Genomic DNA, 56030 nt, shown 5'->3' with positions numbered 1-56030 from the left:
CTGACGCCATGGCCGCTGGTGGTCGGCATCATGGCGCCGATCGCCGGCCGGCTGTCGGACCGCTATCCCGCCGGCATGCTCGGCGGCATCGGCCTGTTGATGCTCGGCATCGGCATGGCGCTGCTGGCGATGTTGCCGCCGGAACCGAGCATCGCCAATATCGTCTGGCGGATGGTGATCTGTGGCGCCGGCTTCGGCTTCTTTCAGGCGCCGAACATGAAGGCGCTGATGGGAAGTGCACCGCCCGGACGCTCGGGAAGCGCCAGTGGAATCGTCGCCACCGCGCGCCTGACCGGGCAGACCACCGGCGCGGCATTGGCCGCGTTCTGCTTCGGCATGATCGGCCACGCGGGCGCAGCAACCTGGGCGCTGGCGCTCGGTGCCGGCTTCGCGGCCGTCGGCTGCGTGTTGAGTTTCATGCGACTGGCTGTCCGCCCGTCTTGACCGTCCGAAAAGAATCTTCAGGACTGCGATGGTATTTCGCAACGGCGTATTAAGGGGTGTGCTATAGTGCAGTGCAGAGATAATTTTGCACTGCAAGTATCAATTCGACTTCCGGTCCTTCGGTTCCGCACGGTTCCATGGCGATGGAACAAGGCTTGCATAGCTGCAATAATCGCTGACGCGAGGTTGGTTCGTGAAGGTCCTGTTCGTCACATCAGAGATTGACGATTTTGTTCGGGTGGGAGGCCTTGCTGCGGTCTCCGCCGCCCTGCCCCGGGCATTGCGGATCTGGAGCGACGTGCGGGTGATGCTGCCCGGATACCGCGACGTCGTGGCGCAGTTCCAGACGATCGAGGTGGTCGGCGAGGCGCCGGTGCTGGCGGAAATGCCGGCGTGTCAGCTGGGCCTTGCCGCTACCAAGGATGGCATGCCCATCTACATCCTGCTTTGCCCGCAGCTCTACGACCGCCCTGGCAACCCCTATGGCGACGCCGGCGGCCGTGATTGGCCGGACAATGACGTCCGCTTCGGACGCTTTGCTTCCGCCGCGGCACTTCTGGCCGCCGGCAAGCTTGACCCGAACTGGTCGGCCGACCTGGTGCACGCCAATGACTGGCAGTCCGCGATGGTGCCGGCCTATCTGGCCTGGAACCAGATCAAGATTCCGACCATCCTGACCATCCACAACCTCGCCTATCAGGGCCTGTTCCCCAAGGAGACGCTGCGCCGGATCGGCGCGCCTTCGGATTCTTTTCATATCGACGGGCTGGAATTCTATGACAAGCTGTCCTTCCTCAAGGGCGGGCTGATCTATTCGACGCACCTGACAACAGTCAGCGAGACCTATGCGCAGGAGATCACCACGCCAGAACTCGGCTGCGGTCTCGAGGGCCTGCTGCGGCAGCGTTCCAGCAAGGCGCAGCTCACCGGCATCCTCAACGGTATCGACGAGAGCTGGGACCCGCGCGTCTGTTCGGAACTGATGCGCCCGTTCGGCGCCGGCGACTGGGAAGCGAAACGCGCCAATGCCGACGGCGTTCGCCAGCAATTCGGGCTCGCGCTATCACGCGGGCCCATTTTCGGTCTGGTCGCCCGCCTGGTGCACCAGAAGGGCGTCGATCTCGTGCTGTCGGCGGCCGACGCCATCGTCTCGGCCGGCGGGCAGATCGTCGTCACCGGCACCGGCGAGCCGGAGATCGAGCAGGCGTTGATGGACGCCCACCGCCGCCGCCCCGATTCGATCGGCGTGGCGATCGGCTTCAACGACCGCGAGGCCCGCCGCATCTTCGCTGGCTCCGACTTCACGCTGATGCCGTCGCGGTTCGAGCCCTGCGGCCTGAGCCAGATGTATGCGCAGCGGTTCGGCTCGCTGCCGATCGGCCACCAGACCGGTGGCCTCGCCGAAACCATCGTCGATGGCGAGACCGGCTTCCTGTTCAGCAAGCCATCGACTGAGTCCTTCCTGGGCGGCATTCTTCGGGCCTTTGCGACCTTCGGATCGAAAGACCGGCTGAACTCGATGCGCCGCAGCGCGATGTCGAAATCGTTCAGCTGGAACATCTCCGCCGCCAGCTACAGCGCGCTGTACCGCAAGACGGTGATCGCGGGGGTCTAGTTATCTCCACTCTTGCGGTTCCATCGTCCCTTCTCCCCTGTGGGAGAAGGTGGCACGGACAAAGTCCGTGACGGATGAGGGGGTGCCGCGAAACACGCCCCCTCACCCGTCCGCGCTTCGCGCGGCCACCCTCTCCCACCTCGCGCAGCTGCGCTGCGCGGGGGGAGAGGGAAGGAAGAGCGCCAACATAGCCATGGCTATTGCCGGGGAAAGGGCGCACCGTCGCGGTCACCCCAAAGGAAATCGCATGCAGAACCTGTTGTCGCGTCACGTTAAGGCCGAAGAGTCGGCCCGTCTCGGTTGCGAGTCCGGCTGGTATTCGACCAAGGTCAGCGGCACCTTCGTCAGCGGGCCGCATGCCACCGAGCAGGATTGCCTGAGCGAAATCGCCAGGCTCAATCCGCCCGCGAAGCGAAAGTAGGTCCAAGATGGCACTGACCGACGCCGGCTTCACCGATTACGATATCGACCGTTCGGTCGTGCTGTTCACGATGATGGACGACACCACCAGCGTGCCGTGCGCGATCAGCACGGACGCGATGGACCAGATCGAGGGCGTCAAGCGAACATCGGCCAGCCAGCGCGAACAGCAATTTTTGCGACTGCGCGACAAGATCGGCGAACGCGCGTCACAGAAGTTCATTGCCGTCGAACTCGAAGGCAAGCCGCCCGGCATCATCCTTCGGGCGATCGATTTTCGCGGTTAAGCTTCAGCTGCCGATCCGACGGGCCAGCGCGCGAAAGCGTTCGAGCTGGTCCGTCTTCAGCGCGCGGTACTCGTCACGGCCGACAAAGGCCGACGGCTTGCCCATGAACGGCCGCTCCACAAAGGCCACGCCACCGCAGCGGGCGTGACGCAAATGGCCGTGCAGCCCCTTGGGGTTCGTCAGGTTGAAGTAGCCATGGCCGATCTGGCCTTCCGACACAGGCGCGGTGATCTCGAAAATCCCGTCCTCGGTATGAACGATCAAGGTCACTTCGCCCCATCCGGCGATGTCCTGCATCGCCGTCACGAAAGCGTCGGCGCCGCCGGTGATCGTGACCATCTCCGCCGGCAACGCCTCCAGCACCGCGCGCGGCGTGACGGCGCACTCGCGCGCGACGTCCTCGATCACCGCGCCCGGATTGCTGCGCAAATAGCTGGCGAGATCGTCGCCCATGGTGGCGGTCATGATCAGGCCGCGGCGCTGGTCTTGCGCTCGGACTGGATGATCTCGAAACCCTCGAATTTGGGATGGCCGAGATAGAGGCTGGCGCCGGGCGACGAATTGTCGGCGCGGGCATGCGCCTTGCGGAATTGCTCGGAGGTGGTCCAGCCCTCGAAATCGGCCTTGCTGGCCCAGGTCGTGTGCGACGAGTACAGCGTGTGGTCTTCGGCGACCGGGCCTTTCAGCAGATGAAATTCGATGAAACCCGGAACCTCGCTGAGATAGGATTCACGCGTGGCCCAGATCGTCTCGAACGCCTGTTCGGAGCCGGTTTTGACCTGGAAGCGATTCATCGCAATGAACATGGACACTCTCCTTTTTACATGGTGGATCATAACCGAAATTGCGCCGGGGCATCAGCGCGATTTCGCGGGGGCTACATGAGAGACCGGCGATCACGCGCCACCAAAATGCACTTTCATGCCGCCCTTGAAGACGATGCCGGGACCGGCAGCGCGTCGTTCTGGGTGGTGCCGTCCACCGAGTTACCGGGAATGGCGTAGGGACGATAATATCGGTTGAGCAGATTATCGACCGAGAAGTTCAGCGTGACGTCCCGGGTCGGCTGGTAGGCGACGTAGAGGTTGACGAGATCGTAGGCCGTCGATAGCGAATAGCCGACCGGGATGTCGGTATTGGCGGCCACGGCAGCCCACTGCGCCGAGATCGTCAGCCTGCGGTCGAGCAACCTGACGCCGCCCGTCGTCGTGATCTTGCGCGGCTGCACGGTAACGAGACCGACGCCGGTATTGGCGTTCTTGCCGCTCTGCACGGTGGCATCGACGCCGGCAAACCACAGCCCGGCGTCGTAGGACGTCTCGGCCTCGAAACCTTCGATCTTCGCCGATGCGATGTTCTGATACTGGTAGTTGCGGCTATAGGATCCGAACGCCGTCCTCTCCGGGGTCGAGGCGACCAGGTCGATGTAGTCGTCGATATCGTTGCGGAAGAAGTTGAACTTGGCGCGGAAGCTGTCGCCCGAGGCGAAGATGTCGTTGTACTTCAGATTGACACCGATCTCCTTGGTCTTGCCGACCTCCGCCCGCAGATTCGGATTTGGCAGGAAGCAGAACAGCCCGGAGGTACCATTAGCGCAGTTGAAGAAATTCGGTCCGCCGCCGGTGGCGTGGGCGCCGGCGATCAGGGTTTCGGTGATCGAGGGCGCGCGGTAGCCCTCGGCATAGCTCACATAGGGCGTGAAACCCGCCACCGGCGTGACGCCGACGGTGATCTTAGGCGACAGCCGATCGCCGCTCGACGAGGTATTGCCGCCGGTCAAGCCGCTCGAATTCAGCTCGTAATGATCGTAGCGCAGCGCGCTGATGATTTCGAGCCAGCTCGAATAGTTGTTCTTGAGCTGGACGAAGCCGCCCGACACGGTGCGCTCGCCTGATGGCGTAGTGATGTTGGAATTGCCGCGCGAATCGGTGTTGGTGACCTTGTCATTGAACGCGTCGAGACCGTAGGTAACCGCGTTTTGCCGGTTACCAAGCTCGAAGCGCGAGGTGTTGTTGACGTCGACTACGATTGTGTCGAGCAGATAGCCGCGCTGGTCGCCGACACAGCCGGAGATGTTGTTGCCGGCATTGCCGGCGCCGCACAGCGCGGCACCGGACGTCGAATAGTGATAGGTCTTGGTCTGGTCGTTGTCGGTACGGTTGCCATACTCATGCCGGGCGAGATGGTCCCGATCGTCGGGCCCAACGGCGCCGGCAAATGAACGTTGCTGCGGACGCTGTCCGCCGACCTGCAGCCGTCGCGCGGGACAATAAAGCTCGATGGTCGCGCGATCACCGGCTACACGCCATCGCACCTAGCGCTGCGGCGCGCGATGCTGTCCCAGCATGTCAGCGTCAGCTTCCCGTTCACGGTGGAGGAAGTCGTCAGGATGGGCCGCGGCAACCAGTCGAAGGCCGGGGCGCAGGCGCTGGTCGATGCGGCGATCGACGAAGTCGACCTGCATGACTTCCGCTCCCGCGAACTGCCGACCTTGTCCGGCGGCGAACAGCAGCGCGCGCATCTGGCGCGGGTGCTGGTGCAACTTGCGTGCGGCGAGGCCGCGCACGGTCCCGGCGTGCTGCTGCTCGACGAGCCGACGTCGAGCCTGGATCTCCAGCACCAGATCGCGCTGGTGGAGATAGCGCGGCGTCGCGCCCGACAAGGCACGGCCGTCATCGCCGTGCTGCATGACCTCAACCTCGCGGTTCGCTTCGCCGACCGCATCGTCGTGCTCAATCACGGTCGCGTGCACATGGAAGGAACGCCGCTGGCAACCATCACCGGCGGCATGTTGCGCGACGTGTTCGGGATCGATGTCATCGTACAACGTACGCTCGACGGTGACCCGTTCGTGCTGCCGCAATTGATGCGGCAGCATGTGCATCACGACTGACGTCAGCGAGCAAGCCGCCTGGCGCGAAGCAGGAGGCGCACAGCACCGGCATTGGCCGCGCCTCCCGCCTTGCAATGCCACGCCGCAGCGTCGATAATTCGGGGCTGCAACGACGCAAAGGTCCGCATGACGTTCGATCTGCTTATTCGCAACGCCAACCTGCCGGATGGCCGCCGCGGCCACGACATCGCCATTTCGGACGGCCGGATCCAGGCCGTGCAACCGCAGCTTGAGGGCGACGCCGGGCGCGTGATCGACGCCGCCGGGCAGCTGGTGTCACCGCCCTTCATCGACATCCACTTCCATATGGACGCGACGTTGTCGCTCGGCCTGCCGCGGCTCAACATATCCGGCACGTTGCTGGAAGGCATCGCGCTGTGGAGCGAACTGAAGCCGCTATTGACCTATGAGGCGCTCGTCGAGCGCGCGCTGAGATATTGCGACCTCGCGGTGGCGCAGGGCGTGCTTGCGGTGCGCAGCCATGTGGACATCTGCGATGACCGGCTGCTCGCCGTCGAGGCCTTGCTCGATGTCAAGAAGCAGGTCGCCCCTTATCTCCATCTCGAACTGGTGGCGTTTCCGCAGGACGGATATTTCCGCTCGCCGACGGCGGCCGACAATCTCGCCCGTGCGCTCGACAAGGGCGTCAGCATCGTCGGCGGCATCCCGCATTTCGAGCGCACTATGGCGGACGGCGCGGCGTCGGTGAAGGCGCTGTGCGAAATCGCGGCCGCGCGCGGCCTGCGCGTCGATATGCATTGCGACGAGAGCGACGATCCGCTGTCACGGCACATCGAGACGCTGGCCTTTGAGACGCAGCGGCTCGGCCTGCACGGCCGCGTCGCCGGCTCGCACCTCACCTCGATGCATTCGATGGACAATTACTATGTCTCCAAGCTGCTGCCATTGATGGCCGAAGCCGGCGTCGCGGCAATCGCCAACCCGCTGATCAACATCGTTCTGCAGGGTCGCCACGACAGCTACCCGAAGCGCCGCGGCATGACGCGGGTGCCGGAGATGCGGCCGCACGGCATCAACGTGGCGTTCGGGCAGGATTGCTGCATGGACCCGTGGTATTCGATGGGCTCCGTCGACATGCTGGAAGTGGCCCATATGGGGCTGCACGTCGCCCAGATGACCAGTCGGGAAGCCATGCGCTATTGCTTCGACGCGGTCACGACCAATCCCGCTGCCATCATGGGCCTCGAAGGCTACGGAATCGACGTCGGCTGCCACGGCGATCTGGTGCTGCTGCAGGCCCGCGATCCGATCGAGGCGATCCGGCTGAAGGCAACGCGGCTCGCCGTGATCCGCCGTGGCCGCGTCATCGCCGAGACGCCGCCGCGGGTGGCGAAGCTCTCGCTCGACGGCCGGCCGGGCGCCGTTGATCCGGCCACCTACGCGCCGCCGGAATAATTTGGCGCGACGCGCAGCAGCGAATAGAACATCGCATGACCTCTCCCCGCACCACCCGCCAAATTGCCATCATCGGCGGCGGAGCCGCCGGCACGCTGGCCGCCATCATTCTCTCAAAGCTTCCGGGCATCGGCCGCCTCACGCTGCTTGACCGCGACGGCCGGTTCGGTCGCGGCCTGGCCTATTCCGCGTCGGAAAAATGGCATCGCATCAATGTCCCCGCCTTCAAGATGGGCGGCGTCGATGCCGAGGACTCCGAAGCCTTCGTCGACTGGCTGGCGGCGCGGGGCGACGTCACCGGGCCGGACTATTCCCAGTCCTTCGTGCCGCGCTGGACCTATGGCGATTTTCTGTGTGACCGGCTGGCCGAGGTGGACGGTACCGGCCGGCTCGACAAGCGAACCGATACGGCAACGGCCATCGCGCGCGAAGGCGCAGGCTACCGGATCGCGCTGGCTTCGGGCGATGCCATCGATGCCGATCTGGTACTGGTCTGCATCGGCAACCAGCCGCCGTCGCCGTTTCCCGGCATCGCCCCGTCGCCGCGTTCGATCGACAATGTCTGGGCCAAGGGCGCGCTCGATGCGATTGCGCCGGATCATCGCGTGCTGGTGATCGGCACCGGCGCCACCGCCGTCGACGTCGTCATCGATCTCGTTCATCGCGGCGTCACGCAGGAGATCACGATGGTGTCGCGCCGCGGCCTGCTGCCGCGCGTCGATGTGGTGACCGTCGCCGATCCCGATCCGGTCGAGCACTGGCCGGTCCGCACCGTGCGGGGGCTGCTGCGTTCGCTGCGTGAGGATATTCGGCGCAAGCAGGCGGCCGGCCTGCCGTGGCAGACCTCGGTCGATACGTTCCGGCTGCAGACCGCGGCGTTCTGGAAGGAGTTTTCGACGGCCGAGCGCGCGCGCTTCTCGCGGCATCTGCGGGCCTACTGGCTGTCGCATCGCCACCGGCTGGCTCCGGATGTCGCGGCCCTGCTGGACCAATGGCAACGCGACGGCCGACTGCGCGTGTTTGCCGGCAACATCGTCGTAGCTAGCGCCACGGCCGATGGCCACCACGTCACGCTGCGCCGTCGCGGCGCCGGCAATGAGCATCTGGCTACCGACTGGATCCTGAACTGCAGCGGACCGGAAGAGCGTTACGACCGCATCCGCGATCCGCTGATCGGCGCCCTGTTGACGTCCGGCCAGGCTCGCCGCGGCGCGCTGGGCCTGGGCCTCGATGTCGATCCAGACTGCCGGCTGCGCGACATCGCGGGCATCGCGCAGCCGGGGCTTTACGCGGTGGGCCCCGCGACGCGCGGAGCGTTCTGGGAGGTAACCGCCGCCAGCAATATCCGGACACAATTGCTCGGGATCGCCGATCATTTGCGACAATCTAATTTAAATAGCTATTAACTGCAGTCGATGGCCCGTTTCGCGTTTCTCGTTTGCCGGCAACCCGATCTTATTTTATAACACCCAAAAGCTGTATTCTTGGGCCGCCATAATGCGGCTGAATGGGGATGTCGGTGCTGGATCATACTACAGCTCTGCAGGCCGCAGCGCATGCCGCGAAAAGCGCTCCTCCGGCGGAAGGCAGCTCCCGGAAAGTGCTGCGCGCGCTGCTGGCATTCTCGGTGGATACGCCGCGGCATACGGCTGAAAGCCTGGCGGCCAGCATCGGCCTGCCGCTGTCCTCGACCTATCGCTACCTCAACATTCTCAAGGAAGCGGCGTTGATCGACGAGGACGGGCGCGGCTGCTTCGTGCTGGCGCCGCGCGTGCTCGGGCTGGCACACGCCGCCCGCGCCAGCACCGGGCTGGTCTCGATCGCGCGGCCGCGGCTGCGCTCGCTGTCGCAGGAAACCGGCGAGACCGTGATGCTGGTGCGCCGCTCCGGCGACCGTGCCGTCTGTGTCGAACGCTTCGATGCCACGTCGCGCTTCCGGATGACCTTCGAGGTCGGCGTGGCACTGCCGCTGCATCGCGGCGCGGCGCCCAAGATGCTGCTGGCGCATCTGCCGGCGGCGCAGATCGAGGCGACGCTGAACGACGCCGTGGCACACGATGCGGCCTTTGCGCCGCATCGCATGGCGCTACGCGACGAACTTGTCGCGATCCGCCAGCAGGGCTGGGCGGAGTCCTGCGCTGAAATCACCCCACATGTCGTGTCCGGCGCGGCGGGGATTATCGACGACGGAAGCGTCGTCGCCGCGGTCTCCTTCGTGGCGCCGATCGTTCGGACCCCGAAGGAAGCACAGACCCGGCTGATGCAGCACTTGCTGCAGGCAGCGGCAGATATCACCAGGGCTTGCAACGCCGGCGCGCGATGATTTGGTTTCCCGATCGAGAAATGTGGAGCCGATAGGCCGACGCGTTAAAATTCCTGCCGCCGCTGCGACCGCGACGCGTATCTCACCTCAGCCATCGAGCACCTTCGCAGCTCGGGCGCGTCCGCGCCCTGGAACTTTCTGCGCCCGCTTCGCGTTTTGGATTCCTAATGGGAGCTATGCGATGACCATTCTCAAATGGGCCGTGATCTTCTTTGTCGTGTCGATCGTGGCAGGCATTCTCGGCTTCACCGGCGTGTCCGCGGCCTCGGCCGACGTCGCGCGGGTGCTGTTCTATATCTTCGCCGCCATCCTCGTCGTGCTGCTGCTATTGGGCATCACGATATTCCGAGCGTGACGACAATCGTAGTCCGGATGAAGCATAGCGCAATCCGGGACCGACCGTCAGATCACAAATGCTTTCCCGGATTTCGTCGGCGCGCCGCAAGCGGCGCATCGACTTCATCCGGGCTACAGGTTCAGTGAATTCCAACGCCGACCAGGCGATCGACCAGCGTGCGGTCGGCCGTCAGCTCCTGCGGCTTGCCGGTCCAGCTGGTGCGGCCGCGCTCCATCACCATCACGCGGTCGGCAAAATCCAGCGCGCGTTCGATCTGCTGCTCGACCAGAATGATGGTGACTTCCTTGCTGGCGGCGAGTTGGCCGAGCAGCGCCATCAGCTCGTCACAGATCACCGGCGCCAGACCTTCCAGCGGTTCGTCGAGCAGCAGCAATTGTGGCTTGCCGAGCAGCGTGCGCGCCATCGACAGCATCTGCTGCTCGCCGCCGGATAGCTGCATGCCGTAATTGCCACGGCGATCGCGCAGCCGCGGAAACATCGCATAGGCCTCCTCCAGCGCCGCCGGCGGCCGCCCCTTGAGGCCGGTGCGCAGATTTTCTTCCACCGTCAGCGACGGAAAGATATCGCGGGTCTGCGGCACATAGCCGATCCCCAGGCCGACGCGGGCCGAGGTGCGCAGCGCTGCCGCATCCACGCCGCCGATGCTTATGCCGCCGCCATGACGCGTCGTCAGGCCCATCAGGGTGGCGAGCAGCGTGGTCTTGCCCATGCCATTGCGGCCGAGCACGGCGAGCCGGTCACCTGCGGCCACGGAAAACGAGACGTCCTCGATGATCCGAGTCAGGCCGTAACCGGCGCAAAGGTTGTCGATTTCAAGCGTTGCGGCGGGCATCGGCATAGCTCCCGAGATAGGCGCGGCGCACTTCGTGATCCGCGGTCACGTCCTTGGGCGATCCCTCGAAGATCAACCGTCCGGCCGCCAGCACCAAAACGCGGGTGGCAAATTTGAACACCAGATCCATGTCGTGCTCGATCATCAGCACCGCGATATCTGACGGCAGCGCATTAATCGCCTCGAGAATCTTCGGCGCTTCGTCGTGTGGCACGCCGGCGGCAGGCTCGTCGAGCAGCAGCACCTTGGGCCGCAGCGCGAGGCCGATCGCCAGCTCGATCAGCCGCTGCTGGCCGTAAGCCAGTTCGATGACCTTTCGATAAGCGAGGCGGTCGAGGCCGAGCTTCGCCAATATCTCGCACCACTCGGCACGCACTTCCGGCAGTTCGGTCGATGACGAGAAGAAGCGCTTCGAGATGCGCCTGCGCTGCATGATCGCGAGCGCGACGTTGTCGGCAACCGTGAGGTTCTGGAACAGCCGCGTGGTCTGGAACGTGCGGACCAGCCCGCGCTGCACGCGCTCCGGGATGCTGCAGCCGGTGATGTCGTCGTCGCCCATGAAGAAGTGCCCGGCGCTTGGCGCGAGATCGCCGGTGATCAGATTAACCAGCGTGGTCTTGCCGGCGCCGTTCGGGCCGATCAATGCGACGCGGTCGCCGGCATTGAGCTGGAACGAGACGTCGCGCGTCACCTGCAGCCCGCCGAAGGCGAGCGAGACGTTGCGTGCTTCAAGCAAACCGCTCATGACGCCCTGCCCTTTCCGCCGATGCGCGCAAACAGCGTCAGCACCGGCTCGATCAGCCCCTTCGGCGCGAACACCACGATCCCGATCAGCAGCAATCCGACTAGCGTCATCCAGTGGAACGGATTGGCGGCCGCGACGATGTGCTCGAAGATCATGAAGATGATGGCCCCGCCAAGCGCACCCCACAGATGGCCGGCGCCACCGAGCACGAGCATCACCAGCACCTCGGCGGAGCGTTCGAACGAGACGCTGTCGAGCCCGACCACGCCGGTGCTCATCGCGGTCAGCGCACCGCCGACGCCGGCGACCGCACCCGATACGCCGAACATGATGACAAGGCGCGGATAGACCGCGACGCCGATCATCCTGGCGCGCAAATCATCGTCCTTGATGGCGCGGCACATCAGCCCGAAGGGCGATCGCACCAAGCGCGACAGCGCGACGAACACGATGATGAGGACCGTCAGCGAGAACAGATAGGCCGTGCGGCTGTACATGTCGAAATTGTAGAGGCCGAGAACCTTGCCAGGCGAGATGCCCGACAGGCCGTCGCTGCCGCCGGTCAGACCCTGCAGCTTGTTGGCAAGCGCGGCGACCAATTGGCCGACGGCGATCGACAGCACAAGCTGCGGCAGGCCGCGAAACCGCGCGATCAGCGCGCCGGAGATCAGGCCCATGACCGTACCTGCAAACACGCCGACCAGCAGCAGCGCCAAGGGATCGGTGACGCCGCGGACGCAGGCGATGCCGACGGCATAGGCCGCGACGCCGAACTGCGCGGCATGGCCGAGGGTGGCGATGCCGCAATAGCCGGTCACCAGATCCAGCGACAGCACGAGGAAGGCGATGCCGATCAGCCGCGTCAGGAAAGCGAGATCCTCGGGGAACAGGAAATAGCCGACCGCGCCGAGCACGACGATGGCCATCGTGCTGGCGGCGTCTTGCAAAAACGGGGCGTGTCGCCGGGCCGGCACATGGTGGAGCGCGAACTCGCTCATGCGTGCGACCTCCCGTACAAACCGTGAGGGAATACGAAGACGATGAAGATCACCGTGAGGTAGAAGAAGAACTCACCGAACTCCGGCGCGAGATATTTGCCCGTGGTGTCCGCCAGACCCAGCAACAATGAGGCCGACAGTGCACCGACGATCGAGCCGGCGCCGCCGACCGAGACCACGACGAGGAACGTGACCATGTAGCGCAGCGCGTAGAACGGCTCGATTGGCAGGATTTCGGCGCCGACCACACCGCCGAAGGCGCCAAGGCCAATCGCCAGCGCGAACGTGACGGCATAGATGATCTCGGTGCGAATCCCCAGCGAATCCGCCATGCCCGAGTGATCCACCGAGGCGCGCAACTTGATGCCGAACTCGGTCTTCTCGATCAGCCACCACAGAGACAGCGCGGTGACGACGCCACAGGCGACCACGAACAGTCGATGCGTCGGGATCGAGCGGAAGCCGATGTCGAGCGGGCCACTGAGCAGCGGTGGCAGCGGGATCGACTTCAGCGTCGGGCCGAAGATGAAATTGACCACGCCGATGATGACGAAAGTGATGCCGATGGTCATCAGCACCTGGATCAGGGGATCGGATTTCCGGTAGATCCGGCGGTACAGCAGCATTTCGAACGGGATCGAGACAAGGATGGTACCGACCACCGCCAGCAGGATCGCGACGCTGTAATGCACGTCGAGGTCGCGGATGGCATAGGAGGCAAGATAGCCGCCGATCATCGCGAAGGCGCCGTGCGCGAGGTTAACCACGCGCATCAGGCCCATCATGATCGACAGGCCGATCGAGATGATGAACAACACCATGCCATAGGCCAGCGCGTCGGTGAGAATGCTGAGAGCGAGGCGCATGTTTCCCCTATGCCGCAGACGCAGCGCAATGCCGGCCCGACTGGGACAGCGTGTCGTGAACGACGTCGCCGCGCAGCATGGTCAGCAGCACTCTGGTATCACGCAATGACGATACTTCCGGCGCGAAGATGTCGCGGTCGATGGCGATCAGATCTGCGGCCATGCCAGGCTCCAGCGTGCCGCGCCAGGCCTCCTGCTTCATCGCGAAGGCGCCGCCGACGGTATAGCTGTGGATCGCCTCGCGGACCGAGATCGCCTCGCCCGACCCGATCGGCGCGCCGGAATCGGCCGCGCGATGCACTGCGTCGGCGATGCCGTCCCATGGCGACCACGATCCGGTCGGCGCGTCGGAGGTCGCGACATAGGTGACACCGGCGTCGATGACGGAGCGAGCAGGATAACAGCCGTCGGCGCGCGGGCCAAAAGCGCCGGCGATCGAGCGTCGCATCCGGGTGAGGAAGCTCGGCTGCGTCACCACCAGCGCGCCAAGCTCTTTCATCCGCGCGAGGCCGCCGGCGGGCGGCACGAAATAATGTTCGATGCGGTGCCGGGCCTGATCGCGCGGCTGCGCGGTCTCTGCCTGTTCATAGGCTTCGATCACGGCATCGATCGCACGGTCGCCGCAGCAATGCACCGCGACCTGCCAGCCGGCGGCGTGAGCATCGATGATGACGGATTGCAATTCGGCCTCGTCGCGCATGAAAAAGCCGCGCGACGGCGTGTCGGCATAGTCCTCGCTGACCGCCGCAGTCCACGCGCCGACGATGCCGTCGGCAAAATATTTCAACGTCATCGACTGCCAGTCGGGATCCTGGATCGGCCTGAGGCCGCGCTGCGCGGCCTCCTCGGGATCGAGCTGGTTCATGAAGCCGAGCCGCATTGGCAGCGGCGCGCTGCTGCGCAGCTCGTTCCAGATCGCAAATTCACCGTCGAAGCCGACGGTGAACCCGACCGCCGCCTCCACCGCCGCGACGAGCCCGAGCTTCGCGCTATCGTCGATCGTCGCGCGCAGCATGGCGATCAGTTCGGCGCGGTCCATCGGCGGCGCGGCGCGGAAAATCAATTCGGCGGCGCTCTCGGTGGCGCTGCCATCGAGACGGCCATGGCCATCGCGGCCAAAGCCACCGCCTTCGGGATCGGCGACGCTGTCGTCGATGTCGAAGAGTTTCAAGGCCGCGCTGTTGACGACGGCGACGTGGCCGCAGAAGCGGCGGATCATCACCGGATGATGCGGGATCGCAGCGTCGATCTCGGCCCGCGTCGGCAGGCGATGTTCGGTAAGACCGTTCTCGTCGAGACCGGCGCCATAGACCCATTGGCCGGTCGGGATTTTCTGCGCGCGGGCAACAAGCAATTTCAACACGGCATCGATGCAGCCCGCATCGCGCGGCGTCACCGGCACCTGCAGCCGCGCATGCGCGATGGCGAACAGATGAATATGCGCGTCGGTCAACCCCGGCAGCACGGTCGCGCCATCGAGCTCGATGGTCCGTTCGGCGGCCGGCGCATCGGCGCGCGCGCCGCTCCACAGCACACGACCGTCAAGCACGACAAGGCTGTCGGCTGGCGTCTCATCCCACGCCGAGCGATAGATGCGGCCGTTGGTGAGCAGGATGGAGGAAGCGACGGCGGACATGGATGAATGAAGCCTGAGATTAGCGGAGAGATAAGTCTGTCATTCCGGGGCGCGAGCGCCCCTGCGCGAGCGAGCCCGGAATCCCGTCATGTTCATCGTCTCACATCGAGGTTCCGGGTTCAGTCGCAGCTGACGCTGCTCCTGCCCCGGAACGACAGTGAGAGGTTTACTTCTTGCTCAGCGCCCAATCCGGCTGGTCGGCGAACATCGTGTCGCTTTCCTTGTTGATCAGCTTGCCGTTCTCTTTCACCACGGTGCGCAAATAGACGTTCTGGCGGATGTGGCGGGTGTCAGGATCGATCGATACCGGACCGCGCGGGCTGACCCACTTCATGCCCTTGACGGCAGCGATCGCCTTGTCCGGGTCGCGCTTGCCGTCGGTGGCCTTGATCATCTCGTAGATCACGCGCGCGCCGTCATAGGCGGCGACGCCGGTCATCGCGACGTCCTCGACCTTACCGCCGTTCTTCACGATCGAGGCCAGGAACTGCTTGTTCTCCGGGCTCTCGTGCGACACCGCGTAGTGATAGGTCGAGAGCACGCCAAGCGCGCTGTCGCCGATGCTCGGCAGATCGATCTCGGTGACGATGTCGCCGGTCGACATCAGCTTGACGCCGTCGGCCCTGAGGCCGTTGTCGATATAGGCTTTGAAGAAGCCGAAGGTCGGCGGGCCGGACGGCAGGAAGCAGAAGATGGTGTCAGCGCCGGCCGCCTTGATCCGCTGCATGATCGGGCTGAAGTCGGTGGTGTTCATCGGGATGCGGATCGCCTCGACCACGGCGCCGCCATCGGTCTCGAAAGTCTTCTTGAACGCCGCTTCGGCATCGATGCCCGGGCCGTAGTCACTGACCGCGATCGCCGCCTTGCGCGAGCCGTTCTTGTAGGCGACGTTGGCCGCCGGCACGGTGTTCTGCCACATCGTGAACGAGGTGCGGACGATGTAGGGGCTCTTCTCGACTATCGAGGAGGTAGCGGCGTTCAGCACCACCAGCGGCGTCTTGGATTCTTCCAGCAGCGGCGCCACCGCCATCGCGTTCGGCGTGAAATAGATGCCGGCGAGATACTGCACCTTGTCCTTGACGATCAGCTCCTGCGCCAGCGCCTTGGACTTGGCGGGGTTCGGACCTTCCTCGTCGCGGTAGATGAACTCGACGGTGTGATTGCCGACCTTGTTGCCGTGCTCGGCGACATAGGCGTCGATGCCCATCTTGTAATTGGCGCCGAACAGCGCGTAGGGGCCGGACATCGTGCCGATCACGCCGACCTTTATGACGTCGGCGGATGCAGTTCCGGTCATCAGCGCCAGAATGGCGAGCGACAGGATCGATTTCGTGGGGCGATGCATGTTGGACGTCCTCGTTGCGAAAGAGAAAACTTTGTCAGCAAGCTGTGTTCGGGAAAAACCTATTCAATAAACCTGCCGCGGATCAGAACATCTCGAAATATTCGCGCTGCTCCCAGTCCGACACTTCGGACTGAAAGCGCTCGATCTCGGCGAGTTTGATGTGGGTGTAGTAGTCGACCATGGTCGAGCCCATGGATTCCCGGAAGAACGGATCGTCCTTCAGCGCGAACACCGCCTCGCGCAGCGATTTCGGCAGAAGCGGCGCATCGCTCTCATAGGGCGAATCGGCCGAGGGGCCTGGATCGAGAACACGATCGACACCGTCGAGGCCGGCGAGAATTTGCGACGACATATAGAGATAGGGATTGGCGGCGGGTTCGCCGACGCGGTTTTCCAGCCGCGTCGCGGAATCATGGGGACCGCCGAGTACGCGAATCATCGCGCCACGGTTGTCGCGGCCCCAGATCGCACGGTCCGGCGCCAGCGAGTAGGAGCGATAGCGCTTGTAGCCGTTGATGGTAGGCGTAGTGAACACGGTCGCCGCGCGCGCATGCGCCAGCAATCCTGCGAGATAGCCGCGGCCGAACGACGACAATTGTTCACCGGCGTCGGTAGACATGAACGCGTTGCGGCCGCCGTCGCGCGACACCAGCGACTGGTGCAGATGCCAGCCCGACGACACGACGTTGGGAATTTTCGGGCGGCACATGAAGGTGGCGTGGTAGCCGCGGCGATGGCAGATCTGCTTCACCGCGGAGCGAAACAAAACCATGCTGTCGGCCGGCGTCAGACCCACGGTCGGAGCGAAGGTGAATTCGCACTGGCTCGGACCATATTCGACTTCCACCGAGCGCAGCGGCAGGCCGAGCGCCATCACGTCGCGGCGGATGAATTCGAGCACCGGCTCCATCTGGTCGTAGCGCTGCTCGGTAAGGTACTGGTAGCCGTGCGACAAGAGGCTGACTTCCGGCGATCGGCCCGGCTGACCGGCATCCTCTGGCGCCATCCTTGTTTCTTCGTTCTTGAAGATGTGGCACTCGACTTCGAGCCCGGCGACAAAGTCGTAGCCGCGCTTGTTGAGGTCCGCGAGCACGCCCTTATAGAGGTTGCGGGTGGCAAACGGCACCGGGCGGCCATCGGCGAAATGCACGTCGCACAACAGCCAGCCGGTGGCCTCGACCCAGGGCAACACGCGGAAGGTGAGCGGATCGGGGATCATAAGCGCGTCGGCCGCGCCCTGCATTTCCGGAATGCCGAAGCCGCCGCCGGCGGTGAACACCGGGAAGACCGATTTGTGCGAGGTGTCCTTGGCGAACATCGTGGTGGTGATGTTGCAGCCGTTCTCCAGCACCCGCAGCGCCTCGCTGGCAATCAGCGTCTTGCCGCGCAAAATGCCATGCTGGTCGGGAAACGACAGCCGGATCACTTCCAACTTCTGCTCCTCGACGATGCGCCGAAGCCGCACGGCGGCGTCCTTCTGTTCTGCGGACCACAGGCCGTGGCGTTCGACGAAACTCATGCGAGCAACTTTCAGTGCAGTTCACGAACGAGATGGCTCCCCTCCCCCTTGCGGGGAGGGTCGGCCGAGCGAGTGATGATGCGATAGCATCATCAGGAGCGGAGACCGGGGTGGGGGGTGCCACGGGCGACAGAGCTTGTGGCTCCCCCCTCCCCGACCCTCCCCCGCAAGGGGGGGGGAGGGAGCAGAGCCGCTTGCCGCCGCGCTTACTCCGCCGCCGACAGATGCGTCACGGTAGCGGGGGTCTCGTTCGGCACGGGGGCCGCCCATGGCGCGCCGCGGCGGCGGGCGACGTCGACTTCCATCCAGTAGGTTTCCCAGCCCTTGGTTGGGCCGATGCCGTCCATCGTGCCGGGGCCCTGGATGCTGCGGGCGTGGGCCTCGTCGAGGAACATCATCGGCTTCTGGCCGCCGGCGACCTTCTCGATCTCGGCCCTCAGCAGCTTGCGGTAGGCGATAATCGCCTTGTCACTCGATCCGAGATGTTCGCGGGTGCGGTCCTGGATCTTGCCCATCGATTCCACCGCCCACTGGTCGTGGACGTTGATGTCGGCGCCCATGCCGGTATAGGTCTCGTGCGCCTGCTCGTGCGGATCGAAGCCGTAGTCATTGCTGCGGTTCTTCCGCGACGTGTAGTTCGGAAGTTCGTAAAGTTCCAGGCGCTGCTCGCGCATCTTCACCTTGTCGACCGGCTTGGTGTAGCTGGTAAAGATCGCGTACCAGTAGCAGCTTTCGTCATCGACCGGGACGTGCCACTGCGTGATGGTCATTTCCGTGCTCATCGGAATCGCAAAGCCGTGCGGGAAGATCTGGTTGGTGACGCGGACATGGGTGCGTTCGTCATCGAGCTGGCGCAACGCGATCAGGCGCAGGCCAAACTCAGTCGACTCCACATTGATGATCGGCCGGTCATACTCGCGAAGAATCTTGGTCATCGGCAGTTCGGTGCCGGCCGAGGCGCCGCGGAACTGCTTGCCATAAGCGGCCGTAACGTCTTCATCCTCGAAAAAACGATGCAGGAACGACGCGTGCGCGGGATCGATGCCGACTTCCAGCGCCTGCAGCCAGTTGCAGTCGAACAGGCCCTTGAAGGCAAAGGTGTAGGCGCCGGGTGCCGCGAAGCAGTCGAGCTCCGGAAAGGCCGGCGGTTCGCCTTCGCCAAGATAGGCCCACAGGATGCCGCCCTTCTCGACCACCGGAAACGCGCGCTGCTTGATGCCGGCGCACAGTTTCGATGTAGCGGGCTCGGCTGGCGTCTCCAGGCACTTGCCTTTGACGTCGAACAGCCAGCCGTGGAAGGCGCAGCGCACGCCGCCGCCTTCGAGCCGGCCGAACGCCAGATCGGCGCCGCGGTGCGGGCAGTCGCGATCGAGCAGGCCATAGCGGCCCTGCTCATCGCGAAACAGCACGAAATCCTCGCCGAGCAATTTCACCGGCCGGATCGGCCGCTCGCCTTCCAGCTCATCGACCAGCGCCGCGGGCTGCCAGTAGTTGCGCATCAACTTGCCGGCGGGTGCCTTCGGTCCGATCCGGGTGATCAGGTCGTTTTGCTCTTGGCTCATCATGGCAAGGAGGCCTTTCGGGAGGCTGGACAAACAAACCCAAGCCGCAGACATTTGTTCGTCTATTGAACTTATGGGCGATTTTAGAGATTGAATAATTCCAAGCAAGTGGAATTTTGCGCCAGATCATGGCGACAAAACAAGCACTGATGCAGCCGCAGCGATCCTGCATCGACTTGCGCCGGACGAACACATGTTCAATATACCTCGATACGCATGGGAGCCCGCGATGCCGACATATCCTCACACTTCCCGATTTCCGGTCATGGGCCTGCGGCTGTGAGCGGCCTCGTCATCATCGGCGCGTCCTATGCCGGCGTTCAGGCCGGCATCAGCGCCCGCGAGAAGGGCTTTCAGGGGCCGATCCGGATCGTCGCCGACGAGATCCACCTGCCCTATCAGCGGCCGCCGCTGTCGAAGGGGTTCCTGTCGGGCAGCGTTACCCACAGCAACCTGTTTCTGCGCGGCGACGACTACTTCAAGGCCCAGAATATCGAGATGTGTCTGGGCCATCGCGCCGTCCGCATCGATCGCGACGCCGGCACCGTCGAACTGGAAGACGGCGAGCGACTGACGTTTGACCAGTTGTTGATCGCAACCGGATCGCGCGCGCGGCAGCTCGCCGTGCCGGGCGCCGACGGCGCCGACATCGTCTATCTGCGCACGCTGGATCACGCGGTGAACCTTAAGCCGCGGCTGGAGGCGGCGAAGGAAGTCGTCATCGTCGGCGGCGGCTTCATCGGGCTGGAAGTCGCGGCGACCGCCGCCAAGGCCGGCAAGAAGGTAGTGATGATCGAGGCGGTGTCGCGCCTCCTGGAGCGCGCGGTGTCGCCGCTGATCTCGCAATTCCTGCTCGACATGCACCGCTCGCACGGCGTCGATATCCGCTTCCAGCAGAGCGTCACGGCGATCGAGAACCACGGCGCCCTGCACGACGTGGTGTGCTCGAACGGCGACCGGGTCCGCGGCGATCTGATCATCGCGGGCATCGGCGGCATCGCCAATGACGAACTGGCCGTCGAGGCTGGCGTGCTGTGCGCCAACGGCATCGACGTCGATGCCCACGGCCAGACCAATATCCCCAACATCTACGCCGCCGGCGACGTCAGCAACCACCACAACATCTATGCCGGCCGCCGCGTGCGGCTGGAATCGGTGCAGAACGCCACCGACCAGGGCAAGGCCGCCGGCTTTGCAATCGCCGGCCACCCTGAGCCCTACGAGGCCGTGCCGCGCTTCTGGTCCGACCAGTATGACGCGAAGCTGCAGATCGTCGGCCTGTCGGGTCCCGACGACACCCCGGTGATCCGCGGCGCGATCAGCGAGGGTAAGTTCTCGGTGTTCTATTATCGCGGCACGCGGCTGATGGCGGTGGACAGCATCAACCGGCCCGGAGACCAGATGATCGCGCGCCGCCTGATCGCGGCGTCATTGTCGCCGACGCCGGAACAGGCCGCCGATCTCGGCTTCGATCTCAAGAAAGTGGAAGCCGCGTGACCCGGACACGCGCATCATGGTGAAACCGAAGCGCGCCGAGGGCGAGGAGCGCGGCAATACCGACTTCATCGAGAGCCTCGACCGCGGCTTGCGCGTGTTCGAACTGTTCGGCGCCGATCCCCGCCCGATGACGCTGAGTGACCTCGCCAAGGCGGCCGACCTGCCGCGCGCCACGGTGCGGCGTATCCTGTTCACGCTGGAGCGCGCCGGATATGTCGAAAGCGACGGCAAATTGTTCACACTGACGCCGCGCGTGCTGGTGCTGGCGGCCTCCTTCCTGTCGTCGAACCAGGTGGTGGCGGTACTGCAGCCGGTGCTCGACCGGCTGGCCAGCACCGCGCAGGAGATCTCGTCGCTGGCGGTGCTCGACGGCCATGAAGTGATCTTCATCGCCCGCGCCAGCCCGGCGCGGGTGTTTTCTGCCGGCATCGATCTCGGCTACCGGCTGCCGGCCTACTGCACCTCGGTCGGCCGCGCGATGCTCGGCAAATATTCCAACAGCGACCTCGCCGCGGCCTTGAGCGCGATGGAGCTCAAGGCGATGACGCCGTTCACCGTCACCGACCGCGACCTGCTGCTCGCCACCATCATGACCGACCGCGAAAAGGGCTATTCGCTGGTCGATCGCGAGGCCGAGCCGGGCTTTCGCTCGATTTCGGTGCCGGTGCGCCGCTATGATGGCGAGATCGTCGCCGCCATCAACATGGGCGCTCATGTCGATCGCATCTCCACTGGCGAAATGATCGACCGCTTTCTGCCGCTGCTGCGCGAAGCCGCAGACAGCGTGAAGTCGATGCTTCTGTAGAAAACTGCTCCGGCTTTTCAGCCGTCATTGCGAGGTCAGGGAAAGCCAATTGGCCTTCCCCTTAGCGAAGCGACGCGGCAATCCAGGAGCTGCGACCTCTCAAAGAACTGGATTGCTTCGTCGCAAGGGCTCCTCGCAATGACGGCCGAGAGTTCGAACCGCCCCAAGGACCATAAGCCATGCCGCACATCATCATCGAACATTCCACCGAAGGCCATGCCCGTTTCGATGCCGCGGCCCTGATGCGCGCGTTGCACGAGGCGGCGGCGGGCACCGGCGTGGTGCAGGCCGCCGACCTCAAGATCCGGGTGATGGCCTATACGGACTATCTGGTAGCCGGCACGCGCGACGGCTTCTGCCATGTCTCGCTGTACCTGCTGGAAGGTCGCACGCCGGCACAGAAAGTGCTGCTCAGCGAAGTGTTGCGCGCGGCGATGGTGGCGGTGCTGCCGCACACCAAAAGCCTCAGCGTCGATATCCGGGACATGGACGCTTCGGCCTACAAGAAGCGGCTGCTGGACTGACGCCCTATTCCATCGCCTGCTGGATCGCGCGTCCCAGCGCGAACAGCCGCTGATCGATCGCCACCGGTACCTCGCAGACGAACTTGATGACGCGCTGGCGGTCCTCGAAGATCCGCGTCTGCCACAATAGCTGGTTGCTGAGTTGCTCGATCTTCGCCGGGTCCGGCGAAGCCTGGTCCTGCAACGAATGCATCGACAAGGTCGCGGCTCGGATCGCGTCGGCGGCGCCGCGCTGCTTGCGGGTGACGCGCTCCAGCCCGTTCAGCACAGAGGAGCGCTGCGCGTTCAGCGTCTCGAACAGGCCGGCAAACAGCCGCCTGCCCTTGTCGAGCTTGCGGTCGCCGGCGCCGGCGAGAAATTCGTTGAGCGCCTTTTCCGCCTCGTCGAGCGGCGTGCGCCGCGCCGCCAGGCGCTCGACCAGCGCGCTGACCGCCATGTCCTCTTTCCATTTATCCGTGGCATCGCCGAGGTCGGGCCCGGCCCAGACCGCGGCGAGCGAGACTTCGGGCACCTTGGCCTGCACGCACGGCCAGTCCGGATAGCGCGGATCCGCGGCATGGCCGATGCCCGGCACGCACACCAGCGCCAACAGCGTTGCGATAATGAAACGGGTTTTCATGTCTCTGCTCCGGCGGGACCGCGGCGACCGAAACCGCGCGAGGGGTCATAGGCCATTGCCGCCGCGACCATGAATACGATCGCACAGCCGCCGACCACGGCCAGCGACACGCCGTTGAGGCGACCATACAGAGCGAAACGGATCAGTTCGACGGCATGCGTAAAGGGATTGAGCCCGCAGACGAAGGCAAGCAACGGACTGCCCTCCTGCACCCGCCACAGCGGGTAGAGCGCAGAGGAGGCAAAGAACATCGGGAAGATCACGAAGTTCATCACGCCCGCGAAATTCTCCAGTTGCCGGATGCCCGACGAGATCAGCATGCCGAGCGCGCCGAGCATCAGCCCGGACAGCAGCAACGCCGGCAGCACGGCCAGATAGCCAAGCGGCGGAGGCTCGATTTCCCAGAACCAGGCGATCGCGAGAAACGCATAGACCTGCAGCACCGACACCGCGGTGCCGGCGAGCAGCTTGCAGAACAAGAGATACCAGCGTGGCAGCGGGCTCACCAGCAGGGTTCGCATATTGCCCATCTCGCGGTCGTAGACCATCGACAGCGACGACTGCATGCCGTTGAAAAGCTGGATCATCGCCATCAATCCGGGCGTGATGTAGACCTCGTAGAGAATATAGGTCTCGTAAGGTGGGATGATCGAAATGCCCAGCACCTGTCGAAAGCCGGCAGCGAAAATGAACAGCCAGACCAGCGGCCGGACCAGCGCCGAGACGAAACGCTCGCGCTGTTGCAGGAATCGCAGCGCCTCGCGCCACACAATGCCGTTCATGCAAACGGCATATTGCGAAAGCGTGAAGCCGCGCCGCGGCATGGCGACTTCGATCGTCATGGCACGGCCTCCGCGGTCAACCGCATGAAAGCGGCGTGCAGGTCACGCGCGCCGGATTGCGCCAGAATGTCGCCGAGCCGGCCCTGCGCCAGCACGCATCCCTGATGCAGCACCACGATTTGGTCGCCGTCGGCAATTTCGTCGAACAGATGCGTGGTGTAGAGCACGCTGATGCCCTGCTCGCGCACCAGCGCACGGATGTGGCCGAGCATGTCGGCGCGCGACCGGACGTCGAGGCCGACGGTCGGCTCGTCGAGCAGCAGGAGTTGCGGCCGGTGCAGCAGCGCACGCGCGATCTCCAGCCGTCGCATCTGCCCGCCGGACAGGTCGCGTACCTTGCTCATACCGCGATCCGACAGCGCAACCTGCGCCAGCACGTCGCCTGCGCGCAGCCGCGCCTCACGCCGGCCGATGCCGTGCAGCGCGGCGTGGTACAGCAGGTTCTGCGTCACCGACAGGTCGAGATCCAGCGTGCGTGGCTGGAACACGACGCCGAGCCGGCGCAGCGCCTCGCCGGGCTCACGGCCGGTATCGTGGCCGAAAATGCGGATATGCCCCCGTTGCACGCCGAACAAGCGCGTCACCAGGGACACCAGCGTGCTCTTGCCGGCGCCGTTCAGACCGAGCAGTGCGGTGAAGCTGCCGGGCGCGACCTCGAGGCTGACGTCCTTGAGCGCGCAGCGTGATCCATAGTGATGGCTGACAGCGTCTATGGCCAGCGCGGCGGCAATGGCCGGCGCGCTGCACCTGTCTTGCATTGGAAGCCCGGCGGAGTTCGGCATCATGGCGGCGCCATCGCAATGCCCCACGGCAATTCGCCGACCTGGATGGTCTTGATCACCTTCAGGGTTCCGACGTCGATCACCGAGACGTCGTTGGACACACCATTCGTGGTCAGTAGATATTTCTCGTCCGGGGTGAAGGCCATCTGCCAGACGCGCTGCCCGACCAGCAGATATTTCGTGACCTGATGCGTCGTCGCATTGACCACGGCGACCCGGTTGGCGGGGCCGAGTGCGACGAAGCCGGTTTTGCCGTCTTTCGTGAGCGCCATACCGACCGGCTGGATCGCCTCGCGGCGCAGCCCGGGAATGGCGAACCTGATCTTGCCGGTGACTTCGCGTCGGGCGGGATCGATGATGGTCACGGTGCCGCCGATCTCGGCCGACACCCAGAGTTCGGAATGGTCACGCTTGAAGATGGCGTAGCGCGGTCGCGCATCGACCAGCACATTGGCGACGATCTGGCGCGTCGCGGTATCGATGAAATGCGCCATGTTGGTGGTCTCGGAGGTATTGATCAGGATCTTGCCATCCGGGCTGATCGTCAGGCCCTCCGGCTCGACACCGACCTGCACCTCGCCAACCCGGGTGCGACGGGCGATATCGATGATCGTCACCGTGTTGTCGTTCTCGTTGGCGACATAGAGCAGTTTTCCCTCGGCATCCTGCACGAACAGTTCGGGATCGGGACCGGACGGCAGCGTATCGACCACCTGCTGCTTGCCGACATCGATCATCTTGATGGTGTCGTCGTCGCCCACGGCGACCAGCACGAACTTGCCGTCGCGTGTGAAACCGATACCGCGCGGACGCTGGCCGACCGGAATGGTCTTTGTCACGGTCCAGGTGTCGGTGTCGATCACCGAGACGGTGTTGCTCTTTTCGTTGGAGACATAGGCGATGAAGGCGTCGGCAGGGACGGTGGTGCCGCAGGCGATCAGAACAGCCAGCGCTAGAATGCGGGCCAAACTCCGCCCTCTCCCCGTCATTGCGAGGAGCCCTTGCGACGAAGCAATCCAGTTCTTGCGGAGGATGCGGCTTTCTGGATTGCCGCGTCGCTTCGCAAAGGGGAAAGCCACCGGCTTTCCCTGACCTCGCAATGACGGAGCCGATAGGTCATCGCCTGATCGCATCACGCACCTCATTGCCATTTACACTTCGTCTCGGCACGATCGACGCCGAGCGTGTCGAGTTCGGAGATCTGGTGCAGAAACCCTTCCTGCGGCGATACTGACACCACCATGCGGCCATCGGCGAGCAGCACCGGCTGCCGCAATTGTCCGTTCCAGTCGCGCAGGGTCAGCGGCTGGCCCTTGAAGGCCGCAATGGCGAAGTCCGGACCTTTCAGGAATTCGGCAATCGTCTTCGCATCGCCGGATTTCACGCGCGCCGCGGCTTCGCCGACCATCCGCACCGCGGTCCAGGCCTGCATGTCGCGCGCGGTCATGCGGCGCGCATTGAGCTTGACGAAGCGATTCTGCAATTGGATCGCACCCCACTGGTCATGGGCTGCGTCCCAGCTCGTCGGCACCAGCCCGGCGGAGCCCGCGATCGGCCGCGCGTCCCACGTGCGATATGGCAGATACAGCGCGAACACCTCGCTCTCGTCGGCGGCGACCAGCACGTCATGATTGGGAGCCGACTGCGTCAACGCCGGCATCTGGCGCTGGATCAGCGTGACGCCACTGTCGGTGCGGCGCGCGCCACCTTTGTCCTCGAAGATACGCTCCTGCACGATCTTGGCGCCGAACCGCAGCGCCGCGCGGCGCAATGCGTCGGCGTAGAGCTGATCCGGCGGATGCGAACCCACCACCAGGAGCCAGCGGCGCCACTGCTTCCAGACCAGATATTGCGCCAGCGCATCGGCCAGCATCGAGCGGGATGGCGCGACATGCAGCACGTTGCGCCGGCAGTCCTGCTCGCGCAGCCGGTCATCGGTGGCGCCGGCATTGAGCAGCGTGACGCCGCGGTCGCGTACCGCATCGGCAGCCTTCAACAGATCGTCGGCGGCCAGATCGGTGACGATGAAGGAGGCGCGGCGATCCGCCAGAGCCGTCATGGCCATCGCCGCATCGTCCTTGTTGTTCAGCCGCACGTCGTCGAGCACAAAACGCTGGTCGAGAAAGCGCCCGGTCGTGTTGTTGTCCTCGATCGCCAACCGCGCACCGGCGAGGCCGTCATTGCCGGCACCATGCTGCACCAGCGAAAGGCTCGGGCGAAACCCGGCAGGGCCGAGATAGCCGATCCGGATCTCGACCGGTTCCGCCGCCGCCGGACCGGTGACCAGCACGAACCACACGATCGCCCACCAAAGCCGGGCCACAGGGCACCTCCCTCAAGCCTCCCTCGACGGCAGCCGATCCGGAGACTTCTGGCTTGAAACATGGCTGATCCAGCCTAAGTTGCAACGACCAATTTGCTGTGGCTGGTTCCGCTGGAAAACGATCATGCGCAGGCTTTGCTGCATCGCGCTGCTATCGCTGACGCTGTCATCAGCCGCCTCGGCGGATGAGCCGAAAACGGCGGTGTTCGATTTCGAGCTGATTGATAGCAGCGTGCAGGGCGAGAAGGACGGCCAGCGCGCCGACGAGCAGGCGCGGCTGCTGCGTGCCGGCGATCAGCTGCGCCAGGGACTGGCGGACTCCGGCCGGTACACCTTGGTCGATATCGCACCGGTGCGCGCCGAAGCGCGCAATGCAAACCTGCAGGCCTGCGGCGGCTGCGACGTGCAGTTCGCGCAGAAGCTGGGTGCCGATCTGGCGGTGACCGGCACGGTGCAGAAAGTGTCGAACCTCATCCTCAACATGAACATTTACGTCCGCAACGCCCGCACCGGCCATCTGGTGACGTCGATGAGCGCGGATTTCCGTGGCAATACGGACGAGTCCTGGTCACGCGCGATGAGCTATCTGTTACGCAATCGCTTGCTTGCGCCGAATTATGGCGCGCCGGGGGCGCAGTAGACTGGCTGGCGTAGCCCGGATGAGCTTGCGCCTGAGCAACGTGAGGACGCGAGCGACATCCGGGGGCCGCCCCCTCGTAGAGACACCGTCCCCGGATGGCGGCGTCGCAATGCTGCGCATCGCGCCGCCTTATCCGGGCTACGTTCCGCCCAACCTCTCCGCATGCCAGCGCAGATGGTCTTCCATGAAGGTCGAGATGAAATAATAGCTGTGGTCGTAGCCGGGCTGGCGGCGCAGCGTCAGCGCGATGCCGGCGTTGGCGCAGGCGTTCTCCAGAAGGCCCGGCCGCAACTGCTCGGTCAGGAACGGATCGGCATCGCCGACATCGACCAGCAATTCGCCGATCCGCGCGCCATCCTCGATCAGCGCGACCGCATCATGCGCGCGCCAGGCGGCGCGGTCGGGACCGAGATAGCCGCCCAGCGCCTTGATGCCCCACGGCACCTGCGAGGGTGCTGCGATCGGCGAGAAGGCGCTGACGGCGCGGTAGCAACCGGGATGGCGCAGGCCGATGGTCAGGGCGCCGTGGCCGCCCATCGAATGGCCCATGATCGATTGCCGGCTCATGTCGGCAGGAAAGTTTGCGGCGAGCACCGACGGAAGTTCGGCGGTGATGTAGCTCCACATCCGGTAGTTGGCCGCGAATGGCGACTGCGTCGCATCGACATAAAAGCCGGCGCCAAGGCCGAAATCATAGGCCTGGGCGGGATCGCCGGGCACGCCGTCCCCGCGCGGGCTGGTGTCGGGCGCGACGAAGATGAGGCCGAGTTCGGCGCAGGCGCGGCGGTATTCGCCTTTCTCGGTGACATTGGCGTGGCTGCAGGTGAGACCCGACAGATACCACACCACCGGGCACGCTCTCTCGGCGGCCTGCGGCGGCACGAACACCGAAAAGGTCATGCCGGTGCCGGTCGAGCTGCTGGCGTGCTTGTAGACGCCCTGCGTGCCGCCATGCGAGCGGATTGTTGAGACGGTTTCGATCGTCATGAGGCAAGGCTCCGGCGCTGGAGAAAAAATCGCCGGCAACGCGCCGGCGGGGGGCATATGCGCCCGCCGGCGGGACCGGATCAAGTCCGGCAGAAGAGATCAGGCGGGCGTCCTAAGCCGCCTTGGCGCGGGACTGGGCGACGTGGGAGGAGATCGCGTCCATCAGGGCCGGTGACAGGCAGTCATAGGGTTGCAGCCCCAACTCGTTCAGCCGCGCGCGGATGCCGTCCATCTCGCTCGTTTGCACCCCGGACTCCAGCACCGACGACACGAAGGCAGCAAAGCCCGGCGCCGCGGAGCCGCCTTCCTCGAACAGTTCGGGATGGATGAAGTCGAGTCCATAGAACGGATGCGCCTTGTTCTCGATGCGGCCGTACATATGGGTGCCGCAGACCTTGCAGGCGTGGCGCTGGATCGTCGCGGAGGCGTCCACGACCGCAAGCTTGTCGCCGTTCTCGGTCACCGAAAGGTTGTCGCGCGGCACCACGGCGACGACCGAGAAGATGGCGCCTTCCGGCTTCCAGCATTTGGTGCAGCCGCAGGCGTGATTGTGCGCGACGTCGCCGCGGATGCTGACCTTGACCGGCCGATCCTTGCATTTGCAGACCAGCGTGCCGCCGGCAAAACTGCCGGAGCCGGCCTTGACGCCGTTATCAACCGAGGGGTGGATATGAACGGTCATGGGTCAATCCTCCTGTCTGATTTTTGATTGATAGTTGGCGGTGCGTGGCATCGCCTGGGCAATCGGACGTACGTCCTCAAGTTTCTCCGCAAATCATTGCACGCTGGCGCGCGACGTCAAGGACGCTGAAGCCATTCCCGGATTATTTTGATGCAGATTCGCAGGCAGTACCGTGTTGCGCCGCAGCGGCGACGCAGATGCGACAACAACATTGCCAAGTATCAAGTCAACGCCGTCTCATGAACGATACGGAATCGCGCCGATGCACTGTCTTGCCGAAACACGGCGAGCCGGTCGATCCGCAGCGCAGCGATATCGAGCGCGGCAAACCGCGCCTGCAACATCGCCAGCACCTCGGCCGCGCGCTCCGCCGGAAGTCGCCCGGTCAACGTCAGGTGAAAACGGAAATCATCGCGCACATAGGGATAGCCGAAGCGATCGAGCTGCTTGACCTGGCGCGCTGTCAGCGCCTCCGGCTTGCGGCGGGCTCGATCGGCAGGCGTCATCGGCGCACGGAAACGGTCGAACGCCTCGACGCAATCCTGCGCGAGCGAGTTGAGTTCAGCGCTGGGGGCCGCCGGCACGATCGCGATGAAACTGCTGATCGCCTGCACCAGCGGCGTCATCGCCGGGATGGCGCGGGGAGATGTGGCGAAGCTGTCGCAGGCCGCGATCAACCCGGCCTCGTGCTCCAGCGGCGCCAGTGCAAACGGCGCTTTCAGGGTGCCGTGAAAGCCGTATTTGCGCGGATCGCCGGTCAATGCCGGCCAGTCCGGAAACTGCGCAACCACCGCGGCGGGAAACGCCACGTCGTGGCCGGTGAAAGCATTGTAGCCGAGCATTTCGGCGCCGAAGCGCGCAAGCGGAGCGCCAGCCGAAGGGGCATAGTAGATGGCGTAGCGGGGAAAGTCGGTCATGGATCGACCATAAACACCCGGCACATCGGTGCAACCGGCGTTCGCGGACGGGGAAGCCACCGATGCCGCAGAGCCTGCAATACAGGTTGAATCGGCGCGCGTCGCCAGCGAAAGCCTGTCACACAAGACGAATCGGGGATTGAAACGCTAGAAGCACTATTTTTTTAGGCAAAATCTGTGCAGATTGTATTCTGTCCGGGTTTTTTTCTGCGATTTTCACTAGTGTCTATTTCACCGAATCACTAACACAAAGGTGCCCAATGGCCGATCAAATGACCAAGTCGCAGCTCATCGAGAAGATCAACGAGTCCCATCCCGATCTGACCAAGAAGGACGTCAAGGGCGTTCTCGAGACCCTGGCCGTGGTCGGCTACAAGGAACTGAAGAAGAACGGCGTGTTCCTGGTCCCCGGCTTTGCCAAGTTCGTCGTCGTCAAGAAGCCCGCCACCAAGGCGCGCAAGGGCACCAACCCATTCAACGGCGAGCCGATGACCTTCAAGGCCAAGCCGGCCCGCAAGATCGTGCGTGCACGCCCGGTCAAGGCCGCCAAGGACGCCGTCTAAGCGAAACGCGGCTGCCCCCGGCGCCGCTTTGAATTGCAGTAACAACGGCGCGGCATTCCCGAGGGATTGCCGCGCCGTTGTCGTTTGCGCCGTCATTGCGAGGAGCCCTTGCGACGAAGCAATCCGGTTCTTGCCGAGAGTGTGGCTCTGGATTGCCGCGTCGCTTGGCTCCTCGCTATGACGGCAGCTATTCCCCGGCCCGCGGTTCCGGCTTCGCGTCCTGCATCGGCAGATGGGCGTCGTGCCAGCCGTCAGTGCCGTCGGGATACCAGGCAACATGGGCGTAGCCGTAGCCCAGCGCGCGCTTGGCCGCGTTCCACGACATCCAGCAATGGGCCAGGCAATAGAACACCAGCCTGCGCGCCTTGTCGCCGGCGCTGGCGCGCTGCAGCCCGCGCCTGAAATAATCCTCGGTAACTTCCGCCAGTTCGCCATAGCCGGTGTCGGGCAGCCACAGGCTGCCGGGGATGTGCGGCCGTGGCGCCTCGCGCCAGACCGTGCCCGCCGGCAGATTGGGCGGTTTCGGCGGGCGTGGCAGCACGTCGATGAAGGCGGCCGCGCCGGCACGCCAAAGCGCCTCGGCCTCGGCCGTGGTCAGCACCACAGCGCCATGCAGGGTCGCCGGCACCGGCGCGCGGTAATTGTCGGTGCGGTAACCGGGCGGCTCGGGCACGGCCTCCTGCGCCTGCACAGGCGATGCGGCGGCCCATGCGGCGACCAGCCCCGCTGTCAGACGCCGGATCAATACGGCTTCGGCGCAACAACCTGCGCGGTGATCGGGCGGTCGCTGTCGTCGAGCAGCGGCACGCCGTAGCCGAGCAGGATGGCGTTGATCTCGGCCTGGTTGTCCTGGATGAAGCGGTTCAGCAGCCGCTTCCAGTTCTGGTCGGCGGCGCGAACGCCCATGCCGATCCGGTAGGTCATCCGCGGCCCGCTGGTTTCGCTCAACAATGGCGTGACGCGGAGCGGCGGTTCGGCCTGCTTTGCATGAAAGCCTGCCATCGGCCCCCACAGCACGCCGGCGTCGATCGCGCCCGAGCCGATGTCCTTGATCATGGCCTCGGCTGACGAGTCGATCCGGGTGTCGATCATCAGCGCGTAGGGTCTGGCATTGGCCATCAGCCCGTTGGCCGCCATGTTGGTGGCCGGCGGCGTCGCGGCGACGATGCCGATATGTTTGCCCTTCAGGCGTGGATCGGCCAGCGTCGTGACATCTTCAAGCGCGCTGCCCGATTTCGTGACCAACGCATAGGCCGTTCTCATGTAGGGGTTGGTGCCCTGCACGAGATCGTCGCCCTGCGGATAGCCCATCACGACGTCGCAGCGATGCGCTCCGAGGGTCATCCGGAAGAAGCCCGTCGCCTGCGGAAAAAAGGCGTAGGCGAGCCGCTTCTGCAGTCTGGCGGCCAGCAGTTCGGCGATCTTGTTCTCAAAGCCCTCTCCTTTGTCGTTGGAGAGCGGCAGATTGCGCGGGTCGGCGCAGACGCGAAGCACATTGGGATCGACCAGTTCGATCGAGAGATCGCCGCCCTCCGGCCGTTGCTGCGCAGCCGAAGGCGTCGCCTGCAGCCACGCTGCGACCGCGACGCCGGCAACAATGATGCTCGGCCATCGGCCGCCAGCTAAACCGGTCATCGCCGTCCTCTTCCTCGCTCGACTGACACGCCGGCCCTCGACACCGTTTCGTCTGCCTACTTCTTCGTGCCCATGCAGGAATCCTCGGCCTCCCGCGCGGCAGAGGGCTTGTCGTCGTGCCGCGCCGGTCTGACCCGGCCCACGGCATCGGCGCCGCGCGCCCGCAGATAGACGTAGAGATCGTCCATGTAGCAGGCGACATTGGGATTATCGCCGAACGCCGGCATCACGCTACTGTGCGAGGCATTGACGTTCTTGCGACCGCTGGCAACCACTTCGATGAATTCGCCATAGCTCATCGCCTTGACGGAGTTCTTGAGCGCTGGCGCGTAGCTGGAGCCCTCACCGTCCGGGCCATGACAGACATGGCATTCCGAATGATAGCGGCGATATCCGGAATAGGTGTACCAGTCGGTGCTGCCGCTGATGATCTTGAAGGTCGGGTTTCCCTGAACGTCGAAATACTTCCCCGCCTCTTCCTTCACAGCGTCCGGATCGGGAGGAGTTTCGGCGTAAACCGGATGAGCCGAGGTCACGACGACCGCCAGGGCCGTTCCATACAGAATAGCACGCACAGGCATTTCCTTGATTGATTTTCTTGTCGCTGAACGCGTCTGTTACGGACGCATCATGGCTCTGTAGTCCAGGCAACGCGGTCCGCGGCTGGCGCCTGGATCGCTCCACGCACCAGCCGCTCGTCGGCCGCAAGCCGCTACTGCGGCAATGCGAACACCGTCAACGCGCCACCGAGCGCGGTGTAGTTGGACAGCGCCGCATAGCCGCCGACGGCACCGAGGCCGGCGGTTGGATCCGTCAGGCCGGCCGCAAGGCCGATCCCGGCCCAGCCGCCGACGCCGGACAGCACGGCAACGTACTGCCGCCCGTCCCGTTCATAGGTGGTGACGTTGCCGATGATGCCGGACGGAGTCTTGAACTTGTAGAGCTCCTTGCCGGTCTTGGCATCGACCGCCTTCAGATAGCCTTCCAGCGTGCCGTAGAACACCACGCCGCCGGCGGTGGCGAGCGCACCGGACCACACCGAGAACTGCTCCGGCAGCGACCACACGATCTTGCCGGTCTTGTTGTCCCAGGCGATGAAGTTGCCCATGTGGCTGTCGCCCGGAGGCGGATACATCGACAGCGTCGCTCCGACATAGGGCTGGCCTGCGGTGTAGCTTACCTTGAACGGCTCGTAGTCCATGCAGACATGGTTGGTCGGCACGTAGAACATTTGCGTATCCGGCGAATAGGCCGCCGGCTGCTGGTCCTTGGTGCCGAGCGCCGCCGGGCAGATGCCCTTGGTGTTCTTGTCCTCGCCGCCGGCTTCGGTCGAGTATTGCGCTATCACCTTGGGGCGGCCATAGGTCGGCGAGTTCTTGTTCATGTCGACGCCGGAGGTCCAGTTCACCTTCGGATCGAACTTCTCGGCAACCAGCAATTCGCCGGTGGCGCGATCGAGGGTGTAGCCGAGGCCATTGCGGTCGAAATGCGTGAGCAACTTGCGCGGCTGGCCGCCCATTTCCTGGTCGGTCAGGATCATCTCATTCACGCCGTCATAGTCCCATTCGTCGTGCGGCGTCATCTGGTAGACCCAGCGCGCCATGCCGGTGTCCGGATTGCGGGCGAAGATGGTCATCGACCATTTGTTGTCGCCGGGCCGCTGCTTCGGATTCCAGGTCGAGGGATTGCCGGAGCCGTAATAGACCAGGTTCAGTGCGGGGTCGTAGGACAACCAGCCCCACGTGCAGCCGCCGCCGATCTTCCACTGGTCGCCCTGCCAGGTCCGGAGGCTGGAATCCTTGCCGACCGGCTTGCCGAGTTCGGTAGTCGATACCGGATCGAGCATGATCTGATCGTCCGGCCCTTCCGAATAGGCCCGCCAAGACTGCTTGCCCGTCTTGAGGTCGTAGGCGGTGACGTGGCACTGCACGCCAAATTCTCCGCCGGAGATGCCGACCAGCACCTTGTCCTTGACGACCAGTGGCGACGAGGTGCCGGTGGCGCCCTTGCCGGGATCGCCGTTCTTCACCGACCACTCGACCTTGCCGGTCTTGGCATCGAGCGCGACCAGCGTGGTATCGGCCTGGTGCAGGAATATCTTGCCGTCGGCATAAGCGACGCCGCGGTTCACCGTATCGCAGCACATCACCGGGATCACGTTAGGATCCTGCTTTGGTTCGTACTTCCAGACGATCTTGTTTTCCTTGGCGAGATCCAGCGCGTAGACGATGTTCGGAAACGGGGTGTGGACATACATCATATTGCCGACGATCAGCGGCCCGCCCTCATGGCCGCGCAACACACCGGTGGAAAACGTCCACGCCACCTGCAGCTTGCCGACATTGGCGGCGGTGATCTGCTTGAGCTCGGAATAGCGCTGGTTGGCATAATTGCCAGCCGGCATCACCCAGTCCTTGGCATTCTTCTCCATCTTTATCAGTTCATCATTGGCATTGGCAGCGCTGCCGGCCAGGGCCGTGAACGCGCCAAGACAGGCGAATAACACCTTGTGCATGTCGTATCCTCCCACGATGTCTTTTGTAGAATTTTATGTCTGTCGATCGGACGCATTGCGATGGGCATGAGACGGATTCGCCCAGCACCTTGATCTAGCCGCGTGATTGCATTTCAGCAGTGCAGACATAGCGGTAGCGGCGGAGGACATTCTCGTCTCTTCGCATGCCGCCATCCCCGAAGACACCGGCAATCCCAACGAACCGAAGTCCCGTTGAAGTTGAATGCCGGCAGATGCTAGTACCGCCCAACATTTCGTGCAACACAAATCACGCCTGACGACTTTCCGCTTTGTGTAGTTCGGCATTCCTGCTAGCAGATGTCGCCAACTCTCTGAACGAAGTACGTAACGGATACTTACGCATGATGCGTAGCAGCATCCTCCTCGCAACGCTGGCGATTTTACTGACGGGCATTGTGCAAGCGCAGCACGACGAACCGGCCCTGGCTGTGGATCAGATCGCTCCTGGCGTTTTCGTGCATGCGGGCCGGATCGCCTTGATGGACGAAGCCAATGCCGGCGACATCGCCAATCTCGGATTCATCGTCGGGCGCGATGCCGTGGCGGTGATCGACAGCGGTGGCAGCGTGCGCGTCGGTCGGCAGTTGCGCGCGGCCATCCGCCAGCGCACCGGACTTCCGGTGCGCTATGCCATCGCCACCCACGGCCATCCCGATCATGTCTTCGGCCACGCTGCTTTTACCGGCGACGGCGTCATCCATGTCGGCCACCGCCAACTGCCGCAGGCGCTGGCGCAGCGCGGGCCGCATTATCTCGCCGCATTCCGTCGCCTGCTCGGCGACGCGCTGATCGACGAAGTTCGGATCGTCGCGCCGACATTGCTGGTTGAGAACGACACGACGCTCGATCTCGGCGGTCGCACGCTGGCGCTGAGAGCGTGGCCGACGGCCCATAGCGACAGCGACCTGACCGTGATGGACGATGCGACCGGCACGCTGTTTGCCGGCGACCTGGTGTTTCGCGGGCATATTCCGGTCGTCGATGGCAGCCTGCGCGGCTGGCTCGGCGTGATGGACAAACTGGCGGCCTTGCCGGCCAACCGCGTCGTGCCCGGCCACGGCGCCGTCGGCGAGTGGCCGGCTGTCCTGGCCGACCAGCGGCGTTATCTGCAACGGCTCGACGCCGATCTCCGCACCCTGATCGCCCAGGGCGCGCCGCTGCGTGCGGCGCAGCAGGCCGGCGCGCCGGAACCATCGCGATGGCAATTGGTCGACGACTACCATGCCCGCAACGCCACCGCGGCCTATTCGGAAATTGAGTGGGAATGAGCCGCAGGACGGCGTAGAATGCCGCCTCGTACGGGAGATCGCGCCATGATCGCAGGTCGTCTTTTTAAGGCCGCTTTTCTTGTCCTCGTGCTTCACGGTCCCGCGCAGGCGGCCGACCCGCCTTACGATCCCTGGCCCGGTTTGGTGCAGGACATTTTCGATAGCCGCCCGATGCTGGACGGCGCCGGCGTGCTCGCCATCGAGATGCCCGCCCGCGCCGAGGATGCCGCGATCGTGCCGGTGACCTTGCGCACCATGCTGCCGCCAGGCGACAGCCGCCGCGTCCGCGCGATCACGCTGGTGATCGACCAGAACCCGGCGCCGATGGCCGGCCGCTTCGAGTTCGGCCCGGACTCCACAATCTCGGAAATTTCCACGCGCGTTCGCGTCAACAATTACAGCGACGTCCATGCGGTGGCCGAACTCAGCGACGGCCAGCTCTACATGACGAAGGTATTCGTGAAGGCCTCCGGCGGCTGCTCCGCACCGGCGGCCAAAAACGCGCAGGAAGCGCGCGGCAGGCTCGGCCAGATCCGCTTCCGGCAATTCGCCCGGACCGGCGACACCCCGGCCAGCGGCGCCCGCGAAGCACAGGTAATGATCGGCCACCCCAACAATTCCGGCCTGCAGATGGATCAGGTGACGCGGCACTACGTGCCGGCGTTCTTCGTCAACGACATCAAGATCTGGCAGGACGACCGCCTGCTGCTGTCGCTGCAGGGCGGGATCTCGATCTCGGAAGATCCCAACCTCCGTTTCACCCACCTGCCGGGCGACGCCAAACGCTACCGCGTCGAGGCACGGGATACCGAAGGGCACCTGTTCGCGGGCGAGTGGAAGGCCGAGGGGTCGGGGATATAGTTCAGGCCGCCCGAATTCCGGTCAGAAGCACCGTACCTCGGCTTCGGCCTGGGCGCGCCTGAGGTCGGTCAGCGCCGCGTTGGACTGCGGCGCGGAGCGGAACTGACCGCCGAGATTGCCCTGCACCTGCGCCATGCTGAGCACCGTCTCGGCGGTGACGTAACGGTCATACGGCAATAGCGACGCCACCACGTCGATCGAGCAGGAACACTGCTCGAGCGACTGCCGGTTCTCGCCATTGGCCTTCATGCAGGCGAACACATAATCGGAGCGGATGGCGGTCGGGTAATCGTTCAACCCGGCCGCCGCGGCAGGCGCGGTGCAGGCCAGCATCAATCCGCCGAGTAGTCTCCCGATCCTGCACATCGCTTTCACTCCGGTCCTCCCAACGCTGAGCGTCCGAGAGTGCCAGCAAATCAGCCGGCTGAAAATCCGTCAAACGTGCTGCATTGCAGGGATCGATGGCACCGCATCGGACGCAAAGCCTGCGTCGAGCCGCTGTCGGAACCGCGCCAGGCGGCGTGCCCTTGGCCGGCACGGAGCGCAAGGCACACAACACGTCATCCCTAGCCGGCGCGGCTTGCGCCGATGTCGGCCCGGCTGTGTGGAAATTCGCAGCGCCACTTCACCGCCTTCCATTTCGGGTGCTCACCGACCCATCGCGCGATATAGGGCATCGCCCCCATCGTGCATTGCTGTCGCGAGATCGTCGAATTGAAGGTCAAGTGGGTTTCCTCACAGGTGCTCGGCGACAACACCGCGCAGACGGTTACAATCAGCTCAATCGGGCTCATGCCAGGCTCCTTGCTTCGCAACAGGATAGCACAGCCAGAAACGGCCACCGAGTCGCGAAGTTTCATGCTAGCAAGCGTGGCGGCTGATGATACCAGCAGCGAAATTGCCGGTCAGAAGCCGATACCATAGATAAGCCGCGCCTGATGCCGCTCGAAGCCTTCGAGATTGAGCGAACTGCCTGGGCGGCTGTCACGCCCCCATGCTTGCACGCTCCATGCTGCGGCAAGCCAGGCGCGCGGCGAAAGTTGCAGATAGGCCGACGGTCCGATAAAAAGGGCATCGCCTGAAAATTCCTGCAGGCCGAACCCTTCATAGGTACGCAAGTAACGCGCCTCGCCACCAAGGTAGAAGCCCGGGCGCAGCTGTGCCATCATCGCACCCGCAATACCGATCGTGGCTTCGCGTTCGGTCCCACCGAAGGAGAGCCGGCTCCATTCCGGCTGATAGGTGAGGTTGATGGCGGCCACCAGGAAGTTCGGAATCCATTCGCGATCCAGCGCCAGCGTGATGTCGCCGCCGGTGGACCGCGCCGGCAGCCCGCTCCCGTTATCGATCCGGCTGGTGCCGGCTTCGACTCTGAGCGTCAGGCCGAACGGGTGATGCTCGCGATTGAGAAACCGGTAGCGCAGGTCGATCGACAGACCCTGCCAGCCGGACTGGCGACGATCAGCCAATCCGGTGACGCCCTCGATATCGTGCGCCGCCATCGAAGTACCAAGTTCGACGCGCATGTCCTTCGCCGGCACGAATTCCAGCTCGAATTCTTGACCGATCGCGCGATAGCCTCCGCCTCGGCGCGACAGCCGGCCCGTCGTCCGGCTTTCGTACTCACGTTCGCCGACCCGGCCGACATCGCTGCCGATCATGAAGCCGAACAAATGCTCGGTATCGATCTCGTCGGCACGGCCGGGCGCCGTGAGCAGCAGCATAGTGCCGATCAGGGCCGGGATCACCGCGCGAACCGACATGCAATGCCCTCCCCGACCGTAACTCGCCGCCGCGAACGCCTTGCTTCCTAATAGCAGAACACGGACCCGGCCCGGGAAAAATCACAGAACCCGGACCGGTAGTTGCCGTCATGCAGGCGACTACCGGCTGTTAGTGAAGCAAAGGACGGGGTTTTTCAGCAAGGATATTCAGACCATGACCGACCTGTTGCAGCATGGGCTGCAGCGGCCGGCCTCAAAATTCATACCGACGGGACCGACAAGCAGATCGAGCGTCTTGAGCAGGCCGTTCGATGTGCATAAGGACGCCGTCAATGGCGCAGGGTCCAAAAAAGAAAACCTGGTCGGAAGTCTCCCCAACTCAGGCGCCGGCAGATTTCGGCGGGCGCTTTTGGCGGGCATCGTCCACCGGAACACAATCACACCTTCCGCATTGGATGGGCACTCCATCTTCAGCGGGAACCCCACATGGCAAAATCCACCACCCGGTCCGGCACAAAACCGGCGACCGTCACAATTCACGACCAGCAACTCGTCCGGGGCGCCGGCGGCGAACTGCACCAGATTGCCGAGGGCGATACGCCGATCCTCACCACCGCCAACGGCGGACCGGTGCTCGATGACCAGAACACGCTGAAGATCGGCGCCAGAGGCCCTGCACTGATCGAGGACTTCCATTTTCGCGAGAAGATGTTCCATTTCGACCACGAGCGCATTCCCGAGCGCGTGGTCCATGCCCGCGGCTACGGCGCGCACGGCTTCTTCGAAACTTACGAGTCGCTGGCAAAATACACCCGCGCCGATCTGTTCCAGCGCGCCGGCGAGCGCACTCCGGCCTTTGTGCGGTTCTCCACCGTCGCCGGCAGCAAGGGCTCGGCGGATCTGGCGCGCGACGTGCGCGGCTTCGCGGTCAAGATCTACAGCAAGGAAGGCAACTGGGATCTGTTCGGCAACAACATCCCGGTGTTCTTCATCCAGGACGCGATCAAATTTCCCGACCTGATCCACGCCGTCAAGGAAGAGCCGGACTCGGCGTTTCCCCAGGCGCAGTCGGCGCATGACAATTTCTGGGACTTCATCTCGCTGACCCCGGAGAGCATGCACATGGTCATGTGGCAGATGTCAGACCGGACGCTGCCGCGCTCACTGCGCTTCATGGAAGGGTTCGGCGTCCACACCTTCCGCTTCGTCAATGCCAAGGACGAATCCACCTTCGTGAAGTTCCACTGGAAGCCGAAGCTCGGCCTGCAGTCGGTGCTGTGGAACGAAGCCGTCAAGATCAACGGCGCCGATCCCGATTTCCACCGCCGCGACCTGTGGAACGCGATCCAGTCCGGCAGTTTTCCGGAATGGGAGTTGCAGGTGCAGCTGTTCAACCAAGAATTCGCCGACCAGTTCGACTTCGACGTGCTCGATCCGACCAAGTTGATCCCGGAAGAAATCCTCAAGCCGATCCCGATCGGGCGTCTAGTGCTCGACCGCATGCCGGATAATTTCTTCGCCGAGACCGAGCAGGTCGCGTTCATGACGCAGAACGTGCCGCCCGGCATCGACTTCTCCAACGATCCGCTGCTGCAGGGCCGCAACTTCTCCTACCTGGACACGCAGTTGAAGCGTCTCGGCGGACCGAACTTCACGCATATCCCGATCAACGCGCCGAAATGCCCGTTCGCGCACTTCCAGCAGGACGGCCACGGCGCGATGCATAATCCGAAGGGCCACGTGAACTATCAGCCGAATTCCTTCGGCGCCGGTCCCCGACAGTCGCCAGAGCGCGGCTTCAGGTCCTTTGCCGCGATCGAGCACGGCCCGAAGACCCGGCTGCGTCCGGAGAGCTTCTCCGACCACTACAGCCAGGCGCGGCAGTTTTTCCTCAGCCAGACCAAGGGCGAGCAGCACCATATCGCGGCTGCGCTGACCTTCGAACTCAGCAAGGTCAAGACGCCTGTGATCCGCGAACGGATGGTGTCGCATCTCCTGAATATCGAGGAAGGCCTCGCCAGCAAGGTCGCCTCGATGCTCGGGATCAAGGAGATGCCCGAGCCCGCCGATGCCGCACAGCCGACCCGGCAGGATCTCTCGGAGTCCGCGGCGCTCAGCATCGTCATGAAGGGGCCCGGGCGGTTCGAGGGCCGCAAGCTCGGCATCGTCGTCACCGACGGGACCGACGCCAAGCTTTTGGCGGCGCTTCAGGCGGCGGTCTTCAAGGCCGGCGCCACCTTCGAGATCATCGCGCCCAAGGTCGGAGGTGCCGACGCCAGCGACGGCACACTCATCGAAGCCGACCAGATGATCGATGGCGGCCCATCGGTACTGTACGACGCCGTGGCGCTATTGCCCGGCGCCAAGGGCATCGACGACCTGCTGATGGAGTCCACCGCCCGGGACTTCGTCGCCGACGCCTTCGCGCATTGCAAGTTCATCGGCTACGTCGATGCCGCCGTTCCGCTGTTCGCCAAGGCAGGGCTCGCCGACTCGATGGATGAAGGTTTCATCGAACTCGCCAGCCCCGCCGATATCGACGGCTTCATCAAAGAGCTTGGCAAGCTACGGCTGTGGAGCCGCGAACCCAGCGTCAAGTCACGATGATCTGCCATTGATACCTCCGCCGCGAGCGCCCGCTCGTGGCAGAGAAGTTTTGACTTGCGATCTTTGGCAGTTGGCGGGAACAACTGTTCGCCGAATCGCTTGAGTTTACGAAACCGGGGATCACCATGTTCAAAACCATCACTGCCACTGCCTTTACCTTAGCTCTTCTTCTCAGCGGTGCCTCTGCCCAGCAGAGCGGCACCGAAGCGGAACAGAAAGCCTGCGCGCCTGACGTCAAGAAGTTCTGCCCCCGGGTTCTCGATCAGGGTGACCTTGTCATTCTGAGCTGCCTGCAGCAGAACCGTCCGAATATTTCCCCCGCCTGCAATCAGGTGCTGGTCAACCACGGCCAGTAGTTCGAGGCCGCATGTGCCAGCCTATTTTTGGGGCGTGCATCAAAGAAGATTAAAATATCACCACGCCCGGCATTTTTGCTGGGCGTTTTGCTGCGCACAGCCGCCCCTCATTGGCAAACGCGACCTTACATCAACTAGAAAATGAGGCATTTCAAAGCCAAAAACCACGCCATATAAGCCACGTCATCGCCGCTGCACTCATTGTATACAATGGCACGACGTTTGCTTCGCCGTTCCCGAGACACCCATCGCTCGCGAACCGGATCGGCCATGGAAAACCCCTCGCTGGTAGTGACGCTGAACGCCGAGCCCGGCCCGATCGCGGTCGACTGGGGAACCACTGCGCTCCTCATCATCGACATGCAGCGCGACTTCATTGAGCCCGACGGCTTCGGCGAGACGCTTGGCAACGATGTCTCGCAACTGACCCGTGCCATTGAACCGATCGCTGCGGTGCTCAAGGCCGCGCGCGCGATCGGCCTGATGGTCGTGCACACCCGCGAGGGCCACCTGCCCGATCTGTCCGACGCGCCAAAGGCGAAGATCGAGCGCGGCGCACCATCGTTGCGAATCGGCGATCCCGGGCCGATGGGCCGCATCCTGATCCGTGGCGAAGCCGGCCACGACATCATCCCGGCGCTGTATCCGGTCGAAGGCGAGATCGTGATCGACAAACCCGGCAAGGGCGCGTTCTACGCCACCACGCTCGGTGCCGACCTCACCGGTCGCGACATCGACACGCTGCTGGTGTGCGGCGTCACCACCGAGGTCTGCGTCAACACCACCGTGCGCGAGGCCAACGACCGCGGCTATCGTTGCATCGTGCTGGCCGATGGCTGCGCCTCCTACTTCCCGGAATTTCATGAGATGGGCCTGAAGATGATCAAAGCCCAGGGCGGCATTTTTGGCTGGGTCAGTGACTCCGCTGCGGTGCTGCAAGCGATGGACGAGCAGAACGTTCTGGAGATTTCACACAGCTGACAGGGGAGCATTTTGATGAGCACGATCACGGGGACTGCCGGAAAATCCGACTTCAAGCCAGTGTTGTGGGCACCGGGCGACTGGAATGCATTTTTCGGTTTCGGCACCAACATCCTCGTCAACATGCTGGTGCTCACCGGATTGTTGCGTTTCGTGCTGAAGATGCCGGACTCGATCGTATTCGGCCGCATCCTGCCGGCGCTCGGCCTGATGATGTGTCTCTCGACCTTCTACTACGCGTATCTTGCCTACAAGCTGTCGCAAAAGACCGGCCGCTCGGACGTCTGCGCGCTGCCGTCCGGCATCAGCGTGCCGCATATGTTCATCGTCACCTTCGTGATCATGCTGCCAATCTCGCTCACGACGGGCGATCCGATCAAGGGCTGGGAGGCGGGCCTCGTCTGGGTGTTCTTCCAGAGCTTCATCCTGATGATCGGCGGCTTCATCGCCCCGTGGATCCGCAAGGTGACTCCGCGCGCCGCGCTGCTCGGCACGCTGGCCGGCGTCTCCATCACCTTCATCGCGATGCGCCCGGCGCTGGAAATGTTCATGACGCCGGTGATCGGCCTGACGTGCTTCGCCATCATCATGCTGAGCTGGTTCGGCGGCTATAAATATCCGAAGAACATTCCGGCCGGGCTGGTCGCGATCGGCGTCGGCATGGCGATCGCATGGGGATCGACCCTGCTGGGCTTCGGCATCGGCGGCGTCAGCGCCGCCGGCGTCGCCGCGGCCTTCAGCAATTTCGGCTTCTCGATCCCGCTGCCGGCATTCGATCACGTGTTCTCCGGCTTCCAGTTCCTCGGCATCATCCTGGTCACCGCAATTCCCTACGGCATCTACGATCTGGTCGAGGCGATGGACAATGTGGAGTCCGCGGAAGCCGCCGGCGACACCTATCCGACCACGCGCGTGCTGACCGCAGACGGCGTGGTGTCGCTGATCGGCTGCCTGATGGGCAACCCGTTCATCAACGCGGTCTATATCGGCCATCCCGGCTGGAAGGCGATGGGCGGCCGGATCGGCTATTCGGCGGCGACCGGCATCATGGTGGTGGTGCTGTCATGGTTCGGCATCATCTCGCTGATGCTGGCGATCGTGCCGGTGGTCGCGATCTCGCCGATCCTGTTGTACATCGGCATGCTGATCTGCGCGCAGGCGTTCGAGACCACGCCGCGCGAACACGCCCCGGCCATCGCGCTGTCGCTGACGCCGCATCTGGCGGCCTGGGCCACGGTGCTGCTGTCCGGCGCGCTCGGGGCTGCGGGCATGAATTTCGGCGCCCAGCACGCGCCAGACTTCGTCGCCAAGATGGCGCAGAACGGCGTGCTGTATCATGGCCTCGAAGTGATGGGCGGCGGCTCGATCCTGACCGGCTTGGTGCTCGGCGCGATCGCGGTGTTCGTCATCGAGCGCAAATTCGTCCATGCCTCAGCCTTCGCCCTGGCCGGCGCGGTGATGACCTATTTCGGCTTCATGCACGGCGAGGCGATCGGGATCGGCGGCGGTTGGGGGTGACGCCCGGCGTCGCGCTGGCCTATGCTCTGGTTGCGGCCGGGCTGTATGCAGCGGAGAAGTTCGGCACCGTCCCTGTTTCTGTCTTGCAATCGGAGCCTTCTCTTGCCGTACCTGCTGAATGAAACCATCGCCCCCGGCGGGTGGCGCCCTTGCGCCATCCGCAGCAGGTCCGCCGCGTGACCGAGACCATTGCCGAGATCGTCGCCGCGCATCGCGCCGGCACCCAGACGCCTGCACAGACCGTCGCGCGTAGCTTCGCGCGTATCCGTTCGCATGGCGATCCCGCCATCTTCATCAGCTTGCGCGATGAGGCCGAGGCGCTCGCCGAGGCCGTGGCGCTGGCCGCCAGGGAAGGTGCGACCTTGCCGCTGTACGGCGTGCCGGTGGCGGTGAAGGACAATATCGACGTCGCCGGACTGCCGACGACCGCCGCCTGTCCGGCCTTTGCCTATACGCCTTCCCGCGACGCCGCCGCGGTGGCGCGGCTACGCGCCGCCGGCGCTATCGTGATCGGCAAGACCAATCTCGACCAGTTCGCGACGGGTCTCGTCGGCGTGCGTTCGCCCTATGGCATCCCGAAAAACGCGGTCCGCGACGACCTGATCCCCGGCGGCTCCAGCTCGGGCTCCGCGGTGGCAGTATCCGCCGGCCTGGTGCCGCTGTCGCTCGGGACCGATACCGCCGGCTCCGGCCGGGTGCCGGCGATGCTGAACAACATCGTCGGACTGAAGCCGAGCCTCGGCCTGATCCCGACCACCGGCGTGGTGCCGGCGTGCCGCACGCTGGACTGCGTGTCGATCTTCGCGCTCAGCGTCGACGACGCGATGGCCGCGCTCGACGTCATGGGCGGCTATGATGCGAAGGATCCCTATTCGCGCCAGCGCGAAGTCGGCGCGCTGACGGAAATTCCCAAAGGCCTCAAGCTCGGCGTGCCGCGCAACGGGCAGTTGATCTTCTTCGGCGATACGGTGTCGGAGAAGGCCTATGCGGAGGCGCTGAAGCGCTGGAAATCATTGGGCGCGACCCTGGTCGAGTTCGACCTCGAACCGTTCTACGAGACCGCGCGGCTGCTCTATGACGGGCCGTGGGTCGCCGAACGCCTGCTGGTGATCCGCGATCTGCTGGCGTCGGCGCCGGACGCGATCCATCCGGTGACACGCGAGATCACCCTCGCCGGCGCCCGGCAAAGCGCCACCGACACCTTCGCCGCACTGTACAAATTGCACAGCCTCAAGCGCACCGCCGAGACGGCCTTCGCCGCCATCGACGCGCTGGTGCTGCCGACCGCGCCGACCGCCTACACGACGGCGCAGGTGCTGGCCAATCCGATCGAGCTCAACTCGAGGCTCGGCACCTACACCAACTTCGTCAACCTGCTCGACCTCTGCGGTCTGGCCGTGCCCGCCGCAATGCGCGCCGACGGCATCCCGTTCGGGATCACGTTGCTGGCGCCCGGCGGCGATGACGCCAAGCTCGCCAGCCTCGGCCGCGCCTTCCACGCCGACACCCGGCTGCCGATGGGCGCGAAAGCGGTCCCGCAGCCGCTGTTGCCCGCGGTGCCCGCGACGCTTCGGGGCGACGAGATCGCCATCGCCGTGGTCGGCGCGCATCTGACCGGGATGGCGCTGAACGGCGAGTTGCAGGCGCTCGGCGGCCGGCTCCTGAACGCAAAGACGACCGCGCCGGACTATTGCTTCTATGCGCTGGACGGCACGACGCCGGCCAAGCCCGGCCTGCTGCGCGTCGAAGCAGGCTCCGGCTCGGCGATCGAGGTCGAGGTCTGGGCGCTGTCGGCGGCGGCGTTCGGCAAGTTCGTCGCGGCGATCCCCTCGCCGCTGTCGATCGGCACGCTGCGACTGGCCGATGGCTCCGGCGTCAAGGGCTTCCTGGTCGAAGCCACGGCGATCGAGGGCGCCCGCGACATCTCCAGCTTCGGCGGCTGGCGGGCGTTTGCGAAGGAAGCGGCGAAGTAATTGTCATTCCGGGGCGCGAGCGCACCAGTGCGAGCGAACCCGGAATCTGGAGATGTTTTGCGCTGAACTGTTCGAGGTTCCGGGTCTCCGTCAGCCGGCTTCGCCGTCTGCCGCATCCCGGAACGACAACTGGGGTCGAACTACACCGTCACCGCGTAATGCTCATATTCGCCGCGCACCAGCTCGATATGCGCGCGCATCGCGGCGGCGGCGCCGGGGCGGTCGCCGCGCAGGATGGCGATGACGACGCGGCCGTGCTCGGCCTGCGACTTGGCGAGGCGACCGAGGTTGCGAAACTGGGCGCGGCGGAACGGTTGCACGCGAACCCGCGTCGCCAGCGTGATCTCCGCGACATAGTCGTTCTGCGAACCGGTGTAGATCATGTTGTGAAAACGCTCGTTGACCTCGGCGAAGCGCTCGGGATTGCCGGCATGGCTGAGTACGCGCAATTCCTCGTGCACGGCTTCGAGCGCGTGGCGCTCGACCGCCAGCATGCGCTCCGCCGCAAGCCCGGCACACAGCGCTTCCAGTTCGGCCATCGCCTCGAACATGCCGGTCAGGCGTTCCGGCGACGGCTGCGCCACGAAGGCGCCGCGATGGGCGCGGGAATCCACCAGCCCGCTCGCCGCCAACTGCCGCAGCGCTTCACGCACCGGCGTGCGCGACACCTCGAAGCGCCGCGCGATTTCGGTCTCGTCGAGCGAGGCGCCGGGCGGCAGCACGCCGCGGACGATATCGTCGGCGAGTTGCAGCCGCAATTCTTCGGCGCGCGTCACCTTGACGATGCCCGAAGACAGCCGGGCTCGACTGGCCTTGCGGCCCGATGGTTTCGATGCGGGCACCACCAGCATGTCGTCGAAACTCATGCTCGTCCCTTGGTCCCGGCCTCAGCCTTCGGCCGTCGGTTTCGGCTCGTCGATCATACTGACCGAGGCCGCAACGATACGCCAGCCCTCGGCGAATCGCACCCAGGTCTGCATCTGACGGCCGACCTTGCCCGGCGCGCTGTCGCGATAAAACAGCGTCGAGGCGACCGCGGTGTCGCGGCCATAGGACGAAATTACCGTCCGCTCGGTGCGGCGCATCAGGCCGACCGCCGGGCGGGCGCCGCGGAACGCCTGGATCTCGTGATATCCGTAGAGATTTTCACCCGCGCCGTAGCGGATGGTGCGGGAATCATTGCGGAACAGTTCGCCGAGTACCGCGGTGTCGTTGGTAATCAGCGCCTGCTCATAGCGCGCAAAAGCCGCGCCTACTTCGGCGAGCACGTCGGGAAGATCGATATCCATCGTCAGAATCCTTTGGGACGAAGGGCTGCGGCGACGCCGGCCTTCTGCAAGGCGTAAGCCACGCGCAGCGCGAGGTCCTCGCGCCACGGGGCAGCAATGATCTGAACGCCGATCGGCATCGGATCGAGCGGTATCGGCACCGCCACCACCGGCAGGCCGATGAACGAGATCGGCTGGGTGTGGATGCCGATATTGGCGCGCACCGGGAGCTCCTCGCCATCGAGCGTGAAGTTGACCTGGCCGAGCTTTGGCGCGACGCATGGCGTCGCCGGCGCGATGATGATGTCCACCGTCTTGAACAGTTCCAGCACCTGCGTACGGTACCAGCGGCGGAATTTTTGCGCGCGATCGACCAGAGGGGCCGGCACCATCGCGCCGGCCAGCAGCCGGTCGCGCGTCGCCGGATCGAAATCGTTCGGCCGCGTGCGCAGCCGGTCGAGATGCAGCGAGCCGCCCTCGCAGGTCGAGATCACATAGGCCGCCGAGCGCGCGCGTGCGGTTTCCGGAATCTCTACCTCGCGGGTGACGCCGAGCGCCGTGGTGACGCGGGCGATGGCTTCCCTGGCTTCCGGGAACAGAAACTTCTGGAAGTAACCGCCGGCCAGCGCAATCCGCAGATCGCCGATGTCCTGCGAAAGCAGCGCCGACACCGGCTCGATGTCACGCGTCGAGCAGCCTGCGTCGTCGACGTCCGACCCCTGCATGGCGTCATAAGACAGCGCCAGATCCTCGACGGTGCGCGCGAACGGACCGAGATGATCGAAGCTGGCGACGAAGGGAAACGAGCGCGCGCGCGACAGCCGGCCATAGGTCGGCTTCAGGCCGAACACGCCGCAGAACGACGATGGCACGCGGATCGAGCCATTTGTATCGGAGCCCAGCGCCAGCGGCACGAGCCCGCCGCCGACCGCGGCGCCCGAACCGCCCGACGAGCCGCCGGTCATCCGCGTGGTGTCATGCGGGTTGCGTGAATCGCCGTCATGGACGTTCTCGCCGGTGAAGTCATAGGCGTATTCGCCCATGTTGAGGCCGCCGAGCAGCACCGCGCCGGCCGCCTCCATGCGTTCGATCAGCGTGGCGTCGCGCGTCGATGGGGCGCGATCGCGGTTGATCTTCGAGCCGGCACGGGTCGGCAGGCCTTCGATGTCGAACAGGTTCTTGACCGCAAACGGCACGCCGGCCAGCGGGCCGAGCTTTTCACCGGCGGCGACCGCGGCATCGACCGCCCTGGCCGTGGCGCGCGCGCGTTCGGCGGTGACGTCGGTAAAGGCGTTCAACACGGGATTATGCGCGCCGATGCGCGCCAACGCGGCTTCCGTGACGGCAATCGCGGTGATCTTCTTCGACGCGATCGCCTGCGCGATCTCGGAGGCGGGCAGCCATTCGCCGGCGGGTGTCATGACAGGATCAGGCTGCATAGATGCTGGCCGGTTCGGACTCATCGGGCAGCACGAATTCATCCACCATGCGCGCCATCTTCAGCGTCACCGCGAGGTTGGCGCGGATGACCGGCTTCCAAGCGTCCTCGACCGGCAGGCCGAGCACGTTCGCTACGGCGTCGATATAATCATCCAGCGGTTCGGCCACGGGCACTCCAATTCGTTGCAAGTCTAGTGAACCGGCAGCGGCGGATGCGGGATCGCCGACAGCAGTTCGCGGGTGTAGTCGTCCTGCGGCGCGTCGAGCACGGCCTCCGTTGGCCCCTGCTCCACGATTCGCCCGGATCGCATCACGATGACACGATCGCACAACAGCCGCACCACATTCAAATCATGCGACACGAAAAGATAGCTCATCCCCATCGATTGCTTGAGGTCCTGCAACAGGTTCAGCACCACCGCCTGCACCGAGACGTCGAGCGCGGCAGTCGGCTCATCGAGGATGATCAGCTTCGGTTGCAGCGCAATGGCGCGTGCAATGCCGACCCGGGCCTTCTGGCCGCCGGACATCTGGTGCGGGAACCGGTCGAGCAGATCGAGCGGCAGCCCGACCTGCCGCGCCAGATCCTCGCATTTTGCACGCAGCGCGTCTCCGCCCCTGATATCGCCGAGCTGCATCAGCGGATCGGCGATGGCGCGCGCCGCGGTGAAGCGCGGGTTGAGGCTGTCGGTCGGATCCTGAAACACCATCTGGATGCTTTTTCGCAGCGGCAGCCGGGCAAAGGCGTTCGGCGCCATGGCGCCGATGTCATCGCCATCAAAGACGATGTTACCGGAGGTCTTGTCGATCAGCCGCATCACCATCATCGACGTCGTCGACTTGCCGCAGCCGGACTCGCCGACCAGCCCGACGCTCTCGCCATGCCCGACGGTGAAGCTGATGCCGTCGACGGCGCGGAACGACAGCGTGGTCTCGAACCCATTGGGATAGCCGGCCTCGGCGAGCAGCGCCTTGGCCTTGGCGATGTCGGTATTGAACTTGGTCGGCTGCGGCCACGCCACCTCGGTCGGACGATCGGCCGACGCGCCGTACATCGGATTGCCGAGGCCGAACAACACGGCATCGACAATCTTCTGGTACGGGATCGCATAGGCCAGCGCCTGGCGCACCTTCGGATTGTCGAACGGCGGCTTGGTGACGTTCATGCCGATATACTGGATACCGTTGGAGAACGGCAGCGACACCACCTTCAGCTTGCCGTTGGCCTTGATCTCCTGGAAATCCTTGTACGGCAACTCATACGACATGTCGGCATCGCCGCGCTCCAGCAGCGCGCGGCGATTGCCGGCCTGCGGCACCATGCGCCAGATCACGCGCTTGATCTTCGGCAGCGGGCCGCACACCCAGTGGTCGTTGCGCTCCATGATTACTTCGGTGCCGGCGGTCCATTTGGTGACCTTGTAGGCACCGCCGCCGGCGATGTTCTGCTTGGTGTATTCGAGCCCCCACGGATCCTTCTCGGTCGCGTTCTTCTTGATCAGCTCCGAATTCATGATGCAGGGCACGATCACCGCGAGATCGGGAATCGTCAGCCGGTCCTTAGTGATGAAGTCGACGCGCACGGTGTAGTCATCGACGATGACGAACTGCTCCGGCTTCTTCAGCGAGCCCGCGCTCATCTGGAAAGTCGGGAAGCCGCCGACCGAAACCGAACGATCGAGCGACCACTTGACGTCCTTGGCGGTGATCGGCGTACCGTCGTGGAATTTGGCGTTCTTGCGCAGCTTGAAGGTTGCGGACTTGTCGTCGATGGTGAAGCTCTCGGCGAGCTCGCCCTTGAACTTGTCGCGGTCGTAATACTGCACGCCGCCGGGGCCTTCCTTCATCTCGTGGGTGATCAGGCGATCGTAGCAATTCCACGACACCTCGTAGCCCGGCACGTTGGTGCCTACGCCCATGATATCGATGTTGTTCGGACCACTCTCGGAGACGATTAGAAGGGTCGCGGAACGCGCGTCGGCGTTAGCGGTGGACCAGAACGCCGATGCCGGCACCATGGCGCCGGCGGCTACGCCGGTGACGGTTTTGAGAAAGTCGCGACGCTTCATAAGAGGCTCCAGCATCCAGGGAATATTCTGGATAGGACCTCGCAAGGTTTGTGCCATCTGGATCGTACGGATTTCGATAATGAAATAAGAGACCCGAAGCGGAGACCGGATACCGACGATCGCCATTACATACAGAACGCGGTTTTTGCTTATAAATTAGTCAAATTCTGTCGGGCTCTGGCTTGATGGCCAACGAGGTGATCGTCAGGCCTTGCAGACCAGCTTCAGGCTGGCCCGCAGACGCAGGCTGCGCTTGCCGGCGAGCGCGGTCCCCTCCAGCTCCGCGCCCTCGACGTTGCAGGTACCGGCGAAGCCGATACCGACCTCATGGCCACTGAACAGCAGATGCTCGCTGCTGGCCGGGGTGTGCTCCTGGTTGATGATCTCGCCTTTCCAGCGGCCGTCGGCAGAGGCATAGGCGCCGACATAGTAGAAGAACGCATCGCCGCCGAGAATGCGGCCGTCCTTCAGCAGCATGACGCCATTGAGGCCGTCCTTGAGCCCGTCCAGCATCCGGAACTGCACGGCGTACAACCCGTCGCCGATGCCGCCGTCGCCGACCTTGCCGGCCGGCGGCATGTCGTCGTCGCCAAGCGGCGTCATCAATGAGCGAAACATCGCGCCGGGCACCTGCGGCGAGGTGCCCTCGAAGCGATAATTGCGGCCGTCCGCGCGACCGCGGACATGGATCATCGACACGTCGGAGCCGAGCAGCGACGGATATTTGGGATCCGAGGTGTGGAGGCGGCTGGTAACTTCCAGAATGATCTCGCCGTCGTCCTCAACATAGCTGCCGGTGTGGGAAAACGCCGAATTGCCGCCCAGCAGCTTGCCGCCGCGGACATGCGTCACACTGCGGCCGACCGCGTCATTGATGGAAAATTCACTTTTGTAAAATCCGTCGAACAAGATAATGACTCCTGCCGGATCATACCTAAAGGGTATTGCGCGGCAGGTCACTGAAAATGTCCGATTTTGCGCCGCGCTCGCCTCTCGCCACCGAGGAGAGGCGAGCGCGGCGTGGACGCGAAATTCGGGCAATCAGCCCGAACCGAGATAGGCCGAGATCACTTCGGGATTGTTGGCGACGTCCCCGGCCGGGCCGTGCAGCTTGATGCGGCCGCTCTCCAGCACATAGGCATAGTCCGACACTTCGAGCGCGGCCTGCGCGTTCTGCTCGACCAAGAGGATGGTACGGCCCTCGGTCTTCAGCTTCTGGATGATCGCAAAGATCTCCTCGATGAACAGCGGCGCCAGCCCCATCGAGGGTTCGTCCATCAACAGCAGCCGCGGCTCCGACATCAGCGCGCGGCCGATCGCCAGCATCTGCTGCTCGCCGCCGGACAATAGCCCCGCTAGCTGTGCCAGCCGTTCGCCGAGCCGCGGGAAGCGGCCCAGCACGCCGGCGCGGCGGCGCGCGATCTCGGCGGCGTCAGCCACCAGATAGGCGCCCATCCGCAAATTTTCCTCGACCGTCATGTTGGCGAAGATCTGGCGGCCCTCCGGCACCTGGACGATGCCGGCGCGGGTGGTCTTGTAGGCGGCCTGCCCGACCATCTCCTGGCCGTCGAACCTGACCGAGCCGCTACGCGGCTTCAACAAGCCGCTGAGGCCGCGCAGCGTCGTGGTCTTGCCGGCGCCATTGGCGCCGATCAGCGACACCACCGCGCCCTCGGAGACATCGAGATCGATACCATGCACGGCGTCGCTGCGGTGATAGCCGAGCCGCAGGCCGCGAACTTCGAGCACGCTCATGCCGCGCCTCCCTTCAGGCGCTCGGCGACCTTGTGGCCGAGATAGGCTTCGATGACCGCCGGATTCTCGCGCACCTCGCGCGGGCTGCCTTCGGCGATCTTGCGGCCGAAATTGAGCACCGTGATGCGGTCGCACAGGCTCATCACAAAATGCATGTCGTGCTCGACCAGCAGCAGCGTCAGCCCGTTCTGCTTCAGCCGCAGCAAGAGCTCGACCAGTTGCCGGGTCTCGGTCGGGTTCATGCCGGCGGCGGGCTCATCCAGCATCAAGAGCTTCGGGTCGGAGGCCACCGCGCGGGCGATCTCGAGCCGGCGCTGGTCGCCGTAAGACAGGTCGCCGGCACGGCGATCCGCCAAAGCGGTGAGGCCGACGAAGTCGAGCAACTCGTCAGCGCGCGCGACCGCGGCGCGTTCCTCGCCGCCGAAGCGGCCGAGGCGTGACAGGATTTCCGGTAGCGTGGCATGCAGCCGTGCGTGCATCCCCGTCATGACGTTTTCGCGCACCGTCATGTCCTGGAACATGCGGATGTTCTGGAAGGTGCGCGACAGGCCGGCGCGGGTGCGCTGCCAGGACGAGCCTTCCAGCGGCAGGCCGGCCAGCGAGGCTTGGCCCGACGTCTGCGGGATCAGGCCGGAGATCAAATTGAAGCAGGTGGTCTTGCCGGCGCCGTTCGGGCCGATCAGCCCGTGCACGGTGCCGGCATCGACCGTGAAGCTGACATGATCGACCGCCACCAGGCCGCGGAAATTGACGGTGAGCTCATTGATCTCGAGAATCTTGCTCATCGCCCCACCCGCCCGATGCGCCAGGTCAGCAACCCGCGCGGCATGTACAGCACCGCAACCACGATGATGAAGCCGTTCACCACCAGCTTGAAATCCTGCAGCGAGGTCAGGAATTCCGGCAGCAGCGTCAGGATCGCCGCCCCCAGCACCGGGCCGAACGGCGACCCGATGCCACCGAGCAGCGCGAAGGAAATGATCGTGACAGCGTGCTCGAAACTGTAGTCGTTCGGGCCGATGAAGCTGTTGGCGTGGGCATTGAGCGCGCCGGCAAGGCCGGCGATCATCGCCGAGACGATCAGCGCGCCGAGCTTGATCGCCGGCAGGTTGACGCCCATCACGCCGGCGGCGATCTCGTCCTCGCGGACCGCTTCCATCGCGCGGCCAAGCCTGGAGCGCGCCACCAGCACGAAGCCGGCCAGCACCACCGCCAGCGAGCCATAGATCAGCGCGACGGTGGTCTTGTTGGGAATGCCGGACAGGCCGAGTGCACCGCCGGTGTAGCTCGACGCATTGAGAAAGATGCGCAGGATCTCGACGATGGCGATGGTGGCCAGCGCCAGGTAGACGCCGGTCAGGCGCAGCGTCGGCCCCCCGATCAGCAGCGCGAGCAGCGCCGGCACCAGCATCGCCGCCAGCAGAACGGCGGGAAACGGCCAGTCGAGATTGATCGTCAAGAGTGCAGAGACGTAGGCGCCGATGCCCATGAAGGCGGCCTGACCTAGCGAGAGCTGGCCGACCGCGAGCACGGCATACATCGACAGCGCCAAGAGGCCATTGATGCCGACGGCGAAGATCACCGCCTGGTAGGAAAACATGAAATTGTCGAGAAATGCGGACATGGGATTTTCCGTCAGGCGCGCTTGACCGGCGCACGGCCGAACAGGCCGACCGGACGGAACCAGAGCGTGGCGATCAACAGGATGAAAGCGACCGCGTCCTTGAGTTCGGAAGAGATGAAGCCGGCGGTCAGCGCCTCGAGCACGCCGATCACCACGCCCGCGATCAGCGCGCCCTTGATGTCGCCGAGCCCGCCGATGATGATGACCGCGAAGCCCTTCAGCATCATCGCCTCGCCCATATAGGGCTGGATGGCATTGAAGTTCAGCCCGATCAACACGCCGGCGGTGGCGCCGAGCGCGCCGGAGATGAAGGACACCAGCCGCACCACGGCATCCGTATTGACGCCCATCAGCTCGGCCGCTTCGCCGTTCTCGGCCATCGAGCGCATCGACAGGCCGAAGCGGGTGAAGCGCACCACGGCGAGCAAACCGCCGACGATCAGCACGGTGGTGACGACGATCAGGATCTGCGACAGGTTGATGCGGACGCTGCCGAAGGTGATCGCGGCGTGGCTGATGATGGCCGGCGGCAGGCGGCGGATCTCGGTGCCGAAAATGCCGGTCATCGACGAATACAGCAACAACGTGCCGCCGAGCGTGACCATCAGCGACGACAGCTCCGGCGCCTTCTTGCGACGCAGCGGCGTCAGCAGGATGGTATCGAGCGCGATCGCGAGCAGGCCGGTGACCACCGCCGCGGCGGGCAGCGCCAGCCAGATCGGCATCGCCAGCATCTTGGTGCCGTACAGCGCCAGAAACGCGCCCGTGGTGAAATAGAAACCATAAGTGAGGTTGATGACCCATAGCACGCCGAACATCAGCGTGAAGCCCAGCGCGAACAGCGCGTAGGTCGAGCCCAGCACCAGCCCGTTGACGAGCTGCTGGGGAAGCTGCTGGAGAATTTGCGCTAACATATCAGTGCCCGCCAAAACGACGGCCGGCGCTTGCGCACCGGCCGCGGTCTCAATCGTCCGTTACTTGAGGATCTGGAACTTGCCGGCCTTCATCTCGATCACCACGACGCCGGACGCGTCCGCGGGATCGCGCTGGTCGGTGAAGGAGAACGGACCCATCACGCCCGAATACTTGGTGGCCTGCAGCGCCGCCTTGATCTTCTCGCTCTCCGGCGCGCCCGCCGTATTGATCGCGTTGGCGACGATGTGCAGCGTGTCATAGGCTTGCGCGGCGAACTGGTCCGGATCGTCCTTGTACTTGGCGCGATAGGCGGCGACAAACTTGGTGTTGGCCGCATCGTCCTTGGCGATGAACCACGGGCTGCCAACCAGCGTGCCGTCGGCGGCTTCGCCGGCGATGTCGCCGAGCTTCGGCGAATTGAAGCCGTTGCCGCCGATGAAGCGCACCTTCGGATCGATGCCGACGGCGCGGGCGCCGAGCAGGATGCCCGAGGCCGGCTCGACCAGCGCCGACACCACGATCGCGTCAGGATTCAGGCTCTTGATCTTGGTGAGCTGCGCCGAGAAATCGCTGTCCTTGGAGCCGAAGGTCTCGGTGGTCAGGATCTGGATGCCCATCTTGTCCAGCGAGGCCTTGAACACATCGTAGCCGGATTTGCTGAACGCATCGTCGTTCGCATACATCACGGCAACCTTCTTGATGCCGAACTTTTCCTGCGCGCGCTTCAGCGTGACGGGGATCACGTCGCTTTCCGGCAGCGATGTGCGATACACATAAGGCCCGATCGCGGTGATGCCTGCGGCGGTGGTCGAGGTGCCCACAATCGGCACCTTCTGCGCATTGGCGACCGGACCGGCGGCGAACATCTCGTTCGACAGCGTCGGGCCGATGATCAGCGGCACCTTGGTGATGCCGATCAGCTTGCGCGCGCCATTGACCGCCTGGTCCTTGTTGCCGGCGCTGTCTTCATACTGGATCGCCAGCTTGCGGCCGCCGAGCACGCCGGTCTTGTTGACCTCTTCCAGCGCCAGATCGAGGCCGTTGCGGATGGCGAAGCCAT

At 64.4% G+C, this 56030-nt stretch carries 56 protein-coding genes and 2 pseudogenes (2 of these 58 cut by a window edge); 21 read left to right on the top strand and 37 right to left on the bottom strand.

Translation table 11 applies throughout. The features are described from left to right. From FNL56_RS08740 to FNL56_RS08730, 4 genes are all read left to right on the top strand, one after another. Window positions 1-444: the 3' portion of an MFS transporter gene (locus FNL56_RS08740; RefSeq protein ID WP_143572433.1), read on the top strand. The gene continues 942 nt to the left of window position 1, outside the view; the window shows 444 of its 1386 coding nt (coding positions 943-1386); the start codon falls outside the window, past its left edge; its stop codon occupies window positions 442-444. A 193-nt stretch (window positions 445-637) separates the two neighbouring features. Beyond that, window positions 638-2059: a glycogen synthase GlgA gene (gene glgA / locus FNL56_RS08735; protein ID WP_143572432.1), complete on the top strand. Its 1422-nt coding sequence runs from the start codon at window positions 638-640 to the stop codon at window positions 2057-2059. A 247-nt stretch (window positions 2060-2306) separates the two neighbouring features. Continuing rightward, window positions 2307-2480, top strand: coding sequence for a hypothetical protein (locus FNL56_RS27640; RefSeq protein WP_168202886.1), 174 nt, complete (start codon window positions 2307-2309; stop codon window positions 2478-2480). Window positions 2481-2487: 7 nt separating this feature from the next. Continuing rightward, window positions 2488-2766 carry a DUF1488 family protein gene (locus FNL56_RS08730; protein ID WP_143572431.1) on the top strand — a complete coding sequence of 93 codons (279 nt, stop codon included), beginning with the start codon at window positions 2488-2490 and terminating at the stop codon, window positions 2764-2766. Window positions 2767-2769: 3 nt separating this feature from the next. Here FNL56_RS08730 and hutX read toward each other — a convergent pair whose 3' ends face one another. The 3 genes and pseudogenes from hutX to FNL56_RS08715 form a co-directional block, all read right to left on the bottom strand. Next, window positions 2770-3231 carry a heme utilization cystosolic carrier protein HutX gene (hutX, locus tag FNL56_RS08725; protein ID WP_143581934.1) on the bottom strand — a complete coding sequence of 154 codons (462 nt, stop codon included), beginning with the start codon at window positions 3229-3231 and terminating at the stop codon, window positions 2770-2772. A gap of 2 nt (window positions 3232-3233) precedes the next feature. Beyond that, the gene (locus tag FNL56_RS08720) at window positions 3234-3572 is read right to left on the bottom strand and encodes an antibiotic biosynthesis monooxygenase family protein (RefSeq protein WP_143572429.1); all 339 of its coding nucleotides are present in this window, start codon (window positions 3570-3572) and stop codon (window positions 3234-3236) included. 90 nt (window positions 3573-3662) lie between these two features. Continuing rightward, window positions 3663-4933: pseudogene (locus FNL56_RS08715) on the bottom strand (TonB-dependent receptor domain-containing protein); the annotation flags it as partial. Here FNL56_RS08715 and FNL56_RS08710 point away from each other — a divergent pair. From FNL56_RS08710 to FNL56_RS08690, 5 genes and pseudogenes are all read left to right on the top strand, one after another. Beyond that, window positions 4889-5659: pseudogene (locus FNL56_RS08710) on the top strand (heme ABC transporter ATP-binding protein). The pseudogenes FNL56_RS08715 and FNL56_RS08710 sit on opposite strands and share 45 nt — an antisense overlap. A 126-nt stretch (window positions 5660-5785) precedes the next feature. Continuing rightward, window positions 5786-7075 (top strand): amidohydrolase family protein, encoded by a 1290-nt coding sequence (locus FNL56_RS08705; protein WP_143572427.1) that lies wholly within the window; start codon window positions 5786-5788, stop codon window positions 7073-7075. Between the two features lie 35 nt (window positions 7076-7110). Then, entirely contained in the window at window positions 7111-8481 is a 1371-nt protein-coding gene (locus FNL56_RS08700; protein WP_143572426.1) for an FAD/NAD(P)-binding protein, read from the top strand. 113 nt (window positions 8482-8594) lie between these two features. Further along, window positions 8595-9398 (top strand): IclR family transcriptional regulator, encoded by an 804-nt coding sequence (locus tag FNL56_RS08695; protein ID WP_168204652.1) that lies wholly within the window; start codon window positions 8595-8597, stop codon window positions 9396-9398. A 181-nt stretch (window positions 9399-9579) separates the two neighbouring features. Beyond that, window positions 9580-9753: a DUF1328 domain-containing protein gene (locus FNL56_RS08690; protein WP_143577704.1), complete on the top strand. Its 174-nt coding sequence runs from the start codon at window positions 9580-9582 to the stop codon at window positions 9751-9753. A gap of 121 nt (window positions 9754-9874) precedes the next feature. Here FNL56_RS08690 and FNL56_RS08685 read toward each other — a convergent pair whose 3' ends face one another. The 8 genes from FNL56_RS08685 to FNL56_RS08650 all read right to left on the bottom strand — a co-directional run bounded on the left by FNL56_RS08685 (window position 9875) and on the right by FNL56_RS08650 (window position 19262). Next, a complete protein-coding gene (locus tag FNL56_RS08685; protein WP_143572423.1) occupies window positions 9875-10588 on the bottom strand; it encodes an ABC transporter ATP-binding protein in 714 nt (237 codons plus the stop codon). After that, entirely contained in the window at window positions 10569-11333 is a 765-nt protein-coding gene (locus FNL56_RS08680) for an ABC transporter ATP-binding protein (protein ID WP_143581932.1), read from the bottom strand. The genes FNL56_RS08685 and FNL56_RS08680 overlap by 20 nt, the downstream gene beginning before the upstream one ends. Further along, a complete protein-coding gene (locus tag FNL56_RS08675) occupies window positions 11330-12331 on the bottom strand; it encodes a branched-chain amino acid ABC transporter permease (protein WP_143572421.1) in 1002 nt (333 codons plus the stop codon). Before FNL56_RS08675 ends, FNL56_RS08680 begins: the two co-directional genes overlap by 4 nt. Beyond that, complete coding sequence (locus tag FNL56_RS08670) at window positions 12328-13197, bottom strand: branched-chain amino acid ABC transporter permease (protein ID WP_143572420.1); 870 nt, start codon at window positions 13195-13197, stop codon at window positions 12328-12330. Before FNL56_RS08670 ends, FNL56_RS08675 begins: the two co-directional genes overlap by 4 nt. 7 nt (window positions 13198-13204) lie before the next feature. After that, the gene (locus FNL56_RS08665; RefSeq protein ID WP_143577702.1) at window positions 13205-14833 is read right to left on the bottom strand and encodes an amidohydrolase; all 1629 of its coding nucleotides are present in this window, start codon (window positions 14831-14833) and stop codon (window positions 13205-13207) included. Between the two features lie 166 nt (window positions 14834-14999). After that, window positions 15000-16178: an ABC transporter substrate-binding protein gene (locus FNL56_RS08660; RefSeq protein WP_143572418.1), complete on the bottom strand. Its 1179-nt coding sequence runs from the start codon at window positions 16176-16178 to the stop codon at window positions 15000-15002. Window positions 16179-16260: 82 nt separating this feature from the next. Beyond that, a complete protein-coding gene (locus FNL56_RS08655) occupies window positions 16261-17697 on the bottom strand; it encodes a glutamine synthetase family protein (protein WP_143572417.1) in 1437 nt (478 codons plus the stop codon). Between the two features lie 206 nt (window positions 17698-17903). Next, window positions 17904-19262: an aromatic ring-hydroxylating dioxygenase subunit alpha gene (locus FNL56_RS08650; RefSeq protein ID WP_143572416.1), complete on the bottom strand. Its 1359-nt coding sequence runs from the start codon at window positions 19260-19262 to the stop codon at window positions 17904-17906. A gap of 276 nt (window positions 19263-19538) precedes the next feature. Here FNL56_RS08650 and FNL56_RS08645 point away from each other — a divergent pair, with 276 nt between their 5' ends. From FNL56_RS08645 to FNL56_RS08635, 3 genes are all read left to right on the top strand, one after another. Next, window positions 19539-20756: an NAD(P)/FAD-dependent oxidoreductase gene (locus FNL56_RS08645; protein ID WP_143572415.1), complete on the top strand. Its 1218-nt coding sequence runs from the start codon at window positions 19539-19541 to the stop codon at window positions 20754-20756. 16 nt (window positions 20757-20772) lie between these two features. After that, on the top strand, window positions 20773-21561 hold the full coding sequence (locus FNL56_RS08640; protein ID WP_143572414.1) for an IclR family transcriptional regulator domain-containing protein: 789 nt from the start codon (window positions 20773-20775) through the stop codon (window positions 21559-21561). Window positions 21562-21740: 179 nt separating this feature from the next. Further along, window positions 21741-22085, top strand: a complete 345-nt coding sequence (locus FNL56_RS08635) for a 5-carboxymethyl-2-hydroxymuconate Delta-isomerase (RefSeq protein ID WP_143572413.1) — start codon at window positions 21741-21743, stop codon at window positions 22083-22085. Window positions 22086-22089: 4 nt separating this feature from the next. Here FNL56_RS08635 and FNL56_RS08630 read toward each other — a convergent pair whose 3' ends face one another. From FNL56_RS08630 to FNL56_RS08610, 5 genes are all read right to left on the bottom strand, one after another. Next, entirely contained in the window at window positions 22090-22704 is a 615-nt protein-coding gene (locus FNL56_RS08630) for a hypothetical protein (protein ID WP_143572412.1), read from the bottom strand. Continuing rightward, complete coding sequence (locus tag FNL56_RS08625) at window positions 22701-23546, bottom strand: ABC transporter permease (protein ID WP_143572411.1); 846 nt, start codon at window positions 23544-23546, stop codon at window positions 22701-22703. The genes FNL56_RS08630 and FNL56_RS08625 overlap by 4 nt, the downstream gene beginning before the upstream one ends. After that, the gene (locus FNL56_RS08620) at window positions 23543-24304 is read right to left on the bottom strand and encodes an ABC transporter ATP-binding protein (protein ID WP_246660911.1); all 762 of its coding nucleotides are present in this window, start codon (window positions 24302-24304) and stop codon (window positions 23543-23545) included. The genes FNL56_RS08625 and FNL56_RS08620 overlap by 4 nt, the downstream gene beginning before the upstream one ends. Before the next feature lie 23 nt (window positions 24305-24327). Further along, entirely contained in the window at window positions 24328-25296 is a 969-nt protein-coding gene (locus FNL56_RS08615) for a YVTN family beta-propeller repeat protein (RefSeq protein WP_368039337.1), read from the bottom strand. A 173-nt stretch (window positions 25297-25469) separates the two neighbouring features. Continuing rightward, entirely contained in the window at window positions 25470-26651 is a 1182-nt protein-coding gene (locus FNL56_RS08610; RefSeq protein WP_143572409.1) for an ABC transporter substrate-binding protein, read from the bottom strand. Window positions 26652-26775: 124 nt separating this feature from the next. On the opposite strand from FNL56_RS08610, the gene FNL56_RS08605 reads away from it, so the two are divergent. Further along, window positions 26776-27291: a DUF3280 domain-containing protein gene (locus FNL56_RS08605; protein ID WP_143572408.1), complete on the top strand. Its 516-nt coding sequence runs from the start codon at window positions 26776-26778 to the stop codon at window positions 27289-27291. A 138-nt stretch (window positions 27292-27429) separates the two neighbouring features. Here FNL56_RS08605 and fghA read toward each other — a convergent pair whose 3' ends face one another. The 3 genes from fghA to FNL56_RS08590 form a co-directional block, all read right to left on the bottom strand. After that, window positions 27430-28278, bottom strand: coding sequence for an S-formylglutathione hydrolase (gene fghA / locus FNL56_RS08600; RefSeq protein ID WP_143572407.1), 849 nt, complete (start codon window positions 28276-28278; stop codon window positions 27430-27432). Window positions 28279-28390: 112 nt separating this feature from the next. Beyond that, the gene (gene gfa, locus FNL56_RS08595; protein ID WP_143572406.1) at window positions 28391-28960 is read right to left on the bottom strand and encodes an S-(hydroxymethyl)glutathione synthase; all 570 of its coding nucleotides are present in this window, start codon (window positions 28958-28960) and stop codon (window positions 28391-28393) included. Window positions 28961-29181: 221 nt separating this feature from the next. Continuing rightward, the gene (locus FNL56_RS08590) at window positions 29182-29877 is read right to left on the bottom strand and encodes a DUF1045 domain-containing protein (protein ID WP_143572405.1); all 696 of its coding nucleotides are present in this window, start codon (window positions 29875-29877) and stop codon (window positions 29182-29184) included. Window positions 29878-30137: 260 nt separating this feature from the next. Here FNL56_RS08590 and FNL56_RS08585 point away from each other — a divergent pair, with 260 nt between their 5' ends. Continuing rightward, a complete protein-coding gene (locus FNL56_RS08585; RefSeq protein WP_143572404.1) occupies window positions 30138-30440 on the top strand; it encodes an HU family DNA-binding protein in 303 nt (100 codons plus the stop codon). 187 nt (window positions 30441-30627) lie between these two features. Here the strand turns inward: FNL56_RS08585 and FNL56_RS08580 are convergent, their stop codons facing one another. From FNL56_RS08580 to xoxF5, 4 genes are all read right to left on the bottom strand, one after another. Further along, window positions 30628-31185 (bottom strand): PQQ-dependent catabolism-associated CXXCW motif protein, encoded by a 558-nt coding sequence (locus tag FNL56_RS08580; protein WP_143572403.1) that lies wholly within the window; start codon window positions 31183-31185, stop codon window positions 30628-30630. Beyond that, window positions 31182-32075 (bottom strand): substrate-binding domain-containing protein, encoded by an 894-nt coding sequence (locus FNL56_RS08575; RefSeq protein ID WP_143572402.1) that lies wholly within the window; start codon window positions 32073-32075, stop codon window positions 31182-31184. The genes FNL56_RS08580 and FNL56_RS08575 overlap by 4 nt, the downstream gene beginning before the upstream one ends. Before the next feature lie 56 nt (window positions 32076-32131). Next, window positions 32132-32656: a c-type cytochrome, methanol metabolism-related gene (locus FNL56_RS08570; RefSeq protein WP_143572401.1), complete on the bottom strand. Its 525-nt coding sequence runs from the start codon at window positions 32654-32656 to the stop codon at window positions 32132-32134. Window positions 32657-32787: 131 nt separating this feature from the next. After that, window positions 32788-34590, bottom strand: a complete 1803-nt coding sequence (gene xoxF5, locus FNL56_RS08565) for a lanthanide-dependent methanol dehydrogenase XoxF5 (protein ID WP_143572400.1) — start codon at window positions 34588-34590, stop codon at window positions 32788-32790. 362 nt (window positions 34591-34952) lie between these two features. On the opposite strand from xoxF5, the gene FNL56_RS08560 reads away from it, so the two are divergent. After that, entirely contained in the window at window positions 34953-35879 is a 927-nt protein-coding gene (locus tag FNL56_RS08560) for a quinoprotein relay system zinc metallohydrolase 2 (RefSeq protein WP_143581931.1), read from the top strand. 45 nt (window positions 35880-35924) lie between these two features. Beyond that, window positions 35925-36740 carry a quinoprotein dehydrogenase-associated SoxYZ-like carrier gene (locus FNL56_RS08555; protein WP_143572398.1) on the top strand — a complete coding sequence of 272 codons (816 nt, stop codon included), beginning with the start codon at window positions 35925-35927 and terminating at the stop codon, window positions 36738-36740. Window positions 36741-36761: 21 nt separating this feature from the next. On the opposite strand, the gene FNL56_RS08550 is transcribed toward FNL56_RS08555, so the two are convergent. From FNL56_RS08550 to FNL56_RS08540, 3 genes are all read right to left on the bottom strand, one after another. After that, the gene (locus FNL56_RS08550) at window positions 36762-37106 is read right to left on the bottom strand and encodes a hypothetical protein (RefSeq protein WP_143576098.1); all 345 of its coding nucleotides are present in this window, start codon (window positions 37104-37106) and stop codon (window positions 36762-36764) included. 200 nt (window positions 37107-37306) lie between these two features. Further along, window positions 37307-37534, bottom strand: a complete 228-nt coding sequence (locus FNL56_RS08545) for a hypothetical protein (protein WP_143572397.1) — start codon at window positions 37532-37534, stop codon at window positions 37307-37309. Window positions 37535-37645: 111 nt separating this feature from the next. Beyond that, a complete protein-coding gene (locus FNL56_RS08540) occupies window positions 37646-38488 on the bottom strand; it encodes a hypothetical protein (RefSeq protein ID WP_246661636.1) in 843 nt (280 codons plus the stop codon). Between the two features lie 462 nt (window positions 38489-38950). On the opposite strand from FNL56_RS08540, the gene FNL56_RS08535 reads away from it, so the two are divergent. The 5 genes from FNL56_RS08535 to atzF all read left to right on the top strand — a co-directional run bounded on the left by FNL56_RS08535 (window position 38951) and on the right by atzF (window position 45899). Then, entirely contained in the window at window positions 38951-41071 is a 2121-nt protein-coding gene (locus tag FNL56_RS08535) for a catalase (RefSeq protein WP_143578850.1), read from the top strand. Between the two features lie 125 nt (window positions 41072-41196). Beyond that, window positions 41197-41427, top strand: a complete 231-nt coding sequence (locus tag FNL56_RS08530; protein WP_143572394.1) for a cysteine rich repeat-containing protein — start codon at window positions 41197-41199, stop codon at window positions 41425-41427. A 270-nt stretch (window positions 41428-41697) separates the two neighbouring features. Continuing rightward, window positions 41698-42408 carry a cysteine hydrolase family protein gene (locus tag FNL56_RS08525; protein ID WP_143572393.1) on the top strand — a complete coding sequence of 237 codons (711 nt, stop codon included), beginning with the start codon at window positions 41698-41700 and terminating at the stop codon, window positions 42406-42408. Window positions 42409-42423: 15 nt separating this feature from the next. Continuing rightward, window positions 42424-43926, top strand: a complete 1503-nt coding sequence (locus FNL56_RS08520; RefSeq protein ID WP_441351276.1) for a regulator — start codon at window positions 42424-42426, stop codon at window positions 43924-43926. A 176-nt stretch (window positions 43927-44102) separates the two neighbouring features. Further along, the gene (atzF, locus tag FNL56_RS08515; protein ID WP_143578571.1) at window positions 44103-45899 is read left to right on the top strand and encodes an allophanate hydrolase; all 1797 of its coding nucleotides are present in this window, start codon (window positions 44103-44105) and stop codon (window positions 45897-45899) included. Between the two features lie 140 nt (window positions 45900-46039). Here atzF and FNL56_RS08510 read toward each other — a convergent pair whose 3' ends face one another. The 11 genes from FNL56_RS08510 to FNL56_RS08460 all read right to left on the bottom strand — a co-directional run. Beyond that, entirely contained in the window at window positions 46040-46765 is a 726-nt protein-coding gene (locus tag FNL56_RS08510; RefSeq protein ID WP_210245489.1) for a GntR family transcriptional regulator, read from the bottom strand. A gap of 21 nt (window positions 46766-46786) precedes the next feature. Then, complete coding sequence (gene hpxZ, locus FNL56_RS08505) at window positions 46787-47188, bottom strand: oxalurate catabolism protein HpxZ (RefSeq protein WP_143572391.1); 402 nt, start codon at window positions 47186-47188, stop codon at window positions 46787-46789. A 2-nt stretch (window positions 47189-47190) separates the two neighbouring features. Further along, window positions 47191-48588, bottom strand: a complete 1398-nt coding sequence (locus FNL56_RS08500) for an AtzE family amidohydrolase (RefSeq protein WP_168204651.1) — start codon at window positions 48586-48588, stop codon at window positions 47191-47193. Window positions 48589-48595: 7 nt separating this feature from the next. Then, complete coding sequence (locus tag FNL56_RS08495) at window positions 48596-48775, bottom strand: DUF4089 domain-containing protein (protein ID WP_143572390.1); 180 nt, start codon at window positions 48773-48775, stop codon at window positions 48596-48598. Between the two features lie 23 nt (window positions 48776-48798). Then, entirely contained in the window at window positions 48799-50676 is a 1878-nt protein-coding gene (locus FNL56_RS28315) for an ABC transporter substrate-binding protein (protein ID WP_143572389.1), read from the bottom strand. Window positions 50677-50880: 204 nt separating this feature from the next. Next, complete coding sequence (locus tag FNL56_RS08485) at window positions 50881-51585, bottom strand: GrlR family regulatory protein (RefSeq protein WP_143572388.1); 705 nt, start codon at window positions 51583-51585, stop codon at window positions 50881-50883. Window positions 51586-51717: 132 nt separating this feature from the next. After that, window positions 51718-52431, bottom strand: coding sequence for an ABC transporter ATP-binding protein (locus FNL56_RS08480; protein WP_143577697.1), 714 nt, complete (start codon window positions 52429-52431; stop codon window positions 51718-51720). Continuing rightward, the gene (locus FNL56_RS08475) at window positions 52428-53216 is read right to left on the bottom strand and encodes an ABC transporter ATP-binding protein (RefSeq protein ID WP_143572386.1); all 789 of its coding nucleotides are present in this window, start codon (window positions 53214-53216) and stop codon (window positions 52428-52430) included. Before FNL56_RS08475 ends, FNL56_RS08480 begins: the two co-directional genes overlap by 4 nt. After that, a complete protein-coding gene (locus tag FNL56_RS08470) occupies window positions 53213-54055 on the bottom strand; it encodes a branched-chain amino acid ABC transporter permease (protein ID WP_143572385.1) in 843 nt (280 codons plus the stop codon). The genes FNL56_RS08475 and FNL56_RS08470 overlap by 4 nt, the downstream gene beginning before the upstream one ends. 11 nt (window positions 54056-54066) lie before the next feature. Beyond that, window positions 54067-54969 carry a branched-chain amino acid ABC transporter permease gene (locus tag FNL56_RS08465; protein WP_143581930.1) on the bottom strand — a complete coding sequence of 301 codons (903 nt, stop codon included), beginning with the start codon at window positions 54967-54969 and terminating at the stop codon, window positions 54067-54069. 60 nt (window positions 54970-55029) lie between these two features. Further along, window positions 55030-56030: the 3' portion of an ABC transporter substrate-binding protein gene (locus FNL56_RS08460; RefSeq protein WP_143572383.1), read on the bottom strand. It continues 130 nt past the right edge of the window; the window shows 1001 of its 1131 coding nt (coding positions 131-1131); the start codon falls outside the window, past its right edge; the stop codon is at window positions 55030-55032.

Origin of the sequence: Tardiphaga sp. vice304 (genome assembly GCF_007018905.1) — a bacterium.
Classification (GTDB): Bacteria; Pseudomonadota; Alphaproteobacteria; order Rhizobiales; family Xanthobacteraceae; genus Tardiphaga.
This window is presented reverse-complemented; position numbering and strand designations above follow the sequence as displayed.

Excerpts from the sequence above, each read along its gene's own strand:
- FNL56_RS08670 (WP_143572420.1), bottom strand. The coding sequence starts at position 13,197 with ATGCGCCTCGCTCTCAGCATTCTCACCGACGCGCTGGCCTATGGCATG.
- fghA (WP_143572407.1), bottom strand. The coding sequence starts at position 28,278 with ATGACGATCGAAACCGTCTCAACAATCCGCTCGCATGGCGGCACGCAG.
- FNL56_RS08525 (WP_143572393.1), top strand. The coding sequence starts at position 41,698 with ATGGAAAACCCCTCGCTGGTAGTGACGCTGAACGCCGAGCCCGGCCCG.
- FNL56_RS08635 (WP_143572413.1), top strand. The coding sequence starts at position 21,741 with ATGCCGCACATCATCATCGAACATTCCACCGAAGGCCATGCCCGTTTC.
- FNL56_RS08705 (WP_143572427.1), top strand. The coding sequence starts at position 5,786 with ATGACGTTCGATCTGCTTATTCGCAACGCCAACCTGCCGGATGGCCGC.
- FNL56_RS08585 (WP_143572404.1), top strand. The coding sequence starts at position 30,138 with ATGGCCGATCAAATGACCAAGTCGCAGCTCATCGAGAAGATCAACGAG.
- FNL56_RS08700 (WP_143572426.1), top strand. The coding sequence starts at position 7,111 with ATGACCTCTCCCCGCACCACCCGCCAAATTGCCATCATCGGCGGCGGA.
- FNL56_RS08470 (WP_143572385.1), bottom strand. The coding sequence starts at position 54,055 with ATGTCCGCATTTCTCGACAATTTCATGTTTTCCTACCAGGCGGTGATC.
- FNL56_RS08605 (WP_143572408.1), top strand. The coding sequence starts at position 26,776 with ATGCGCAGGCTTTGCTGCATCGCGCTGCTATCGCTGACGCTGTCATCA.
- FNL56_RS08500 (WP_168204651.1), bottom strand. The coding sequence starts at position 48,588 with ATGACACCCGCCGGCGAATGGCTGCCCGCCTCCGAGATCGCGCAGGCG.
- xoxF5 (WP_143572400.1), bottom strand. The coding sequence starts at position 34,590 with ATGCACAAGGTGTTATTCGCCTGTCTTGGCGCGTTCACGGCCCTGGCC.
- FNL56_RS08560 (WP_143581931.1), top strand. The coding sequence starts at position 34,953 with ATGATGCGTAGCAGCATCCTCCTCGCAACGCTGGCGATTTTACTGACG.
- FNL56_RS08680 (WP_143581932.1), bottom strand. The coding sequence starts at position 11,333 with ATGAGCGGTTTGCTTGAAGCACGCAACGTCTCGCTCGCCTTCGGCGGG.
- FNL56_RS08570 (WP_143572401.1), bottom strand. The coding sequence starts at position 32,656 with ATGCCTGTGCGTGCTATTCTGTATGGAACGGCCCTGGCGGTCGTCGTG.
- FNL56_RS08630 (WP_143572412.1), bottom strand. The coding sequence starts at position 22,704 with ATGAAAACCCGTTTCATTATCGCAACGCTGTTGGCGCTGGTGTGCGTG.
- FNL56_RS08590 (WP_143572405.1), bottom strand. The coding sequence starts at position 29,877 with ATGACCGACTTTCCCCGCTACGCCATCTACTATGCCCCTTCGGCTGGC.
- FNL56_RS08675 (WP_143572421.1), bottom strand. The coding sequence starts at position 12,331 with ATGAGCGAGTTCGCGCTCCACCATGTGCCGGCCCGGCGACACGCCCCG.
- FNL56_RS27640 (WP_168202886.1), top strand. The coding sequence starts at position 2,307 with ATGCAGAACCTGTTGTCGCGTCACGTTAAGGCCGAAGAGTCGGCCCGT.
- hpxZ (WP_143572391.1), bottom strand. The coding sequence starts at position 47,188 with ATGGATATCGATCTTCCCGACGTGCTCGCCGAAGTAGGCGCGGCTTTT.
- FNL56_RS08720 (WP_143572429.1), bottom strand. The coding sequence starts at position 3,572 with ATGTTCATTGCGATGAATCGCTTCCAGGTCAAAACCGGCTCCGAACAG.
- FNL56_RS08575 (WP_143572402.1), bottom strand. The coding sequence starts at position 32,075 with ATGACCGGTTTAGCTGGCGGCCGATGGCCGAGCATCATTGTTGCCGGC.
- FNL56_RS28315 (WP_143572389.1), bottom strand. The coding sequence starts at position 50,676 with ATGAAGCGTCGCGACTTTCTCAAAACCGTCACCGGCGTAGCCGCCGGC.
- FNL56_RS08545 (WP_143572397.1), bottom strand. The coding sequence starts at position 37,534 with ATGAGCCCGATTGAGCTGATTGTAACCGTCTGCGCGGTGTTGTCGCCG.
- FNL56_RS08685 (WP_143572423.1), bottom strand. The coding sequence starts at position 10,588 with ATGCCCGCCGCAACGCTTGAAATCGACAACCTTTGCGCCGGTTACGGC.
- FNL56_RS08640 (WP_143572414.1), top strand. The coding sequence starts at position 20,773 with ATGGTGAAACCGAAGCGCGCCGAGGGCGAGGAGCGCGGCAATACCGAC.
- FNL56_RS08520 (WP_441351276.1), top strand. The coding sequence starts at position 42,424 with ATGAGCACGATCACGGGGACTGCCGGAAAATCCGACTTCAAGCCAGTG.
- FNL56_RS08620 (WP_246660911.1), bottom strand. The coding sequence starts at position 24,304 with ATGCAAGACAGGTGCAGCGCGCCGGCCATTGCCGCCGCGCTGGCCATA.
- FNL56_RS08650 (WP_143572416.1), bottom strand. The coding sequence starts at position 19,262 with ATGATGAGCCAAGAGCAAAACGACCTGATCACCCGGATCGGACCGAAG.
- FNL56_RS08660 (WP_143572418.1), bottom strand. The coding sequence starts at position 16,178 with ATGCATCGCCCCACGAAATCGATCCTGTCGCTCGCCATTCTGGCGCTG.
- FNL56_RS08465 (WP_143581930.1), bottom strand. The coding sequence starts at position 54,969 with ATGTTAGCGCAAATTCTCCAGCAGCTTCCCCAGCAGCTCGTCAACGGG.
- FNL56_RS08510 (WP_210245489.1), bottom strand. The coding sequence starts at position 46,765 with ATGAGTTTCGACGACATGCTGGTGGTGCCCGCATCGAAACCATCGGGC.
- FNL56_RS08555 (WP_143572398.1), top strand. The coding sequence starts at position 35,925 with ATGATCGCAGGTCGTCTTTTTAAGGCCGCTTTTCTTGTCCTCGTGCTT.
- FNL56_RS08480 (WP_143577697.1), bottom strand. The coding sequence starts at position 52,431 with ATGAGCGTGCTCGAAGTTCGCGGCCTGCGGCTCGGCTATCACCGCAGC.
- FNL56_RS08690 (WP_143577704.1), top strand. The coding sequence starts at position 9,580 with ATGACCATTCTCAAATGGGCCGTGATCTTCTTTGTCGTGTCGATCGTG.
- hutX (WP_143581934.1), bottom strand. The coding sequence starts at position 3,231 with ATGACCGCCACCATGGGCGACGATCTCGCCAGCTATTTGCGCAGCAAT.
- FNL56_RS08625 (WP_143572411.1), bottom strand. The coding sequence starts at position 23,546 with ATGACGATCGAAGTCGCCATGCCGCGGCGCGGCTTCACGCTTTCGCAA.
- FNL56_RS08475 (WP_143572386.1), bottom strand. The coding sequence starts at position 53,216 with ATGAGCAAGATTCTCGAGATCAATGAGCTCACCGTCAATTTCCGCGGC.
- FNL56_RS08530 (WP_143572394.1), top strand. The coding sequence starts at position 41,197 with ATGTTCAAAACCATCACTGCCACTGCCTTTACCTTAGCTCTTCTTCTC.
- gfa (WP_143572406.1), bottom strand. The coding sequence starts at position 28,960 with ATGACCGTTCATATCCACCCCTCGGTTGATAACGGCGTCAAGGCCGGC.
- FNL56_RS08730 (WP_143572431.1), top strand. The coding sequence starts at position 2,488 with ATGGCACTGACCGACGCCGGCTTCACCGATTACGATATCGACCGTTCG.
- FNL56_RS08550 (WP_143576098.1), bottom strand. The coding sequence starts at position 37,106 with ATGTGCAGGATCGGGAGACTACTCGGCGGATTGATGCTGGCCTGCACC.
- FNL56_RS08665 (WP_143577702.1), bottom strand. The coding sequence starts at position 14,833 with ATGTCCGCCGTCGCTTCCTCCATCCTGCTCACCAACGGCCGCATCTAT.
- FNL56_RS08655 (WP_143572417.1), bottom strand. The coding sequence starts at position 17,697 with ATGAGTTTCGTCGAACGCCACGGCCTGTGGTCCGCAGAACAGAAGGAC.
- FNL56_RS08535 (WP_143578850.1), top strand. The coding sequence starts at position 38,951 with ATGGCAAAATCCACCACCCGGTCCGGCACAAAACCGGCGACCGTCACA.